51 protein-coding genes are annotated in these 57,671 nt (G+C 56.1%); 29 read left to right on the top strand and 22 right to left on the bottom strand.

Annotation, left to right across the window (positions count from 1 at the left end):
- Window positions 1-28 precede the first annotated feature (28 nt).
- The 3 genes from ACKC9G_RS13040 to ACKC9G_RS13050 form a co-directional block, all read right to left on the bottom strand.
- Window positions 29-775 (bottom strand): TetR/AcrR family transcriptional regulator, encoded by a 747-nt coding sequence (locus ACKC9G_RS13040; protein WP_411406053.1) that lies wholly within the window; start codon window positions 773-775, stop codon window positions 29-31.
- Window positions 776-966: 191 nt separating this feature from the next.
- Entirely contained in the window at window positions 967-2,337 is a 1,371-nt protein-coding gene (locus ACKC9G_RS13045; RefSeq protein WP_411406055.1) for an aspartate aminotransferase family protein, read from the bottom strand.
- A 19-nt stretch (window positions 2,338-2,356) separates the two neighbouring features.
- On the bottom strand, window positions 2,357-3,856 hold the full coding sequence (locus tag ACKC9G_RS13050) for an aldehyde dehydrogenase (protein ID WP_411406057.1): 1,500 nt from the start codon (window positions 3,854-3,856) through the stop codon (window positions 2,357-2,359).
- A gap of 399 nt (window positions 3,857-4,255) precedes the next feature.
- On the opposite strand from ACKC9G_RS13050, the gene ACKC9G_RS13055 reads away from it, so the two are divergent.
- The 6 genes from ACKC9G_RS13055 to ACKC9G_RS13080 all read left to right on the top strand — a co-directional run bounded on the left by ACKC9G_RS13055 (window position 4,256) and on the right by ACKC9G_RS13080 (window position 10,634).
- Window positions 4,256-5,119, top strand: coding sequence for a gamma-glutamyl-gamma-aminobutyrate hydrolase family protein (locus tag ACKC9G_RS13055; protein WP_411406059.1), 864 nt, complete (start codon window positions 4,256-4,258; stop codon window positions 5,117-5,119).
- Window positions 5,109-6,494: a glutamine synthetase family protein gene (locus tag ACKC9G_RS13060; RefSeq protein ID WP_411406061.1), complete on the top strand. Its 1,386-nt coding sequence runs from the start codon at window positions 5,109-5,111 to the stop codon at window positions 6,492-6,494. Before ACKC9G_RS13055 ends, ACKC9G_RS13060 begins: the two co-directional genes overlap by 11 nt.
- A 370-nt stretch (window positions 6,495-6,864) precedes the next feature.
- On the top strand, window positions 6,865-8,001 hold the full coding sequence (potA, locus tag ACKC9G_RS13065; protein WP_411406063.1) for a polyamine ABC transporter ATP-binding protein: 1,137 nt from the start codon (window positions 6,865-6,867) through the stop codon (window positions 7,999-8,001).
- Window positions 7,998-8,909 (top strand): ABC transporter permease subunit, encoded by a 912-nt coding sequence (locus ACKC9G_RS13070; protein WP_411406065.1) that lies wholly within the window; start codon window positions 7,998-8,000, stop codon window positions 8,907-8,909. Before potA ends, ACKC9G_RS13070 begins: the two co-directional genes overlap by 4 nt.
- Entirely contained in the window at window positions 8,896-9,711 is an 816-nt protein-coding gene (locus ACKC9G_RS13075) for an ABC transporter permease subunit (protein ID WP_411406067.1), read from the top strand. The genes ACKC9G_RS13070 and ACKC9G_RS13075 overlap by 14 nt, the downstream gene beginning before the upstream one ends.
- 320 nt (window positions 9,712-10,031) lie before the next feature.
- A complete protein-coding gene (locus tag ACKC9G_RS13080; RefSeq protein WP_411406069.1) occupies window positions 10,032-10,634 on the top strand; it encodes a manganese efflux pump MntP family protein in 603 nt (200 codons plus the stop codon).
- A 50-nt stretch (window positions 10,635-10,684) separates the two neighbouring features.
- Here the strand turns inward: ACKC9G_RS13080 and ACKC9G_RS13085 are convergent, their stop codons facing one another.
- The gene (locus tag ACKC9G_RS13085; protein ID WP_411406071.1) at window positions 10,685-11,380 is read right to left on the bottom strand and encodes a GntR family transcriptional regulator; all 696 of its coding nucleotides are present in this window, start codon (window positions 11,378-11,380) and stop codon (window positions 10,685-10,687) included.
- Window positions 11,381-11,645: 265 nt separating this feature from the next.
- Here ACKC9G_RS13085 and ACKC9G_RS13090 point away from each other — a divergent pair, with 265 nt between their 5' ends.
- Window positions 11,646-12,386, top strand: coding sequence for a hypothetical protein (locus ACKC9G_RS13090; RefSeq protein WP_411406073.1), 741 nt, complete (start codon window positions 11,646-11,648; stop codon window positions 12,384-12,386).
- 595 nt (window positions 12,387-12,981) lie between these two features.
- Window positions 12,982-16,932 carry a trifunctional transcriptional regulator/proline dehydrogenase/L-glutamate gamma-semialdehyde dehydrogenase gene (gene putA, locus ACKC9G_RS13095; RefSeq protein WP_411406075.1) on the top strand — a complete coding sequence of 1,317 codons (3,951 nt, stop codon included), beginning with the start codon at window positions 12,982-12,984 and terminating at the stop codon, window positions 16,930-16,932.
- A 168-nt stretch (window positions 16,933-17,100) separates the two neighbouring features.
- On the opposite strand, the gene adeC is transcribed toward putA, so the two are convergent.
- From adeC to ACKC9G_RS13125, 6 genes are all read right to left on the bottom strand, one after another.
- A complete protein-coding gene (adeC, locus tag ACKC9G_RS13100) occupies window positions 17,101-18,618 on the bottom strand; it encodes an AdeC/AdeK/OprM family multidrug efflux complex outer membrane factor (RefSeq protein ID WP_411406077.1) in 1,518 nt (505 codons plus the stop codon).
- Entirely contained in the window at window positions 18,615-21,788 is a 3,174-nt protein-coding gene (locus tag ACKC9G_RS13105; RefSeq protein ID WP_411406079.1) for an efflux RND transporter permease subunit, read from the bottom strand. The genes adeC and ACKC9G_RS13105 overlap by 4 nt, the downstream gene beginning before the upstream one ends.
- An 18-nt stretch (window positions 21,789-21,806) precedes the next feature.
- Window positions 21,807-23,006, bottom strand: coding sequence for an efflux RND transporter periplasmic adaptor subunit (locus ACKC9G_RS13110; protein WP_411406081.1), 1,200 nt, complete (start codon window positions 23,004-23,006; stop codon window positions 21,807-21,809).
- Between the two features lie 145 nt (window positions 23,007-23,151).
- Window positions 23,152-24,564, bottom strand: a complete 1,413-nt coding sequence (locus ACKC9G_RS13115; RefSeq protein WP_411406083.1) for an ATP-binding protein — start codon at window positions 24,562-24,564, stop codon at window positions 23,152-23,154.
- Window positions 24,551-25,216, bottom strand: coding sequence for a response regulator transcription factor (locus tag ACKC9G_RS13120; protein ID WP_411406084.1), 666 nt, complete (start codon window positions 25,214-25,216; stop codon window positions 24,551-24,553). Before ACKC9G_RS13120 ends, ACKC9G_RS13115 begins: the two co-directional genes overlap by 14 nt.
- A gap of 8 nt (window positions 25,217-25,224) precedes the next feature.
- Window positions 25,225-25,977, bottom strand: coding sequence for a MipA/OmpV family protein (locus tag ACKC9G_RS13125; protein WP_411406087.1), 753 nt, complete (start codon window positions 25,975-25,977; stop codon window positions 25,225-25,227).
- Window positions 25,978-26,195: 218 nt separating this feature from the next.
- On the opposite strand from ACKC9G_RS13125, the gene ACKC9G_RS13130 reads away from it, so the two are divergent.
- Window positions 26,196-26,855 carry a TetR/AcrR family transcriptional regulator gene (locus ACKC9G_RS13130; protein ID WP_411406089.1) on the top strand — a complete coding sequence of 220 codons (660 nt, stop codon included), beginning with the start codon at window positions 26,196-26,198 and terminating at the stop codon, window positions 26,853-26,855.
- 146 nt (window positions 26,856-27,001) lie between these two features.
- On the opposite strand, the gene ACKC9G_RS13135 is transcribed toward ACKC9G_RS13130, so the two are convergent.
- The 3 genes from ACKC9G_RS13135 to coaBC form a co-directional block, all read right to left on the bottom strand.
- Window positions 27,002-28,396, bottom strand: coding sequence for a phosphomannomutase/phosphoglucomutase (locus ACKC9G_RS13135; RefSeq protein WP_411406091.1), 1,395 nt, complete (start codon window positions 28,394-28,396; stop codon window positions 27,002-27,004).
- Between the two features lie 100 nt (window positions 28,397-28,496).
- Window positions 28,497-28,955: a dUTP diphosphatase gene (gene dut, locus ACKC9G_RS13140; RefSeq protein WP_411406093.1), complete on the bottom strand. Its 459-nt coding sequence runs from the start codon at window positions 28,953-28,955 to the stop codon at window positions 28,497-28,499.
- Window positions 28,956-28,985: 30 nt separating this feature from the next.
- Window positions 28,986-30,251 carry a bifunctional phosphopantothenoylcysteine decarboxylase/phosphopantothenate--cysteine ligase CoaBC gene (coaBC, locus tag ACKC9G_RS13145; RefSeq protein WP_411406095.1) on the bottom strand — a complete coding sequence of 422 codons (1,266 nt, stop codon included), beginning with the start codon at window positions 30,249-30,251 and terminating at the stop codon, window positions 28,986-28,988.
- Between the two features lie 216 nt (window positions 30,252-30,467).
- On the opposite strand from coaBC, the gene radC reads away from it, so the two are divergent.
- A complete protein-coding gene (gene radC / locus ACKC9G_RS13150; protein ID WP_411406097.1) occupies window positions 30,468-31,142 on the top strand; it encodes a RadC family protein in 675 nt (224 codons plus the stop codon).
- A 77-nt stretch (window positions 31,143-31,219) separates the two neighbouring features.
- Here the strand turns inward: radC and ACKC9G_RS13155 are convergent, their stop codons facing one another.
- The 3 genes from ACKC9G_RS13155 to ACKC9G_RS13165 all read right to left on the bottom strand — a co-directional run bounded on the left by ACKC9G_RS13155 (window position 31,220) and on the right by ACKC9G_RS13165 (window position 33,755).
- Window positions 31,220-32,197 (bottom strand): calcium/sodium antiporter, encoded by a 978-nt coding sequence (locus ACKC9G_RS13155; protein ID WP_411406099.1) that lies wholly within the window; start codon window positions 32,195-32,197, stop codon window positions 31,220-31,222.
- Window positions 32,198-32,529: 332 nt separating this feature from the next.
- Window positions 32,530-32,940, bottom strand: a complete 411-nt coding sequence (locus ACKC9G_RS13160) for a hypothetical protein (RefSeq protein WP_411406101.1) — start codon at window positions 32,938-32,940, stop codon at window positions 32,530-32,532.
- 134 nt (window positions 32,941-33,074) lie between these two features.
- Complete coding sequence (locus tag ACKC9G_RS13165; protein WP_411406103.1) at window positions 33,075-33,755, bottom strand: class I SAM-dependent methyltransferase; 681 nt, start codon at window positions 33,753-33,755, stop codon at window positions 33,075-33,077.
- Window positions 33,756-33,949: 194 nt separating this feature from the next.
- On the opposite strand from ACKC9G_RS13165, the gene ACKC9G_RS13170 reads away from it, so the two are divergent.
- Window positions 33,950-35,617 (top strand): diguanylate cyclase, encoded by a 1,668-nt coding sequence (locus tag ACKC9G_RS13170; protein WP_411406105.1) that lies wholly within the window; start codon window positions 33,950-33,952, stop codon window positions 35,615-35,617.
- 25 nt (window positions 35,618-35,642) lie between these two features.
- Here the strand turns inward: ACKC9G_RS13170 and ACKC9G_RS13175 are convergent, their stop codons facing one another.
- Complete coding sequence (locus ACKC9G_RS13175) at window positions 35,643-35,882, bottom strand: hypothetical protein (protein ID WP_411406107.1); 240 nt, start codon at window positions 35,880-35,882, stop codon at window positions 35,643-35,645.
- Window positions 35,883-36,092: 210 nt separating this feature from the next.
- On the opposite strand from ACKC9G_RS13175, the gene cysP reads away from it, so the two are divergent.
- The 5 genes from cysP to ACKC9G_RS13200 all read left to right on the top strand — a co-directional run bounded on the left by cysP (window position 36,093) and on the right by ACKC9G_RS13200 (window position 40,510).
- On the top strand, window positions 36,093-37,091 hold the full coding sequence (cysP, locus tag ACKC9G_RS13180; protein ID WP_411406109.1) for a thiosulfate ABC transporter substrate-binding protein CysP: 999 nt from the start codon (window positions 36,093-36,095) through the stop codon (window positions 37,089-37,091).
- Window positions 37,092-37,096: 5 nt separating this feature from the next.
- Entirely contained in the window at window positions 37,097-37,939 is an 843-nt protein-coding gene (gene cysT / locus ACKC9G_RS13185; protein WP_411406111.1) for a sulfate/thiosulfate ABC transporter permease CysT, read from the top strand.
- 9 nt (window positions 37,940-37,948) lie between these two features.
- A complete protein-coding gene (gene cysW / locus ACKC9G_RS13190; protein ID WP_411406113.1) occupies window positions 37,949-38,803 on the top strand; it encodes a sulfate ABC transporter permease subunit CysW in 855 nt (284 codons plus the stop codon).
- A 25-nt stretch (window positions 38,804-38,828) separates the two neighbouring features.
- Entirely contained in the window at window positions 38,829-39,911 is a 1,083-nt protein-coding gene (locus ACKC9G_RS13195; RefSeq protein ID WP_411406115.1) for a sulfate/molybdate ABC transporter ATP-binding protein, read from the top strand.
- A 152-nt stretch (window positions 39,912-40,063) separates the two neighbouring features.
- Entirely contained in the window at window positions 40,064-40,510 is a 447-nt protein-coding gene (locus tag ACKC9G_RS13200) for a hypothetical protein (protein ID WP_411406117.1), read from the top strand.
- A gap of 24 nt (window positions 40,511-40,534) precedes the next feature.
- Here the strand turns inward: ACKC9G_RS13200 and ACKC9G_RS13205 are convergent, their stop codons facing one another.
- From ACKC9G_RS13205 to ACKC9G_RS13215, 3 genes are all read right to left on the bottom strand, one after another.
- Window positions 40,535-41,626, bottom strand: coding sequence for an acyltransferase family protein (locus tag ACKC9G_RS13205; RefSeq protein WP_411406119.1), 1,092 nt, complete (start codon window positions 41,624-41,626; stop codon window positions 40,535-40,537).
- 189 nt (window positions 41,627-41,815) lie between these two features.
- Entirely contained in the window at window positions 41,816-43,702 is a 1,887-nt protein-coding gene (locus ACKC9G_RS13210) for a methyl-accepting chemotaxis protein (protein ID WP_411406121.1), read from the bottom strand.
- An 88-nt stretch (window positions 43,703-43,790) separates the two neighbouring features.
- Complete coding sequence (locus tag ACKC9G_RS13215; protein WP_411406123.1) at window positions 43,791-43,976, bottom strand: hypothetical protein; 186 nt, start codon at window positions 43,974-43,976, stop codon at window positions 43,791-43,793.
- A 309-nt stretch (window positions 43,977-44,285) separates the two neighbouring features.
- Here ACKC9G_RS13215 and ACKC9G_RS13220 point away from each other — a divergent pair, with 309 nt between their 5' ends.
- The 3 genes from ACKC9G_RS13220 to mutM all read left to right on the top strand — a co-directional run bounded on the left by ACKC9G_RS13220 (window position 44,286) and on the right by mutM (window position 48,708).
- Window positions 44,286-46,319, top strand: coding sequence for a cache domain-containing protein (locus ACKC9G_RS13220; RefSeq protein ID WP_411406125.1), 2,034 nt, complete (start codon window positions 44,286-44,288; stop codon window positions 46,317-46,319).
- 172 nt (window positions 46,320-46,491) lie between these two features.
- A complete protein-coding gene (gene argH, locus ACKC9G_RS13225; RefSeq protein ID WP_411406127.1) occupies window positions 46,492-47,889 on the top strand; it encodes an argininosuccinate lyase in 1,398 nt (465 codons plus the stop codon).
- A 3-nt stretch (window positions 47,890-47,892) separates the two neighbouring features.
- Window positions 47,893-48,708, top strand: a complete 816-nt coding sequence (gene mutM, locus ACKC9G_RS13230) for a bifunctional DNA-formamidopyrimidine glycosylase/DNA-(apurinic or apyrimidinic site) lyase (protein WP_411406129.1) — start codon at window positions 47,893-47,895, stop codon at window positions 48,706-48,708.
- A 186-nt stretch (window positions 48,709-48,894) separates the two neighbouring features.
- Here the strand turns inward: mutM and ACKC9G_RS13235 are convergent, their stop codons facing one another.
- Together ACKC9G_RS13235 and ACKC9G_RS13240 are read right to left on the bottom strand one after the other, a co-directional pair.
- The gene (locus ACKC9G_RS13235; protein WP_411406131.1) at window positions 48,895-49,719 is read right to left on the bottom strand and encodes a hypothetical protein; all 825 of its coding nucleotides are present in this window, start codon (window positions 49,717-49,719) and stop codon (window positions 48,895-48,897) included.
- Entirely contained in the window at window positions 49,712-50,392 is a 681-nt protein-coding gene (locus tag ACKC9G_RS13240; protein ID WP_411406133.1) for an FMN-binding negative transcriptional regulator, read from the bottom strand. Before ACKC9G_RS13240 ends, ACKC9G_RS13235 begins: the two co-directional genes overlap by 8 nt.
- Before the next feature lie 167 nt (window positions 50,393-50,559).
- Between ACKC9G_RS13240 and ACKC9G_RS13245 the strand changes: the two genes are divergently transcribed.
- From ACKC9G_RS13245 to ACKC9G_RS13290, 10 genes are all read left to right on the top strand, one after another.
- Window positions 50,560-51,045 (top strand): GNAT family N-acetyltransferase, encoded by a 486-nt coding sequence (locus tag ACKC9G_RS13245; RefSeq protein ID WP_411406135.1) that lies wholly within the window; start codon window positions 50,560-50,562, stop codon window positions 51,043-51,045.
- Between the two features lie 86 nt (window positions 51,046-51,131).
- A complete protein-coding gene (locus ACKC9G_RS13250) occupies window positions 51,132-51,383 on the top strand; it encodes a hypothetical protein (protein ID WP_411406137.1) in 252 nt (83 codons plus the stop codon).
- A 139-nt stretch (window positions 51,384-51,522) separates the two neighbouring features.
- Window positions 51,523-51,942: a DUF4174 domain-containing protein gene (locus tag ACKC9G_RS13255; RefSeq protein WP_411406139.1), complete on the top strand. Its 420-nt coding sequence runs from the start codon at window positions 51,523-51,525 to the stop codon at window positions 51,940-51,942.
- 365 nt (window positions 51,943-52,307) lie between these two features.
- Entirely contained in the window at window positions 52,308-53,798 is a 1,491-nt protein-coding gene (putP, locus tag ACKC9G_RS13260; protein ID WP_411406141.1) for a sodium/proline symporter PutP, read from the top strand.
- 251 nt (window positions 53,799-54,049) lie between these two features.
- Window positions 54,050-54,334 (top strand): hypothetical protein, encoded by a 285-nt coding sequence (locus ACKC9G_RS13265; protein ID WP_411406143.1) that lies wholly within the window; start codon window positions 54,050-54,052, stop codon window positions 54,332-54,334.
- Between the two features lie 52 nt (window positions 54,335-54,386).
- On the top strand, window positions 54,387-54,719 hold the full coding sequence (locus tag ACKC9G_RS13270) for a hypothetical protein (RefSeq protein WP_411406145.1): 333 nt from the start codon (window positions 54,387-54,389) through the stop codon (window positions 54,717-54,719).
- Between the two features lie 51 nt (window positions 54,720-54,770).
- Window positions 54,771-55,151, top strand: coding sequence for a hypothetical protein (locus tag ACKC9G_RS13275; RefSeq protein ID WP_411406147.1), 381 nt, complete (start codon window positions 54,771-54,773; stop codon window positions 55,149-55,151).
- A 133-nt stretch (window positions 55,152-55,284) separates the two neighbouring features.
- A complete protein-coding gene (locus ACKC9G_RS13280) occupies window positions 55,285-55,872 on the top strand; it encodes a DUF2238 domain-containing protein (RefSeq protein WP_411406149.1) in 588 nt (195 codons plus the stop codon).
- Between the two features lie 153 nt (window positions 55,873-56,025).
- Window positions 56,026-56,505, top strand: a complete 480-nt coding sequence (locus ACKC9G_RS13285; protein WP_411406151.1) for a hypothetical protein — start codon at window positions 56,026-56,028, stop codon at window positions 56,503-56,505.
- A 170-nt stretch (window positions 56,506-56,675) separates the two neighbouring features.
- Entirely contained in the window at window positions 56,676-57,353 is a 678-nt protein-coding gene (locus ACKC9G_RS13290) for a hypothetical protein (protein ID WP_411406153.1), read from the top strand.
- Window positions 57,354-57,671: the final 318 nt, after the last annotated feature.

The following is a 57,671-nucleotide window of genomic DNA, read 5'->3' on the forward strand; positions in this document are numbered from 1 at the left end:
CCAGGGGCGCTTTTTTTATGCGGCGGGTTTAGTCGCTAAGCATATTGCCGTCAGGGTATTTCTTTTTCGCCGGCTTCTTCTTTTTGCTCTTCTTGATGTTTTTGCTGTCTTTAACGGGCTTGGCTGTTTTGCCTGACTTTTCGGTTTTGGTCGTTTTCTTCGGCGATTTTGGCAGGCGTGTCGACTGCAGCTGCGCGACTTCAGCATTTTGCAGCTGGCTCATTACATCGCGAACATGCATTGCCAGAGCCTCCGGGTCAGGCTCAGCTTGTGATCCCAGAAGGGCGCTGAGCTGCCAGGGGCCGGTGAAGCGCCCAGTGAGATGGCTGGCCAGATCCTGCTGAGCGGTATCCAGTGAAAAGCGGGCAAAGGCTTCATCACTGGGGGCGACCAAGACCTGCAGCAGGCGCTCATGCAGGACCGGGCTGGTATCGCCAATAATGGCGCGAACCAGTGCGCTGGTCTGGGGTGAGAGCCAAAAGCGCAGCAGCATCAGGCAGGCTTCTTCCTGTTCTCTAGGTTTGGCGGGCTGGGTGGTCAGAATGGGCTGAAGTACAGCGTCCGCGTAGGTTTCGATCAGCTCGCTAAAGAGACCATCCCGATTACCAAACCAGGCATAGAGCGTTTCTTTGGAGGCGCCGACCGCCTTGGCGATGGCCAGCATGCTGATGGCCTGATTACCGGGAGCGAGCAACAGCTCGTGCGCTGCCGAGAGGATTTCCTGACGACGCTCCTGACGGCGTTCCAGTTGGGTGGGTACAGCAGACTCAGCCATATGGTTTCCTTGGAGATTGCAGTCCGGGAAGTAGACCCATGAGTACGCTTAAGAGTAACAGCTCCGCGAGGGCTTTTGATGACAGTGGGATGACGGTTTCATGTCAGTGTGTGCGAGAGTGGGTGTCCGTGCTGTCGGTAATAAAAAAGCGCCCCGCGGGGCGCTTTGATGATCTTTGCGTGTGAATGGGTTTAGCCTTTCACTGAGGCTTGCGTCAGGTCCAGACACTTCCAGGCTTTCTCGACCAGCTCGTCGATCTGCGCATGGGTCAGAATAAAGGGCGGGGCAATAATCATGGTATCGCCGACGGCACGCATGACGATGCCATTACTGAAGCAGTGGTCACGGCATTGGGTGCCAACCCCCTGAGCGGAGTCAAAACGCGTGTGGCTGGCTTTGTCTTTCACCAGCTCAATGGCGCCGAAGAAGCCAAGGCCGCGTACTTCACCGACCAGCGGGTGATCTTTCAGGCCAGCCAGCTTCTGTTGCAGGTAGGGGCCGACATCCTCAGCAATGCGCTCAACCAGTTTTTCCTCCTTGAGGATTTTGAGGTTGGCCATCGCCACCGAGCAGGCCACCGGATGACCTGAGTAGGTAAAGCCATGATAGAACTCACCGGCTTCGCCCATCAGCACTTCACTGACTTTATGGCTGACCATCACACCACCCAGCGGCACGTAGCCCGAGGTGATGCCTTTGGCCACGGGCATCAGGTCCGGCTTGATGCCGTAGTACTCAGCGCCAAACCATTTGCCGGTACGGCCAAAGCCGCAGATAACCTCATCCGTGACCAGCAAAATGCCGTACTCATCACAGATTTTCTGGATTTCAGGCCAGTAGGTGGAAGGCGGAATGATGACACCACCGGCACCCTGAATCGGCTCGCCAATAAAAGCGGCAACCTTATCCGGGCCGATGCGCTCAATGGCCTCGCGCAGCTCATTGGCGCGGGCAAGACCAAATTCCTCCGGCGAAATATCTTGCCCTTCACCGTACCAGTAGGGCTGGTTGATGTGGGTGATGTCCGGCACGGTCGCGCCCATTTGCTTGTGCACGGCTTCAAAGCCGCCAAGGCTTGCGCCGCCCAGGGTGCTGCCGTGATAACCGTTTTTGCGGGAGATAATCACCCGGCGATTGGGCTGATCTTTCAGCTGCCAGTAACGCCAGATCATACGGATCACGGTGTCATTGGCCTCAGAGCCTGAGCCGGTGAAGAACACCTGATCAAACCCCGGAGCAAGTTCTGTCAGCTGCCGTGACAGCTCAATCGCCGGCGGGTGTGAGGTCTGGAAAAAGTTGTTGTAGTACGGCAGCTCCATCAGCTGCTGGTAGGCGGCATCGGCCAGTTCCTTGCGGCCATAACCGACGTTAACGCACCAGAGACCGGCCATGCCATCGAGAATCTTGTTACCGTCGACATCCCAGATATAGGCACCTTCGGCGCGGGTGATAATGCGCGACCCTTTCTTCGCCAGATCTTTAAAATCGGTGAAAGGGTGCAGGTGATGCTGACTGTCCAGCTGCTGCCATTCGGCGCGGTTACGTTGTGGCACCTGTGACATGATGACCCTCCTTGCCTGATCAGCTCAGTTTGATCCACGTAGTTTTCAGTTCGGTGTACTTATCAAAGGCATGGAGGGATTTGTCCCTGCCGATGCCGGACTGACGGTAGCCGCCAAAAGGCACGGTGATATCGTCAGCGTCATAGCAATTCACATACACCATGCCGGAGCGAATGCCACGGCTGATGCGGTAGGCGGTGTTGATGTTGGCGGTCCAGACCGCCGCGCCCAGTCCATAGCAGGTATCGTTCGCGACCCTGAGGGCTTCCTCGGCGTCTTTGACTTTCACCACGACCAGCACCGGCCCGAAAATTTCTTCCTGAGCGATGCGCATATCGTTGGTGACATCGGTAAAGACGGTCGGCTCGACGTAATAGCCGCCGGACTCTTCCCGTGCCTGACCACCGCCCACGGCGAGGGTGGCGCCTTCATCAAGACCGATGCTGATGTACTCCAGAACCCGCTCCATGTGTTGTTTTTCCACCATGGCACCAAGGCCGGTGTCAGGGTCAAGCGGGTCGCCCGGTTGCAGGCTGGCGGCGACCTCGGCAATCACGGCGATGACTTCATCGTGAATGCTCTCCTGCACGATCAGGCGTGAGCCTGCGGTACACATTTCGCCCTGATTAAAGAAGATGCCCCAGGCCGCGGCTGTCGCGGCGGCTGTCACATCCTCACAGTCGGCGAGAATGATGTGCGGCGACTTACCGCCACATTCGAGACCGACTTTCTTAAGATTCGACTGACCGGCGTACTGCATAAAGAGCTTGCCGACCTCGGTAGAACCGGTGAAGGCGAGGGCATCGACATCCATATGCAGGCCAAGGTGTTTGCCTGCGGTGGGGCCAAAGCCCGGCACCACGTTAAACACGCCGGGAGGAATGCCCGCCTCAAGGGCCAGTTCTGCAAGACGGGTGGCGGTGAGGGGCGACTGTTCAGCCGGTTTCAGCACCACCGAGTTGCCCGCCGCAAGGGCCGGGCCAAGCTTCCACGCCGCCATGATCATCGGGAAATTCCAGGGCACCACAATGCCGACCACGCCCACAGGTTCGCGGGTAATGGTGGCGACGGCGTTATCCGCCGTGGGGGCTACTTCGTCATAAATCTTGTCGATGGCTTCGCCGTACCAGGCGATGCAGCGCGCCGTGGCAGGCACGTCGATGCTCAGGCTGTCGCGGATGGGTTTACCCATGTTGAGGGTTTCGGTCAGCGCCAGTTCATTACCGTGCTGGCGAATCAGTTCGGCCCAGCGCAGCATCACCGCTTTGCGCTCCGCGGGGGATTTTCCTGCCCAGCGACGGTCTTCAAAAGCGTCACGGGCAGCGCTGACGGCAATGTCGATATCCGCCTCGGCGCACTCGGTCATCTCCGCGAGCACCTTGCCGGTGGCGGGGTTCACCAGCGGGAAGGTTTTGCCGCTTTTGGCGCTATAGGGCTTGCCGTTGATGAGGCCGTGGGTCTGAAAGTGCAGGCTGGATGCCAGTGCCTGCCATTGTTGATAGTTGAGTGCCTGGGACATGGTTCGCTCCGGGAAATGGTTGAATCACCCCGTTCGGGGTACGCGACCTCGCCGGAGGATTTCGTTGAAGCTCTGCTCAGCAGCCTAGCATGGCAAAAATGTGATCACAATTACCCGAAGACGACATCCTGTGGATGTCTCCTGTACGGAGTGCTGCCGCCTGTCGAGCTGGCACTGTGGCCCATTCTCGGGTGGGTAATGCGGTTCACCTGCGGCAGTCAGAGCCTGTAGCTGTGCAGAATATTTGGAATCACAGTAACGCCTGGCTCTATTCATAGCTGCCGGGGTAGGCCGAGCACAAGGTCTCCTGGGGCTGAGTCAGGGTAGCCGTTCGGGCTATTGACAAGGCTTTGGAAAACGTGATCACTATATTCACGCCCCTGACCCACGAGGTGACTTATGGCCGAGGCAAGGCCCCTCATTGGATTACAGTCGGATGTCTTTCTCCGCGGCTCTGCACCTTTTCACGGGGTCGGTGAGAAATATATTCAGGCCCTGACGCACGGGGCTGATGCTTATCCCTGGTTACTCCCCGCATTGCTGGTGCCAGGACAGGAACTGACGCCTGTTTCTGATGACTACCTCGATGGGCTGCTGGCCCGGATGGATGGCCTTTTTCTTCCGGGCAGCCACTCCAACCTTGAGGGCTGGCGCTACGGCCTGCCGCCAGATCCCGATGACTCATCCCAACGTGACCCCCAACGAGATGCCTCCAGTCTGCTGCTGATCCGTCGTGCGCTGTCGATGGGCATGCCGATTCTGGCGGTGTGCCGCGGCATGCAGGAGGTCAATGTCGCTCTGGGCGGCACCCTGCATCCTTTCCTGCATCAGGTCGAGGGTTTGCAGGAGCATCGTGAAGACAAGGATGCGCCCCGCGAAGAACAATATCGTTACGCCCACCGCCTGACCTTGCTGCAAGGTGGTGCACTTTCCTCCATGACTCAAACCTGCCACTGGCAAGTCAACTCCCTGCATGGGCAGGGGATTGATCGGCTGGCACCTGACTTGCAGGCTGAAGCCTGGGCGGAAGACGGTTTGGTGGAAGCTTTTTCTTTCCCTGACGACTCGCGCTGGCTGATTGGTGTGCAATGGCATCCGGAATGGCGTTACGCCGAGGATGCGCTTTCGACTCAGTTATTTGCCCGCTTCGGTGAGGCCGCGCGTCGTTATCGTCAACAACGTCTTAATACGTCCTCTCCTCAGGCCCTTTGCGCTGCGAAGGGGGAGACGACGGATCCATCAGGAGACCACTATGTCCGATGAAAACAAGGGTGTGAGCCCTAATCTGGAAGATGCTCATGCCTTTTTGGCCCAGCATCCGGATATTGAAGTCTTCGAGCTGCTGATTCCCGACACCAATGGTGTTGTGCGTGGTAAATGGGTGCCCCGTAGTGCGGTCGCCAAAGTGCTTTCCAGCGGTATTCGTCTGCCCAGCTCCCTGTTTGCGCTGGATATCTGGGGTAATGATGTCTCTGACAGCGGGCTGGTGTTTGAGACCGGTGACCGCGATGCACTCTGCCTGCCGGTAGGCCGTTCGCTGAAAGAGGTGCCCTGGCTCAAGCGCCGTACGGCGCAGATTGTGATGTCCATGTACGAAAACGATGGCTCACCGTTCTTTGGCGATCCGCGCCATCGTCTGCAGCATATCTGTGATCTGTTTGGCAAACTCGGCCTGCGCCCGGTGGTGGCGATTGAACTTGAGTTTTATCTGCTGGACCGTGAGCCCGCACCGGATGGCCGTCCGCAGCCGCCAATGTCACCCACGACAGGGCGCCGACAGTTTACGAACCAGGTCTATGGTATTGAAGAACTTCATGAATTTGAGGACTTCTTCGACGGTATCTCCCGTGCCGCTTCCCTGCAGGGACTGCCGGTGGATACCACGGTCGCCGAGCAGGCGCCGAACCAGTATGAGATCAACCTGCATCACGTTTCTGATGCTGTGCAGGCAGCAGAGCACGCGATTCTGCTCAAGCGTGTCATCAAAGGGGTTGCCCAGGCTGACCTGATGAACGCGACCTTTATGGCCAAGCCTTATGGCGACATGGCAGGTAACGGCATGCACATTCACTTCAGTCTGATCGATAAAGACGGCAAGAACGTCTTTGATGACGGCTCGCCGACGGGCAGTGAGATGCTGCGCCACGCTATTGGCGGTATGACCGATACCATGGCCGATGTGATGGCCTTTCTGGCACCGAACATTAACTCCTATCGCCGTTTTCAGGCAGGTAGCCATGCGCCGGTTCATCCATGCTGGGGCTATGACAATCGCAGTACGGCACTGCGTATTCCTTCCGGTGAGCGTTCGGCCATTCGTATTGAACATCGCGTCGGCGGTGCCGATGCCAACCCCTTCCTGTCCATGGCGGCGGTGCTGGCAGGCGCCTATCACGGTATTGCCAACAAAATTGAGCCACCTGCGCCCACGGTCGGTAATGCCTATGCCCAGTATGAGGCCTCGCTGCCGGATAATCTGGCGGAAGCCCTGTTGGCATTTGAAGAGTCCGAGTTCATCAAAACCTATTTCGGTGAAGCTTACATGCGCCTTTACTCCAGCTGTAAGTGGCAGGAGTTGGCGACCTTTGGTAGCCAGGTGACGCAGCTGGAATACGACTCTTATTTGCGTACTGTGTAATACCCCGGTGCGGCGTGGGAATGGGCGCTTTGACATGTCCTGGGCCCAGTAACCACGCCGCTTTTAGCCTTGTTGTATTTTCTTTGTCAGTGGGCAAAAAAATGCGTTGTCCCCGTTGCCAAGGACGTGGGGCATTGTCATGATGTGCGACTCTTTTGCGGGCCGGTTTTTGCCCCGTAAAAGGTGCTAAAAATGCTCTGCGCCGAGTCTCTCGAGCGGGATGTCATTGCACAAGTCCATCGACAACCCAGTAAACCACAACATCACAAACGCCAATGCCGCATCAGGGCCTTACCCCTGAATCGCGAGGGAAATGCAGGAAAGTCGCAAGCAGGCTGTCCACAGGAATGCACAGGAGGAAACCCGGGAAATGAATCTTGAGTCCAGGCCCGCAACCCAGAGCGAATCGGGTGGCACTGAATCCAGTATCCTGCGCATTGAGCAGGTCACCAAAAAATTCGGCCAGATGACAGCGGTGCATCAGGTCAGCCTGGATATCCGCAAAGGCGAGATTTTTGCCCTGTTGGGCGGTTCCGGTTGTGGCAAGACCACCCTGCTGCGCATGCTGGCGGGCTTTGAAGTGCCCAGCGCAGGCCGCATATGGCTGGACGGACAGGACATCAGCTCCCTGCCGCCGTATGAACGCCCCATCAATATGATGTTCCAGTCCTATGCACTGTTTCCCCACATGACGGTGGAGCAGAACATTGCCTTCGGCCTCAAGCAGGACAAACTTTCCCGTAACCAGATTGGTGACCGTGTCGGTCATATGCTGCAACTGGTACACATGAGCCAGTACGCCAAGCGCAAGCCGCATCAGCTCTCTGGCGGTCAGCGCCAGCGTGTTGCCCTGGCACGAAGTCTGGCGAAACACCCCAAACTGCTACTGCTCGATGAGCCCATGGGCGCGCTGGATAAAAAGCTGCGTACCCGTATGCAGCTGGAAGTGGTCGACATCATCGAGAAAGTCGGCGTGACCTGTGTCATGGTGACCCACGATCAGGAAGAGGCCATGACCATGGCAGGCCGGATCGGCATCATGGATAACGGTGAAATCTGCCAGGTCGGCACGCCTTCCGAAGTCTACGAATACCCCAATAGCCGTCTGACGGCGGAGTTCATTGGTTCTGTGAATATTTTCGAAGGGGTGGCGGGCGAGCCTCACGAGGAATACCTGGAAATTGGCTGTGCGGATCTGCCTGCGCCGATTCTGATGGCGCCTAATGCTTCTGTCAGCCCCGGTATGCCGGTGGCCGTCGCTGTCCGGCCTGAGAAGATTTATCTCTCCTGGGAAAAACCTGAGCAGAGCAGCAACTGGGTGCACGGCAAGGTGGAAGATATCGCTTATTTGGGCGGTATCTCGACCTATCACGTGCGCACCGACAGTGAAAAGAAAGTGCTGTGTACCGTCGCCAATATTGAGCGTTCCACGCAGGATCGCCCAACCTGGAATGATGAGATCTACCTCAGCTGGGATCCTCAGGGTGCGGTGGTGCTGACCTCATGAAGAAATTTAACCCGATAGCGCAGCTGGCACGCGGCCGCAACTGGGTGATTTCGCTTCCCTATGTGTGGCTGCTGCTGTTTTTCTTTATCCCGTTTCTGATCGTGCTGAAACTCAGCCTGTCGGAAGCGGCGGTTGCGATTCCGCCTTTCAATGACATCCTTGAATACAGCGATGAAGTCCTGAGCGTTCATCTCAACTTCGGCAATTTTCTCTTTCTGCTGAGTGATGATCTCTACTTTCTTGCGTATCTGTTCAGTCTGAAAACGGCTTTCTTTGCGACGATCCTCTGTCTGCTGGTGGGCTATCCCATGGCCTACTTTATGACCAAGGCCAGCCCCTCGACACGCAACGTGCTGCTGATGCTGGTGATTCTGCCGTCATGGACCTCGTTCCTGATCCGTATTTATGCCTGGATCGGCATTCTGAAAGATAACGGGGTGCTGAATAACTTCCTGATGTGGCTGGGCGTGATCAACGAGCCGCTGACGATTCTGAATACCAATGTGGCGGTCTATATCGGTATCGTTTATGCCTACCTGCCATTCATGATTCTGCCGCTCTATGCCAACCTGCTGAAGCTGGATCACTCCCTGTTGGAAGCCGCATCCGATCTGGGGTGTCGGCCCTGGAAAAGCTTCTTCAAGGTGACGCTGCCGTTGTCGCGTAGCGGCATTATCGCTGGCTCCATGCTGGTGTTTATTCCGGCGGTGGGGGAATTTGTGATTCCATCGCTGCTGGGCGGCGCCAATACTTTGATGATAGGTAAAGTGCTCTGGCAGGAATTCTTCAATAACCGCGACTGGCCGCTGGCCTCGGCGGTAGCCGTCATCATGCTGGCGCTGCTGCTGATTCCGATTGCGCTCTTTAACCGCCATCAGGCGAAGGAGGCGCAAAGTGAAAAAGAATAAGCTGTCTCTCACTGTACTGACGCTGGGCTTTGCTTTTCTCTATCTGCCTATCGTGCTGCTGATCGGCTATTCCTTTAATGAGTCCCGTCTGGTGACGGTCTGGTCCGGCTTCTCCACCAAATGGTATGGCGAGCTGCTGGCGGACACCCAGATGATGGATGCGGTATGGCTGAGCCTTAAAATTGCCATCGCCGCCTCAAGTTGTGCGGTGGTGCTTGGCACCATGGCGGCCTTTGCGTTGGTGCGCTACGGCCGTTTTCGTGGCCATACCCTTTTTGGCAGCATGATTAATGCGCCGCTGGTGATGCCGGATGTCATCACTGGTTTGTCCCTGCTGCTGCTCTTTGTCTCATTGCAGCAGGTGATAGGTTGGCCGTCGGAGCGTGGTGTCACCACGATTCTGCTGGCCCATATCACGTTCTGTACTGCCTATTCGACCATTGTCATTAGCTCGCGTCTTAAGGAGATGGATATCTCTCTGGAAGAGGCAGCGATGGATTTGGGCGCGCGGCCTTTCAAGGTGTTCTGTCAGGTCACGCTGCCGATCATCGCGCCGTCACTGGCAGCGGGCTGGTTGTTGGCTTTCACCCTGTCCATGGATGATCTGGTGATTTCCAGCTTCGTTTCCGGGCCAGGTTCAACCACCTTGCCTATGGTCGTGTTCTCCAGTGTGCGCCTGGGGCTAAGCCCAAAAATCAACGCCCTGGCAACGCTGATTGTGCTGGTGGTGACCGTGGCCGTGTTGGTTGCCTGGTGGTTCTCTCGCCGGGCAGAGAGGATTCGCGCCGAGACTGCTGAATAACGCCTTTCTGCGTTGAACGTCTGTAAAAAGGCCTGCATGTCGCGCACTGCAGGCCTTTTTGTTATTCGGTGTGGCTGTCTTTTTAGTTGATTTATTTGAGGGCTGCTGATAGGGTTTGCCCCGTCTTTGGGGAGTAGCTCTACTACCTTGGGTAGCAGGGTCTGTATCAACATAGTCGGCACCTCATTGTGCCGTGGTGCAGATCACCGTCCTGACACGTTCAGTGTCACGACAGGTCAGCGAGACCATCGACAATCATCGCGATAAGGGCCGGGCGCGAGATTGTCGTGGTTATTTGCCTGGCCTGGATAAATCAAACCGTGAGCTTTTTAGCGCTTTTCATTATTGCCTTGGCGATGTCGACAGATGCTTTTGCTGTTGCTATCGGACGCGGTATCTCCACGCCTGTTCATTCCATTTTTTCCGCACTTAAAATTGGTCTGTTGTTTGGCCTGATCGAAGGGATTACCCCCCTGATTGGCTGGGCGATTGGCGTCGGTGCCAGTCGCTTTATTACAGAGTGGGATCACTGGGTCGCTTTTGCTGTGCTACTGCTGTTGGGTCTTCGCATGATTCGTGAAGGCTTCAGCAAGGAAGAAGAGCACGAGGAGGCGCAGCCCTCTCAGGCCGAGTCCGGTATGAAGGGTGTGATGATGACCTGCATGAGTGCCGTGGCGACCAGTCTGGATGCATTGGCGGTAGGGGTCAGTCTGGCCTTTGCTGATGTCAGTATCGTGCAGGCAGCCATCATGATCGGTATCGCAACAACGGTAATGGTGACCCTGGGTGTGCTGCTGGGAAATCGCCTGGGTGAGCTGGTGGGCAAGCGCGCCGAAGCCTTAGGTGGCCTGATGCTGATTCTGGTCGGTATTGCTATCGTTTACGAACACACGCACCCAGCGACATTGGCCGGACTGGGCTAAAGCGTTATTTCTCATTAAATGTTCCCGACAGCGCTGGCGCCAATGCTGCGCTAGCTGTCTGTCCGGGCCGCCATTAGCAGCTCTTCCTGAGTCAGGCTGCCCATCCCATCCCGAATATCGCCTTCGATGGCTAACCGCAATGCCAGCGCATCCCTGTTCTCAATGGCATGCAGCGCTTCGGCATGACGGTCGAGGACGTAAGAAGCTCCAATCTTGCCAAGTACCATTCGCATAAAGGGGCCGAACTGTAACCAGAGGCTCTCGATGAGCGGAATCAGTACCTGAGAATCACCGGCGCGATAGAGCGTCAGATGGAACATCTGGTTCTTTTGCAGATAGGTGGAAACATCACCACTGGCGAGCGCCTCATCGACTTCCTGATCCAGTGCCCGCAGGGTTTCCAATAGCGCGGCGTCCACGCGGGGCAAGGCTCGCACTGCGGCCAGTGTTTCCAGCGCGATGCGTGCCCCAGCAAGTTCTTCCAGCTTGTCGGGAGTCATGCGCGGCACCGTTACGCGCCGGTTTGCCTGAAGCTCCAGCGCTCTCTCGGCGACCAGACGGCGCAAGGCTTCGCGTACAGGCATCAGGCTGACATCCAGTAAAGCGGCAGCGCCGCGAATCGTGATGCTGTGGCCGGGCTTGAACTGCCCGGTCATGATGGCCTGTCGCAGGGCGCGATAGACCCACTCCTGTAGCGTTTCTCCGACTTTGCGGTCGGGCGCGATAAAGGCAGGGGCTCGGCTCAAATGCGCTCTCCATGGTCATGAGGATGACTGAAAGTGAGTGTAGCAAAATCACTCTGTGAGCACATTTTTCCTTGGCCCTCATGCCTGAGGCTGCTCACAGCGGGGATGGTGTCGGTGGGCGCCGATCTTTCTCACTAAAATGAGATCACAAATGATGTATCAGACCGAAACCCGTCTGAGGTTGAACTGTGATGGCCGCTCCGCATAATGCCAAGGTATGGCTGATCTGCATTAGCCACTCCACAGGTTAGAAGAGACGTACGACATGACCGCGATGAAACGCTTGCTGCTTTCTCTCACCGCCCTGAGCTGTCTGGTCGGCGCCCATGCCAGTCAGGCGGCCACGCCTCCCTTGCCCAAGGCGGCCTATCAGGCACAGGCCGATGTTTATGACGTGCGTCACAACCGTCATTATCAGGCGATGGTGAATGCAAATGCGCTGGTAATGCGGATGAAGGTCGCCAAACCGGTGGATCTTAGCAAGTTACCCGGTGATGCCATTGTGGTCGTGGCAGATCAGGGCACTGAATCCGCCTTTATGTATCCCACGGGACGCCTGGCGCCAAATGAAAAGATGGTCATGCGTGCGACCCTCCAGCAGGCCAGCCGCTTTCTGGGTGGCATCACTACCGATATTCGTCAGTTTGAAGGTACGCCTGGTCAGCAGCGCACCATTGCTGGTGAACACTGCCGGGAGTGGAAACTGCATGATAAGGCGGGTTCTTTGCCTGACACCAACGCCTGCTTGACCGATGATGGTGTGCTGTTGTCGGTGGTGCAACCCGGTATCAGTACGCCACTCTATCTGGTCTCCAATATTGAGCGAGGCCCACAGGCAGCTTCTCTCTTTATGCCGCCCGCGGGCTATCAGGTCATGAATGTCGGCGGCATGCTGGGGCTACCCGGGCTTTTCGGCCAGGGCAGTAGCTCCACCGAGGGTGGTGACCTTGGCTCGATGCTGCAGAATATTGATCCGAGCGTGCTTCAGGGGCTGTTGGGCCAATAGTTGAAGCGTAACCGTTTTTTGGAATGGTTTTTGATCACTTCCTGACCGCTTATTCAGAAGTTTCTCTCGCTGTGACCGGGCAACCCGGTCGCAGTTTTCCTCGTTAGCCCCCTGTTTTTTCTGCTTTTTAAGCCCTTCCTTCTCTACTCTTCGTGGTCTTTCAGGCCGACTCATTAGTTTTAGTCGATGCTTTATTCATTATATTGCATGCAATTTTTACCCTTTCATCCCGAGAAATCGTAGCTAATAACAGAAAAGTGATACGACGTTTATGCGTATCAAAAGGTAGCACCATGCAAAGCAGTCTGCCCCTTTTGGTAGCACGTTTCGGGGCTGAGTCTGGTTGCACCTGCCTTTGCGGTTGGCCTGCGAGTTGCACTATTTAAAAGCACAGTAAAGCGCGTAGTACCTCTGCAAAGCACGGCATGTCAGCTTTTAGGTGGAAAAAGTTGCACCTTTTATTTGTGGTGCAACCTATTAGAAAAAATAGGGTTGCACCTTGTGCTGTAAAGGGTTGCACCTTTTTTCGTCGCTGACATAATTCTGAAGGATTCAACCTGGGATGCAGGCCCATGGGCTGCAAGTGAGGAAACACATGGCTACCACAACGCTTGGCGTCAAACTCGACGAACCTACCCGCGAGCGGCTTAAAGATGCTGCCCGTCGTATTGACCGCACACCACACTGGCTGATCAAGCAGGCGATATTCACCTATCTTGAACAGTTGGAGAAGGGTGAAGTCACCAAGGAAAGTATGGGTGATGCGGCCGATCAGGGTGAGTTGGTTGAGCACACTGAAACGGCGCGACAGCCTTTCCTCGAATTTGCCGAGAGCATTCAGCCCCAGTCCGTCCTGCGTGCAGCCATTACCTCAGCGTATCGCCGTCCCGAGCAGGAAATGGTGTCCATGCTGCTCGAACAGGCGCGCCTGCCCGAGAAAACCGCCAAAGCTGCTTACGATTTAGCCTTTGACCTGGCGCAGAAGCTGCGTAATCAGAAGAGTGTTGGCGGCCGTTCCGGCATTGTTCAGGGTTTGCTTCAGGAGTTTTCGCTGTCATCCCAGGAAGGCGTGGCGCTTATGTGTCTTGCCGAAGCGCTGCTGCGTATCCCTGACAAAGCCACCCGTGATGCGCTGATCCGCGACAAGATCAGCAACGGCAACTGGAGCCAGCATCTGGGCCACAGCTCTTCCATGTTTGTTAATGCCGCCTCCTGGGGTCTGCTGATCACCGGTAGGCTGGTATCGACCCACAACGAAGCCGGTTTGTCCTCCTCCCTTAACCGCATTATCGGACGCAGTGGTGAGCCGCTGATCCGCAAAGGCGTGGACATGGCGATGCGCCTCATGGGTGAGCAGTTCGTGACCGGTGAAACCATCGGCGAAGCCCTGGCCAATGCCCGTAAGCTGGAATCCCGTGGCTTCCGTTATTCCTATGACATGCTGGGTGAAGCTGCGCTGACCGAAGAGGATGCCAAGCGCTATTTCGCCTCTTACGAGCAGGCAATTCACTCCATCGGTAAAGCTTCCCACGGCCGTGGTATTTACGAAGGCCCTGGCATTTCCATCAAGCTTTCGGCGCTGCACCCACGCTATAGCCGCGCGCAGTACGATCGCGTTATCACCGAGCTGTATCCGCGTCTGTATGCGCTGACCCTGATGGCGAAGCAGTACGATATTGGCATCAACATTGACGCTGAAGAAGCCGATCGTCTGGAAATTTCCCTCGATCTGCTGGAAAAACTTTGCTTTGAGCCCGAACTGGCTGGCTGGAACGGTATTGGCTTTGTTATTCAGGCTTACCAGAAGCGTTGTCCCTTCGCGATTGATTTTGTGATCGATCTGGCCCGCCGCAGCCGTCACCGCCTGATGATTCGCCTGGTGAAAGGCGCGTACTGGGACAGCGAAGTGAAGCTGGCGCAGATGGATGGTCTGGAAGGCTATCCGGTCTATACCCGCAAGGTGTACACCGATGTTTCTTATCTGGCCTGTGCGCGCAAATTACTGGCAGTGCCTGAGGCGATCTATCCCCAGTTTGCGACCCACAATGCCCACTCCCTGGCTGCGATTTATCGTATTGCCGGCCAGAACTACTATCCCGGTCAGTATGAGTTCCAGTGTCTGCACGGTATGGGCGAACCCCTGTACGAGCAGGTTGTAGGTAAAATTGCCGAAGGCAAACTGAACCGTCCTTGCCGTATCTACGCACCGGTGGGCAGCCATGAAACGCTGCTGGCGTACCTCGTGCGTCGTCTGCTGGAGAACGGTGCCAATACCTCTTTCGTTAACCGTATCGCGGATACCGACTTCCCGATCGAGGATCTGGTGGCTGATCCGGTGCATGAGGTGGATCAGATGGCTGCTCGCGAAGGTGAAGTCGGCCTGCCTCATCCGAAGATTCCTCACCCGAGCGCCCTGTATGGCGAGGTGCGCAAGAACTCTATCGGCCTTGATCTGGCCAACGAACACCGTCTGGCTTCCCTGTCCAGCGCGCTACTGAATACCGGTAATGAACCAATTCACGCAGGCCCGATCATGGGTGCGGAAGTTAAAGGCGCGGCTCGTCTTCCGGTGCTTAACCCTTCTGATCACCGCGATGTGGTGGGTGAGGTTCAGGAAGCCGACGTGGTGGATGTGGATAACGCCCTTAACGTCAGCCTGGATGTTGCGCCCATCTGGCAGGCAACCCCGGCGACCGAGCGTGCGGTATTGCTTGAGCGTGCTGCGGACCTGATGGAAGCACAGATGCAACAGCTGATGGGCACCCTGGTACGTGAAGCCGGCAAAACCTACAGCAACGGTATTGCTGAGGTGCGTGAGGCTGTGGACTTCCTGCGGTACTACGCCCTGCAGGTGAAGGAAAACTTTGATAACGGTACCTATCGTCCGCTGGGCCCTGTCGTGTGCATTAGCCCCTGGAACTTCCCGCTGGCTATCTTCACCGGTCAGATTGCGGCAGCACTGGCTGCCGGTAATACCGTACTGGCGAAGCCCGCCGAACAGACGCCGCTGATCGCGTATCAGGCCGTGCGTATTCTGCTGGATGCCGGTATTCCTGAAGGTGTTGTGCAAATGCTGCCCGGTCAGGGTGAAAGCGTGGGTGCCCGTCTGGTGGGTGATGAGCGCGTTAAAGGTGTGATGTTCACCGGTTCTACCGAAGTGGCCGGTATTCTGTCGCGCACCCTTGCCGGTCGTCTGGATGCCCACGGTCGTCCGGTACCGCTGATTGCTGAAACCGGTGGTCAGAATGCCCTGATCGTCGACTCCTCTGCACTGGCAGAACAGGTCGTGGTCGATGTGGTCAAGTCGGCCTTTGACAGCGCCGGTCAACGCTGCTCAGCACTGCGCGTTCTCTGTGTACAGGAAGATGTTGCCGACCGTGTGATCACCATGCTGAAAGGCGCGATGAGCGAATGCCATCTGGGCAATCCTGAGCTGCTTAACTGCGATGTTGGTCCTGTGATTGATGCCGAAGCCAAGCAGGGCATCGAAGCTCACGTTCAGGGCATGCGCGATAAAGGCCGCAAGGTTTATCAGCTTTGCCAGCAGGATCAGGATGTGGTGCGTCAGGGAACCTTTGTTCCGCCAACGCTGATTGAGCTGGATAGTCTGGATGAGCTGGAGCGCGAAGTCTTCGGCCCGGTACTGCACGTGATTCGCTACAAGCGTAAGCATCTGGATCAGCTGGTCGACCAGATCAACGACACCGGTTATGGCCTGACGCTGGGGGTTCATACCCGTATCGATGAGACCATCGCTCAGGTCACCAGTCGTGCCCATGCCGGTAACCAGTACGTGAACCGGAATATCGTCGGTGCGGTGGTTGGCGTGCAGCCCTTCGGTGGTGAAGGTCTTTCCGGTACCGGTCCTAAAGCCGGTGGTCCGCTGTATCTGTACCGTCTGCTGTCTATGCGTCCGCAGGATGCGATCAGCACCGGCCTTAAACTGGCCGACAGCCGCAACGGTGTTGAGAGCAAAGGCCGTGAAGTCATGCTCAAAGCTATCGGTAATCCGCAGGATGAACTGGCGAGCTGGTTCAGCAAGGAAAGCCCAGCGCATGCTGACGTCATGGCGGGCTTCCTGGCCGAAGTACAGACCGGCACCATGCGTCTGCTGGATGGTCCGACCGGTGAGCGCAATACCTACAACATTCTGCCGCGTGACCGTGCGCTGGTGCTGGCCGATCAGGAAACGGATCAGCTGACCGCGATTGCTGCCTGTATGGCGGCAGGTACGGAAGTGCTGATGCCGACTTCTGCCAATGCGCTGCTCAAGCGTCTGCCCGATGCGGTCGCCAAGCGCATCACCCTGACCGATAACTGGCAGCAGGGCAGCGATGCTTTCGATGCCGTCATTCACTTTGGTGACTCTGACCAGCTGGTGGTGGTCTGTCAGGAAGTGGCTGCACGTCCCGGTCCTATCGTCGGTGTGCATGGTCTTGAGCGGGGTGATACGCACCTGGCGCTGGAGCGTCTCTATATCGAGCGTGCCTTGAGTGTGAACACCGCTGCTGCCGGTGGTAACGCCAGCCTGATGACGATTGGTTAAGCCTGTGGGCTAAGCCTTCTTCAGGGTTGTGACGAAAAAGCCCCGCTATTGCGGGGCTTTTTTATGCCGGAGTTTTGGCTATGACGGATTCCGGCGCTGAACCACAGGCAATAAAAAAAGCCCGTCCAATGGACGGGCTTAAAACGCATTTTAACCTTGCAGGTCAGATCAGCGTGGCTGCTCAGCCGGTACTTCCGTCACCGTTTTGGCCTCGGAAGTGTTGGCTGTCATGGCCTGTTGATCCTTCGCGGGGGCGCTCTGGGTGTTTTCCAGCCAGCCGCCGCCCAGCACCTTGTACAGCGTGATCAGGTTGTTCTGGCGGGCCAGACGAACCGTGATCGCATTTTGCTGCGCGGTGTAGAGCGAGCGCTGTGAGTCCAGTACGGTCAGGTAGCTGTCGACGCCGCTACGGAAACGGGCATCGGACAGGTCATAACTGCGCTGACTGGCATCCACCAGTGATTGCTGTGCATCCAGCTGTTCATCCAACGTGCCCTGATCGGCCAGTGCATCCGCGACTTCACGGAAGGCGGTCTGAATGGCTTTCTCATACTGGGCGATGTAGATGTTCTTCTGAATCTTGGCGACATCCAGATTGGCCTGATTCCGACCGGCATTGAAGATCGGCAGGGTAATGGATGGCGCAAAGCTCCAGGCCTGACTGCCACTGTTAAACAGACCGGAGAGTGAGCTACTCGCCGTGCCGTAAGAAGCGGTCAGACTGATGGTCGGAAAGAACGCCGCACGGGCAGCGCCAATGTTGGCATTGGCCGCTTCCAGCTGGTGTTCCGCCTGCAGGATATCCGGACGACGCAGCAGTGCTTCGGAAGGCAGCTGCGGCGGGATTTCCGGCAGCAAGGTCACCATGGCTTTGGTATCAACACTGGCTTTTGGCATCAGATCCTGAGGGATCTCGCTGCCGACCAGCAGGCGCAGGGCATTTAAGTCCTGCGCGACCGCCGAGGTATAACGCGCCGCATCATAACGGGCTGTTTCCACGCTGGTGCGTGCCTGTTGCAGATCAAGCTCGGTGGATACGCCGAGTTCGAAACTGCGTTTGGTCAGATGGAAAGAGTCCTGCTGACTTTTCAGGGTGCCTTTCGCCAGACGCTGACGTTCCTGATCCGCAGCCAGGGTGTAATACGCCGAGGCCACTTCCGAGATCAGGCTGATCTGGGTGCTGCGCTGGGCTTCTTCGGTCGCCAGATACTGCTGCAGCGCCTGAGTCTTCAGGCTCTGGATACGACCAAACAGATCCAGCTCATAGCTGCTGATACCGACGCCCACGTTGTATTGGCTGCCGATGGTGGCTTCACCGCCGTAGCTTAAGTCCGCAGGTGTACGGCTTCGGCTTTCCGTGGCGGAGGCATCCAGCGATGGGAGCTGATCCGCACGCTGGATACGGTAGTTGGCCTGAGCTTCCTGAACATTCAGCGCCGCGACCCGAAGGTCACGGTTGTTGGTCAGGGACAGCGCAATCAGCTGCTCCAGTTGCTGGTCTGCGAAAAAGTCGCGCCAGCCCATGGTGCTCAGATTCAGACCTTGCCCACGCTGTGGCTGATAGGCTTCGCCGATGGGCCAGCTATCGCCGACAGGGGAAGCAGGGCGCTCGTAAGTCGGCGCCATGCTGCAACCTGCCAGGATCACGGCCACCGCGGCCATTGATAAAAGCCTGGGGGTCATCATGGGGTGTTCTCCTCCTGTGACTGAGGCTGGGTCTGTGTCTGGCTGTTCGCGCCTTTACCATTGTGGTGTTTGCTGAACAAACGACGCACGACCACGAAGAAGATAGGTACAAAGATCACGCCCAGCAGGGTGGAGGCAATCATGCCGCCCAGTACGCCGGTACCGATGGCGTTCTGGCTGCCGGAGCCGGCACCGTTGGAGATCACCAGCGGTACAACCCCCAGGCCAAAGGCCAGTGAGGTCATGATGATCGGACGCAGACGCATGCGAATGGCTTCGACAGCGGCTTCCACCAGACCACGACCTTCTTCTTGCAGATCCTTGGCGAATTCGACAATCAGGATGGCGTTTTTCGCCGCCAGACCGATGGTCGTCAACAGGCCGACCTGGAAGTAAACGTCATTGGAAAGACCACGCAAGTCAGTGAACAGCAGGGCGCCTAGGACACCCAGCGGCACGACCAGAATGACCGAGAACGGAATCGACCAGCTTTCATACAGGGCCGCCAGACAGAGGAAGACCACCAGAATCGAGATGGCATAGAGTGCCGGAGCCTGCGAGCCGGAAATCTGCTCTTGCAGGGACAGGCCAGTCCATTCATAGCCCACGCCTCGTGGCATCTGTTTCATGATGCCCTCGACAGCCGCCATGGCATCACCTGAGCTCATGCCAGGCGCAGGGCTACCCTGAATCTGGAAGGCAGGCAGACCGTTGTAACGCACCAGCTGGGGTGAACCGTAGCTCCACTCGCCATGAGAGAAGGCCGAGAAGGGCACCATTTCACCGGAGCTGTTACGCACGTACCACTGGTTAATATCTTCCGGCAGCATGCGAGCGTCAGGCTGACCCTGCATGTACACCTTCTTGATACGTCCCTTGTCGATAAAGTCATTGATGTAGCTACTACCCCAGGCAGTGCTCAGCAGCGAGTTGATATCGGCAATGGACACACCCAACGCACCGGCTTTTTCCTGATCGATATTCAGGTTGTACTGGGGCGAGTCTTCAAGACCATTCGGGCGCACCGCCATCAGCTTCGGATTCTGCGCGGCCATCCCCAGGAACTGGTTACGGGCCTGCAGCAGGGCATCGTGGCCAAGGTTGGCATTGTCCTGAATGTAGAAGTCAAAACCGGTAGCGTTACCCAGCTCGATGACCGCAGGTGGTACGAAGGCAAAGACCATCGCATCCTTGATTTTCGAGAAGGCACCCATGGCACGCCCTGCAATCGCCTGAACTTTCTGGCTGGCGTCAGTACGCTCAGACCAGTCTTTCAGAGAGACGAAGGCAATACCCATGTTCTGACCACGACCAGCAAAGCTGAAGCCGGAGACGGTGAACATGGACTTCATATTGTCCTTCTCGTTGGTCATGAAATAGTCTTCCATCTTCTTCATGACCTGCATGGTACGTTCCTGGGTCGCACCGGCGGGCAGTGTCGCCTGCGCCAGCAGAATGCCCTGATCCTCATCCGGCAGGAAGGAGGTGGGAATACTGCGGAACAGGAAGCCAACGCCGACCAGAATGAGCACATAGATGAGCATCATGCGGCCGCCACGTTTGGCCAGTTTGCCGACCAGTGACTGAGTGCCCGAATTGGTCTTATCAAAACCCTTGTTGAACCAGCCAAACATGCCGCTGTATTCGTGGCCCGGACCGTGACCTTTTTCCACCGGTTTCAGAATGGTGGCGCAAAGGGCGGGCGTCAGGATGATCGCGACCATGACTGACAGAGCCATCGCCGAGACAATGGTGATGGAGAACTGGCGGTATATAACACCGGTGGAGCCGGACATGAAGGCCATGGGTACGAATACCGCTGACAGCACCAGTGCGATACCGACCAGTGCGCCGGTGATCTGTCCCATGGACTTCTTGGTCGCCTCCTTCGGCGGCAGGCCTTCCTCGGACATGATACGTTCGACGTTTTCCACCACGACGATGGCGTCATCCACCAGCAGACCGATGGCCAGTACCATGGCGAACATGGTCAGGGTGTTGATCGAATAGCCGCAGGCGGCGAGTACACCAAAGGTACCCAGCAGAACGACAGGGACCGCAATGGTCGGGATCAGCGTCGCACGGAAACTCTGCATGAAGAGATACATGACCAGGAACACCAGCACGATGGCTTCGCCCAGGGTCTTGATGACCTCTTCAATAGAGATTTTGACGAACGGCGTGGTGTCGTACGGGAATACCGCTTTCATGCCTTCAGGGAAGAAAGGCTCCAGCTCCTTGACCTTGGCCTTGACCATGTCGGCGGTATCCAGCGCGTTCGCGTTGGCGGCAAGCTTGATACCCAGACCAGCAGCAGGCAGACCGTTATAACGGGCAACCACGTCATAGCTCTGGCTACCCAGACCGACGGTGGCAACATCACCCAGACGCACGACAGAACCGTCGCTGTTGACGCGCAGCTGAATCTTGCGGAACTGCTCAGGCGTTTGCAGATAGGACTGCGCGGTAATGGTCGCGTTCAGCTGCTGGCCGGGGACTGCTGGCGTACCACCGAGAGAGCCGGCAGAGACCTGCGCATTCTGCGCGGTAATGGCCGTGCGCACATCCGCTGGCGTCATTTTGTAATTGTTCAGTTTGGCCGGGTCAAGCCAGATGCGCATGGCATAGGGCGAACCGAACAGCTGCAAGTCACCTACGCCCTGCACACGGGACATGGGGTCCTTGATGTTGGAGGAAACATAATCCGCGATGTCATTCTGGTTCATGCTGCCATCTTCGGAATAGAAACCCACCACCATCAGGAAGCTGGCAGAGGATTTGGTCACCGAGATGCCGTTTTGCTGAACCTGACTGGGCAGCAGTGGTGTGGCCAGCTGCAGCTTGTTCTGCACCTGAACCTGAGCAATATCCGGATCAGTGCCGTTATAGAACGTCAGGGTGATCTGGGCATTACCGAAGGAGTCACTGGTCGAGGACATGTATTGCAGGTTGTCGATCCCGGTCATCTGCTGTTCGATGATCTGGGTGACCGAGTCCTGCACGGTTTTCGCCGAGGCGCCCGGATAGCTGGCGCTGATGCTCACCGCCGGAGGCGCAATACTGGGGTACTGCGCGATAGGCAGGGAACGAATTGCCAGGATACCGGCCATCATGACGATGATGGCGAGTACCCAGGCAAAAATCGGCCTGTCGATAAAAAAGCGTGCCATGAAATTATTCCTCTTGGCTTACTGTGCCGCGTTGGCCTCGGACTCGGTGTTCTGCTGAGGGCTCGCCTCAACACCTTTGACCGCAGCGCCAGGCTTCACTTTCTGAATACCTTCAATGATCAGCTGGTCACCGTCTTTCAGACCGCTGTCGATCAGCCACTGGTTACCGATAGCGCGGTTGGTTTTCACCTTACGCACCGCAACCTTGCCATCGGCGATCACGTAAGCGACGGCCTGGCCGGTGGTGTCACGGGTAATACCCTGCTGAGGAACGAGAATACCGTCAGGACGAACCCCTTCCTCGATGGCTGCACGTACGTACATGCCAGGCAGCAGCAGCTGCTGAGGGTTGGGGAATACCGCACGCAGTGTGACCGCGCCGGTGCTTTCATCCACCGACACATCCGAGAAGGTCAGGGTGCCTTCAACGCCATAATCCGAGCCGTCTTCCAGCTTCAGGCGAACCTTGGCTTCATCATCGGCAGAGGCACGATTCAACTTGCCGCTGGCGAGTTCACGCTTGAGGCGAAGCAGGTCGACGCTGGACTGGGTAACGTCCACGTACATGGGATCCAGCTGTTGCACCGTGACCAGCGAGTTGGTCTGGTTGGCGGTGACGAGGGCGCCCGGTGTCACGGTGGACTTGCCGATACGGCCAGCGATAGGCGAGGTCACCTTGGTGTAGTTCAGGTTGATCTGCGCGGTTTTGACCGCTGCCTGATAGGCCGCGACATCGGCTGCCGTTTGCTTCAGCGTGGCGTCAGCGTCGTCATAATCCTGTTTGGAGACTGCGTTGATCTTCACCAGCTCCTTGTAGCGCTGGGCTTTCAGACGCGCAGATTCGACGTTGGCCTGAGCACGGGCCAGATTGGCTTTGGCACTTTCCAGTTCAGCTTCGTAAGTTGCCGGGTCAATCTGGTACAGCACCTGACCGGCTTTGACTTCAGAGCCTTCATCGAAGAGGCGTTTCTCAATGATGCCGCCTACTTGTGGGCGAACTTCGGAGACCAGATAGGCAGAAGTGCGTCCAGGAAGTTCAGTGGTCAGAGTCACAGGTGCGGTTTTCACCTGATACACGCCAACCTCAACAGGGCCTTGAGCCTGCTGCTGGGCCTGGCCGGAACCTTCACCTTCCTGTCCACAACCGGTCAGTGCTGCAGCACCGAACACGGAACAGAGCAACGCGACGGCGAGTCGTGTGCGTCGAAGTGGAGCCATTGGGTTACCTCTCGATTTAAAATGCGCGTCTTTTTAAGATTCGATAACGTTTCAAGCTTCGATAACGTTGTTTCAAGAGCTTCTGCCAAAGCCTCTTTTTATTCTGACAATCCCTGTTGACGGTGCTTCGCAGCATCATGCCTGCCTAGTCCGTCGTCTCCGATGTTGCTGGTGTTTCAACAAAGCTCAAACAAAAGCCGGTGCCGGGCCAATCTTGCTCAATAATGAGTTGCCAGCCGTGAGCCAGAGCCACTTCGCGACAAATCGCTAGTCCAAGGCCTGCGCCCTGAGACTGCTGGTCCGCCCGCCAGAAGCGTTCAAACACCTTGTCCTTCATGTCCCCGCTGATGCCGGGGCCATAGTCCCTGACCCTGAGCGTCTGCTCGGTCAGAATGATCTCAACTGGCTGATCTGCCGGGCCATGCACCAACGCATTTTCCAGCAGATTCTTGACCAGAATATAAAAAGCGCCAGCATCCGCCCGGATGTCGGCGTTCTTTACGGCACTGAAGTCAAAATTGATCACTCGCTGTCGCCACGCCGGGTGGCGCTGCAGACGCTGAATGACTTCGCCGGTCTGTTCAATGGTATCGACCGCAGCAAACTGATAGTTCTGCTGCTCCCGAACCTCGGCAAAGTGCAGAATCTGGTGCACCTGCCTGACGATGTGATCGACATCGTCCAGTAACTGTTGCCGTGCAGCGCTGTCCGGCAGCTGCATTTCCACTTCGCCTCGCAGCAGTGCCAGTGGTGTTTTCAGCTCATGGGCAGTGGTTGCCAGCAATTCCTGCTGCACCTGAAAACCCGCTTCCAGCCTTGCCAACGTGCCGTTAAAAGCACTGACCAGTGGCTCCACTTCTCGCGGCAGTCGCGCTGTGGGTAAGCGCTGCTGCAGATTGCCAGGATGAATGTCACGTGCCTGCCGAGACAGGCGCTTCAAAGGCGCCAGCATCACGCGGATGGTATACAGCACCACCACGCTCACCAGAATCAGCGACAGAATACTGACCAGCAGTACCACGCATAACAATGGCTCAATATCGGTCAGCCAAAAGATGTCCACCAGCCGACTGCTTATCGCTACATGGGCACGAAACCCGGAAAATCCGGAGGGCATGCTCTGGCTGAACACGTAGCTGAACACCCCGGAAGCACTATCCATTGTCGCCAGCTGATTCAGTGGCAGCCGGGTCATATCCTCTGGAAAAAGACCCCGTCCGCGCGGGTCCATTTCTGCGACCACATGCCCCCGGCTATCGGTAATCGCCATGCCCAGATCATCACGCAGCGCCTGTAAAATCCACGCGGCGTTATCATTATCCGGGATGATTTCCGGCAGACCCGCACGGGTTCTCTGTGTGCTGTCGAGCAGATAGTCCATCTGCTCATCCAGGACCGCATGAATCAGAATGTTCGGCGCCCGCCAGACAAAGTACAGGTGGATCATGATCACCAGCAGTACAAAGCCAGCCATGAAAGTCAGCAGCAGGCGCATGGTCAGCCCGCGCTGCGCTTCCTTTATCCAGCACATCAGTGCGGCCGGGTCAGACCAGCGCATAACCCTGTCCGCGAATATTGTTGATTTCCCGGGTTGATCCCAGCTCTTTGAGCTTTCTTCGCAGCCGGTGCAGGGCCACGTCCAGCGCATTGGGTGTTACCGCATCCAGTCCCCAGGCAGCATGTTCCAGTCGCGAACGACGCTGAACCTCACCCGGCGTCTGCATCAGGCAGAACAGGATCTGCACCTCAGCATGAGAGAGGGGAGTGCGCAGCTCTCCGCGACTCAATTCGGCGTTCTCCGGGGATAACTGCAAGTCATCGACCCGGGGTGCCAGTGGCTGAATCATGGAGGGGCGACGCAGCAATGCCCTCACTCTGGCGATCAGCTCTTCCATCTCGAAAGGCTTGATCAGGTAATCATCGGCGCCACCTTCCAGACCTGCGATACGGTCATGGATCGCATCGCGGGCTGTCATCATCAGCGCCGGAGTCATGTCTCCCTCGCTTCGCAGCTGCCGGATTTGCTGCAGGCCATCACCATCAGGTAAACCACGATCCATCACGATGGCGCCGTAACGCTGCTGGCGACAGGCATGACGTGCCCGAGCGAGGGTATCGACCCAGTCTGTTTCAATGCCGATATCACGCAGACGCCGGGCAATCATGTCTGCCAGGCGTGGATGGTCTTCAACCAGAAGCAGGCGGTACACGGCCTGCCTCAGAACAGATACAGGTACGAGAAACCGGCGTGCATCACTGTGTCGTCATCAACAATCGGGCTGTCCTTGATTTCATCTGCTGCGGCATCAACACCCATGGAGAAGTTCAGGCGCTGATGACGGGTCAGATAAAAGCCGACATCCACGCCTGCACCGTAGGTCCAGCTGGCGCCAGGGTTATAGGCCTGACGGTCAGCGCGGGCTTCTGAGGTCTTAACGCCGTAGTAATAGTTCACGTAGTCACTATTAAGATAGGACAGCTTCGCTGACGGCGTGATGCTGAGTCGCTCACTAAGCTGAATGTTGTATTCATAACCCAGCGTTGACTGCCAGCCTTCGCTGTTGCCGGAAGCATCGCCAAGCACATCCAGACTCAGGGTATTCTGGCCAAATTCATAGGCCATGTGTGGACCGACCCAAAGGCCGCCGTCGCGATCATCCATGCCTCGCAGCTTGGAAGAGTCGCCGGAATCGTAACCATCGCCAAGTGCGGCTTTCGCGCGCAGGGTCAGGGTCAGGTTGTCTTCATCCTTGATCTTGATATCCAGTGTCGTGCCGCTGAAACGCACCCAGCTATTATCGAAGTACACCAGTGGCAGGGCGGATGTATCGTTGTCCTTGCCGTCGTAAAAGGAGCTGCTGTAGCCCGCACCGACGCCAAGACCCCACTGGCTGCCATCCTCGGCAAAAGCCGATGAGGAAAGTACCGGCAGGGCCGTCAGGGTAAGAATTCCAAATGTCCGAAGCTTCATGGCGCAGATTCCTTCGTTGATAAGACAGAAGCCTCTATCTTCCGTGCAATTGTCTTACTCAATACTTACAAGCATTACGGGTAAGAAATTTCCTGTCTGAAGCCGTAACGGTGGGGAGGCGACAGAAGCAGAATAATATTTTAGAATGAACGTTCATTCATTTTATGGAGCCGGGTGGGCCGGGACAACCCCCCGCGCAGAAATGTTGAGAGGCATTAATGAGCGATCCGACCTTAGATGACGATACTCGACCTAAGTCGAACTCCAATAACCATGAGGGTTTGAGCGAAAAAGAAAAGCGTGCTTTGCTGCGCCGCACCCAGATTCTCGATGCTGCAACGGATTGTTTCGTCGAGTACGGATTCCACCGCGCCAGCATGGCCGTCGTGGCGAAGGCGGCAGCCATGAGCCCGGGTCATATCTATCATTACTTTGAAAGCAAAGAAGACATCATCGCGGCGATTATTGAGCGCAGCCTTGAGGAGTTCTACGAGAATACCGACAGCATCCAGAGTGCCGATGAGCTGATCGCCGGCATTCTTGAGCAGCTGGAAAACAAGATTGCCTGTAACAAGAGCTGTCATCCGATTCTGATGCTGGAAGCCACCGCAGAGGCTTCGCGCCATCCGGAGCTGGCAAGTGTGGTGCAGTCCGTTGACCGGAAAATTCGCGAGCGGCTGATGGCGTTGCTGGCCGGTAATCGTGAGCTGGATATTGAAGCTCGCCGTGCACTGGAAGCCCGTGTTGAGCTGGTCTGCGTCCTTTTTGCCGGTTTGGGCGTGCGCGGCATTCGTAACCCGGATGTCGACCGTGAAGCACTGGCCGAGCAGCTAAAAGTCGTGATCACACGGCTCTTTGCCGAGTCCTGCGGTCACTGATGCATCCTGCCTGAGTTTTGCCTCTCATCTTCAAACCTTAATAGCGCAAGGCCAGATCGTCCCTCTGGCAACCGAATAAAAAAGCAGCCCTAAGGCTGCTTTTTTGCTTTCTGCATCAGTGTTTTTGCACTGACTGATAACCTCACTTATTCGTGAGGAATCACCAAGCTGTCATCCACTTCGCTCAGACGCGACTGGAACAGATCACGAATACGGTTCAGCGCCGTATCGTTTTCGGCTTCAAAGCGCAGTACCAGCATCGGCGTGGTGTTAGAGCAACGCACTAAGCCCCAGCCATCAGGGAAGTCAACGCGCACACCGTCGATGGTGGATTTCTCGCCACCGGGGAAATCCAGCTTCTGCAGGGCTTCAACGATGGGGAACTTGCTGGCATCGGTGACTTCGATGTTGATTTCGGGAGTGCTGACATCTTCCGGGAAACCGGCGAACAGGGTTTCGCTGTCCTTGGTTTGCTTGGCCAGAATTTCCAGCAGACGCGCGGCAGCATAGAGGCCGTCATCAAAGCCGTACCAGCGTTCCTTGAAGAAGATGTGGCCGCTCATCTCGCCGGCCAGTAGCGCGCCGGTTTCTTTCATCTTGGCTTTCACCAGTGAGTGGCCGGTTTTCCACATCAGCGCACGGCCACCGGCCTCTTCGATAGCAGGCGCCAGCAGTCGTGAGCATTTCACGTCAAAAATGATGGTGGCATCGGCATTGCGTGAGCAGACGTCCTGAGCAAACAGCATCATCAGGCGGTCAGGATAAATCACGTGGCCGGTGTTGGTGATCACGCCGACACGGTCGCCGTCGCCATCAAAGGCCAGACCCAGATCCGCATTGTTGGCTTTAACAGCAGCAATACAGTCTTTCAGGTTTTTCAGTTTGCCGGGATCGGGATGGTGATTCGGGAAGTTGCCGTCGATCTCGGTGAACAGCGGAATAATCTCGGCACCGATTTCCTTGATCAGGCGGGGGCCCAGATCACCGGTCACACCGTTACCGCAGTCCACGACCACCTTCAGCGGGCGGTCCAGTTTGATGTCGCCGGTGATGCGGGCGACGTAGTCATCAATGATGGCCACTTCACGGGAGTTGCCCTGACCTTCACTGAAGTCTTTTTCATCGATACGGCGGTACAGATCGCTGATCTGATCGCCTGACAGGGTTTCGCCAGCCAGGACAATCTTGAAACCGTTGTAGTCCGCCGGATTGTGGCTGCCGGTGACCATAACGCCGGACGGAATGCCAAGGGTGTAAGTGGCGAAATACAGCACAGGCGTGGGCACCATGCCGATATCGACCACGTCCTGACCCGCCGCACGCAGACCTTCCATCAGCGCGGTGGACAGGCTGGGGCCGGAGAGTCGACCGTCACGACCGACCACAATGGCTTTCTCGCCACGGGCGGTATTTTCTGAGCCGATGGCCAGGCCGATCTGATAAACGATGCTTTCATTCAGGGTGTTACCGACCACGCCACGGATGTCGTAGGCGCGGAAGATGGATGCATCAACAGCCGAAAAGGGAGTGTATTGGCTCATAGCGGTTCCTTGTCTTTAAATCCTGCAATCATGCCCGAAGGCTGTGAATGACGTGTTACCAGCAACGTGTTGTGGGGCGCCCGGCGCCCGCTAACCTCTGTTATTGGCGTCCGGAATGGCCAAAACCACCGTCGGCACGCTCAGAGGTGTGAAATTCATTAACGATTTCCCATTCGGCCTGTACGACAGGCACCAGTACCATCTGGGCAATGCGCTCACCGGGTTCGATGGTGAAGCTGCTCTGACCGCGGTTCCAGCAGGACACCATCAGCTGACCCTGATAATCCGAATCAATCAGGCCGACCAGATTGCCCAGTACGATGCCGTGTTTATGACCCAGACCGGAGCGGGGCAGGATCATGGCGGCCAGGTTGGGGTCCTGAATATAGATGGCCAGGCCGGTGGGAATCAGCCGGGTTTCACCCGGCGCCAGGGTCAGGGCTTCATCCAGTACCGCACGCAGGTCAAGGCCTGCGCTGCCTTCGGTGGCATAGGAAGGAAGCGGGAATTCATTGCCGATGCGCGGGTCGAGTACTTTTACTTGAAGGTTCTTTTTCATACGTGATTCAGGCGTCTTTAAGTCGGTCGCTCAGGCAGGGGAAACAGGCTCAGACGTCGTCGCCTGAGCACCCGGATGATAGTAGGCCTCGGCCAGATGACGAATCAATTGGCGGGCCAGTAAGGTCTTGGAGGTCTGTGGCAGTGTCAGCACGTGGTGCTCACGGACCAGGGTCACAGCGTTTTCGTCGCTGTTAAAGCCGATACCGGGCGCGGACACATCATTGGCGATGACCATATCCAGCTTTTTGCGCTGGAGTTTGTCCTGCGCATAGCCGACCACATCCTGGGTCTCGGCGGCAAAGCCCACGGTAAAGGGGCGAAGATCCGGCGCCAGTGCGGCCACGGTGGCGACGATATCCGGGTTCTTCACCAGTTTGAGGCTGAGCCCGTCCGTGTCTGCCTGCTTTTTCATTTTCTGGTCGGCAACCGCGTCGGCGCGGTAATCGGCGACGGCTGCTGAGGCGATAAAAATATCGCAGCCGGCAATGCCGTCCAGCGCGGCCTGCAGCATTTGCTCGGCGGTTTGTACATCAACGCGCTCAACGCCCGCAGGCGTCGGCAGGCTGACCGGGCCGGCAATCAGGCGCACCTGCGCACCGGCGGCGGCGGCGGCTTCGGCCAGGGCAAAGCCCATCTTGCCGGAGGAATGATTGCTGATATAGCGCACCGGGTCGAGGGCCTCGCGGGTGGGGCCGGCGGTAATCCAGACGGATTTGCCAGTCAGTACGCCTTTGTTTTGTCCCAGCTCCTGCGCCAGTGCGGTGACGATCAGCTCAGGCTCCAGCAAGCGTCCGGGGCCAATATCACCGCAGGCCTGGCTGCCGGAATCCGGCCCGAGCAGATGCCAGCCAAGGCTGACCAGGGTGGCGACATTGCGCTGGGTCCGGGCATCGCGCCACATGGCCTGATTCATCGCCGGGGCAATAAAGACCGGCGCTTCACAGGCGAGGCTCAGGGTGGTGAGCAGGTCATCGGCCATCCCGGCAGCAAAGCGGGCGATGATATTCGCCGTGGCCGGGGCGATCAGCAACACATCGGCCCAGCGTGCCAGTTCGATATGGCCCATGCCCTGTTCGGCATCTTCATCCAGCAGGTGCTGATGCACCGGGTTACCGGAGAGTGCCTGAAAGGTCAGCGGGGTCACAAATTCCGCGCCGCCCTGGGTCAATACCACGCGGACTTCAGTGCCCGCCTTGATCAGCAGACGAGTCAGCTCGGCGCTTTTGTAGGCTGCGATGCCGCCGGCCACGCCGAGCAGAATGCGCTTGCCCTGAAGAGGAGAGGAGAGTGTCACTCTTGGCCTCGTACACAATGTGGGAAAAGTAGCAGACTACCACAAGTTGCTGACGGGTTGAGCCAGCATCCTGCGCCAAGGCTTTACATGGCGTTTCAGTCCGGGCATAAATCTCCCGAAGAGAGGCCACTGCCACGGAGAAAGGCGAGTGTGGTGACTCTTCCTGCCCAGGCTGCCTGTGCAGCTTACTTACCCTGCGTGAAAGAAGGACAAGGAATGTCGATTCGAGACTGGCCTGCGGATGAGCGTCCGCGGGAAAAATTACTGGTGTCTGGCGCTCAGACCCTGACCGATGCCGAGTTACTGGCGATTTTTCTGCGTACCGGCGTGACCGGCAAAAGCGCGGTGGATCTGGCGCGGGATTTATTGCAGCGCTTTGGCAGCTTGCGCGCCCTGTTGGTGGCCGAGCAAAAAGACTTTTGCGCCGCTCATGGGTTGGGTAGTGCCAAGTTTGCCCAGTTACAGGCGGTGCTGGAGATGGGCCGTCGCCATCTCAGCGAAACCCTCAAGCGCGAGCAAGGCTTCACCTCACCGCAGAGTGTGCGCCATTTCCTCTTGTCGCAACTGCGTGATCAGCAACGGGAAGTTTTCCTCGGGCTCTTTCTCGATAGTCAGCACCGGCTGATCAGCCATGAAATTCTGTTCCAGGGCACCATCGACTCGGCCACCGTTCATCCGCGTGAAGTGGTCAAGGCAGCGCTGCGGCACAACGCTGCGGCGGTGATTGTCGCCCATAACCATCCTTCCGGCGTGGCCGAACCCAGTCAGGCGGATGAACGCATCACCCTTAGATTAAAAGAGGCGTTAACGCTGGTGGATGTCCGCTTGCTGGATCATTTCGTGGTGGGAGATGGCGAGGTTGTGTCGCTGGCGGAGCGTGGCTGCTGCTAGTGGTGAGTGATGAACCCAATAAAAAACGGCCTGTTGAACAGGCCGTTTTGCGTTAGCGCCAGGGAATACTGGCGGGATCAGCTGGCGACGATGGTCGTGGTGATCAGATAGCCAGTGTAGGCGGCATAAGCCAGCGCCAGCAGTAGCCCTTCAAAGCGGTTAATGCGACCGGGCTTGCCCCGGAAACCGTAACCCAGAACAAAAAGGGACAGTGTCAGCACCAGCATTACCGACCAGTCGCGATGCAGCACCAGCTGATCGACCTCCAGCGGATGAATGGCCGCCGCAATGCCGACCACGGCCAGAGTATTAAAGAGGTTGGAGCCGATCACATTACCGAGCGCCAGATCATGCTCGTTCTTGCGAATCGCAATCAGGGAGGAAGCCAGCTCTGGCAGTGAGGTGCCGATCGCGACGATGGTCAGGCCAATCACCAGATCACTCACGCCCAGCGATTGAGCAATGCTCACCGCACCCCAAACCAACAGGCGGGAGCTGGCAATCAGTACCACCAGACCAATCACCAGCCACATCAGGGCTTTTTTGATCGGCATGTCGGCGCTGCTTAGCTCTTCATCGACGCTTTCACCGAGAGGGTCTTTCTTCTCCTTCATGCCGTGCCAGATGCTCCAGCCCATCAGGAAGAAGAACACCAGCAACAGCACTGCCGCATCCGCACGACTGAGATCACCATCCATCAGCTGAACACCGGACAACAGGGTGATTACCAGCAGCACAGGCAGCTCTTTTTTCAGAATCTGGGAGTGCACGGCAATGGGGCTGATCAGCGCCACAATACCGAGGATCAAGGCAATATTGGTGATGTTGGAGCCGTAGGCATTACCCAATGCCAGGCCTGGACTGCCATCCATCGCGGCCAGCGCTGAGACCACCATTTCCGGGGCCGAGGTGCCAAAGCCGATGATCACCATACCGATAAGCAGGGGAGGCATGCCGAAATGGCGTGCGGTGGAGGCTGCGCCATCCACGAATTTGTCGGCACTCCAGACCAGAAGGGCAAGGCCGACGAGGATAGCAAGACTGGGAAGTAGCATAGTCATTTCTCAGCGATACAGGGCGACAACTGACACGGAATACCTCCACCTGGCCGCCCGTGGCAGGTGTTGGCATCCCGGGTCTCATCGACCTGTGCTGAGTATTACCGAAGCGTCAGAGCAACGTGTCGGAGAACTCAGGAACAAGCGCGGCGACCACAGGCAACTTTGTCGTTACCCGGAGACTGTTGACCACCGCCCTGACAACGGTCAGGTGATTACTCCCCCAAGAAGTCGCACGAATCTAGCAGATGTACCGATTGAGGCCAAGGTTTGAGAGCCCTTGGCCTGTCGAAAAAGGATGGGATTTCGTTGGCAAAGACGCAGGCGAGTTAGCCCGAACTGCTTTTGCTCAGGCTGCTTTGACGACTGCGGTCGCGTTTGGTGCGGGCCACCATGATGTCGCGTTCCTGCTGCTCTTGTTGACGTAGCAGCTCCTGCTGGCGCTGGCGACGTTCCACGGCGGCGCGACGGGCAGAGTCGCGCATGGCCGCTTTGCGCGTGGCCATGATGCTGGTGGACTGGGTTTCACCCTGCGCCTGTGCGCGCTCCGGCTCGGTAAATTCCTGGCCCGAGGTATCGCGTTCATTGTGCAGCGTGGCCCAGGCTTTGGCTCGCGCCTCGTCGACAGGCATGCCCTGACGCTCAAAATGTCCCGCCAGATGGGAGACCTTGCGTTTCTGGGTTTCGGTATAGAGAGACTGCGCGGCTGGTGAAGCCAAAACTTTCAAAGCAGGTGCCATTACTACCTCCTCTCTTGCCTGATAGCGGTAAGCTCCTCTTAGTAGGGATGCTACGCCGCGATCACAAGCCAGACCAAAGCATCTTTGGTCGAATGTTCTACACTAACCCCTGAGGTCTATCTCACTGCCCGGTATTACAGCGGGCGTTGCCAGAGGCTGGCCAGCCAGGGCTGTTGTTCGAAGGGGAGTCCGGTAGGGCGAAAATAGTGATCAAGGTAGCTAAAACCGGCGGTTTCGAGGTAGCGACGCCACTGTTCAAGATCATGCCAGACGCCGTAGCGTTCCCCCTGAAAGCCTTCCTGATTCTGGCCGCGGGGGTTGGAGCTAAACAACACGCCACCGGGACGCAGACTCTGGAACAACTGCTGCAATGCTGCTGGCAGATGGGAGCTGGGAATGTGAAACAGTACAGCGTTGGCAAAGATGCCATCAAAACGCCCGGCGGGCAGATCAAGCGACAGCAGGTTCTGATGCCAGACCTCGCAGCCGGAGTGCTCGCGGGCCATCTCGACAAAGCGGGGAGTGCCATCAAGACCGACAGGTGCGTGCCCCTGGGCCTTGAACGCCATCAGGTCACGACCCGGGCCGCAGCCAATGTCGAGAATTCGCTGGCCGGGGGTAGTGGGAAGGGCGCTCAGCAGAGCATCAATGTTCTGGCGGACATCATGGTCACGTGTTGCCGCCCAGAATTGTTCGGAAGTGCTCTGATAGTGCGACAGGGTGCGCGAACTGGCCGCATCCATCGTGGCGGAGTGCGGTGCATCAGCACCGGAGCCTGAAAGGTTGTGTTGATCAGAAGAAGTGTCCGCCGCCATGGTGCCTCGCCAACAGTGTCTACAATAATTGCCACGCCCAGCCGACCCGCTGAGCGCGTAACAGGGTGATACAGCCTCACAGTGTTTTATGGCTGTGGTTGTCTGGCATTAGGGTGCCACGACTTTTATTCTGATCAAGGCCTCTGTGAGTTGTGGATAGCAGAGAAACGGAACCATCGACAAGGAACGACCGCGTGAGTGACGAACTCCGTGAGCAGCTACGTAATCTGCACAAAAGCTATGTTGCCAGCCTCGGCCCGGAGCTGATGTCTCTGCGGCACAAGGCTGAATGTCTCGGACAGGATGCCGGTGAAGATGCCCAGTTACTGGGCGAGCTTTATTTAAGCATGCACCGGCTGACTGGCTCGGCCGGCTCCTTCGGTTTGCCTGCCCTGAGTGACCGCGCCCGTGCGCTGGAGCATTTTCTGGCAGACATGGGCTGTGAGTCTGTCACTGCGTCCGAGTTGGCTAAACCACTGGCGCAGGATCAGTGTCAGCTGATTGTCGATGCCCTGAAGGGCATGAGCCGGGAAGTGAAACCGGTGGATGATCCGCTGGCAGTATTTGAAGCCTCGGAGGCTGCCAGTCAGGAAAATTATCAACTGCTGATTATTGATGAGAATGTCAAAGTCGGTAAGTCCATGGCCTCGGCACTGGAATCCTTCGGCTACGATGTCGCCCTGAGCCCGACCATTGCCGATGGCGCAGTACAGCTACAGAACCTTGCGCCCGATGTCATGATTCTCGGCCATTCCCTGACCCTCGCGCAGCAATCCATCGACGAGACCTTGCGTCAGCTCAACAGTGGCGAACTGCCCGAGGTGCCGGTGATGCTGGTGGGCGAGAGCAAGGATTTCCATACGCTGCTGGAAGTGGTGCGCGCCCCGGTGATTGGTTACTTTCAGCGCCCGGTCGATATGCCGCGTTTGCAGAACCGGCTGGAGCGCTTCCTGAACGTGCGCCGGGGCGTACCCTACCGCATTCTGATTATCGATGATGACCGCATGCTGGCGCGGCGCTATGAGCTGGTGCTGAAACTCGCCGGCATGGATGTCAGCGTGGTTTCCGAGGTGGAGCGCTCCCTTGAGGTGATTGCCTCTTTCCACCCGGATGTGATTCTGGTTGACCTCAATATGCCGGGCTGCAGCGGCCCTGAACTGGCGCGGATTATTCGCCTGCATGATGAGTGGCTGCGTATCCCCATCCTGTATGTGTCCTCGGAAACGGACCTTGATGTGCAGAACGATGCCCTCAGTCAGGCCGGGGATGATTTCGTCACCAAACCCATCAGTGATGACAGCCTGACGGCAACCCTGCGAGCCCGCGCTGCGCGCTCCCGTGAGCTGTCAGAAGCGATCACCCGTGACAGCCTCACCGGGCTGATCAAGCACGCGGCAATCAAGGAACAGCTGGAAATCGAAATTGCCCGGGCTCAGCGGCAGAGCTATGCGCTGGCGGTGGTGATGATCGATATCGACCACTTCAAGAAGGTCAATGACACCTACGGCCATGCATCGGGGGATCTGGTGATTCGGGCGCTGGCCAACCTGTTGCGCCAACGCCTGCGCCGCACGGACTTTGTCGGGCGATACGGCGGTGAGGAATTTGTGGTGATTTTGCCCCAGTGCGATCACCTCGAAGCCTTCAAGCGTATTGATGCCATTCGTTGTGACTTCGCGGAGCTGAGCTTTCAGGACAGCGGCCGCTCCCACCGTGAAACCTTCAGTGCCGGTGTGGCCTGTCTGGCCGCGAACAATCGCCGGGAGGCTGATGTGGAAACGCTACTGGAACAGGCGGACGCCGCTCTTTATGACGCCAAGAGCGCAGGCCGTAATCAGGTACAGCCAGAAAAGGCTAACTGAGGCTTTACGGCTGTACCGTCTTGCTTTAGCGATGGGCCATCAGCCTCATCGCACCGCTAATCATCGACAATACAGCCACAATGACGATGCGGGTTTTCGAGCGGAAGGCATAGGTTTTGCCTTCGCGTTTTGCATAAAAATCGCCTGTTGCTGCCAAAAACCAGATGGCCGGGCAGAAAAACAACACGAAAATCACTAACGCCCAGCGCTTGCGATACCAGGGGATATCAGCGTAATCGATATCGACGAAGTCCAGATTATCCATTGCAGACAGGGTTCACCTTCCATCGATACGGTGATGAAGGGCAGATTATGCAAACCGACACTTTATTTATGCATTAATGATCTTAATATGCAGTTTTATATCCAGATTAGTTCTATTAGCATGGTGACTATTAACTCCCCAACACATTGCTAATTCTGTCTGAGCGAAAGCGCCTGTGGCGTGTTTTGCCAGCGACCACTGGAGTCACCGATGAAACTGTCCCTGAAATGGCTGGGTGCTGCGACCCTGGCGCTGGCGGCAAGCGTAAGTCACGCCGAAGACCGTACCCTGCTGAACAGTTCTTACGATATTGCCCGTGAACTCTTCGCGGCCTATAACCCGCTGTTTGCCAAGCACTGGCAGGAAGAGCACAACGAAACCGTGGAAATCAAACAGTCCCACGGCGGTTCCTCCAAGCAGGCGCAGGCCATTCTGCAAGGGCTGCGTGCCGATGTGGTCACCTACAATCAGGTGACGGATGTCGACATGCTGCACAACAAGGGCAACCTGATTCCTGCTGACTGGCAGAAAGCCTTCCCCAACAACAGCTCGCCTTACTATTCCACCACCGCGTTTCTGGTGCGCAAGGGTAACCCTAAAGGCATCAAGAACTGGGATGACCTGGTTAAGTCCGACGTAAAAATGGTGTTCCCCAACCCGAAAACCTCCGGCAATGGCCGTTACACCTATTTGGCCGCCTGGGGCTTTGCGGATAAAACCTACGGTCACGACGATGCCAAAACCCGCGAATTCGTGAAGAGCTTCCTCAGCCACGTAGCCGTATTTGATACCGGTGGCCGTGGTGCGACCACCACCTTTATTGAGCGCGGTATTGGCGATGTGCTGATCAGCTTTGAATCCGAAGTGAACAACATCCGTAAGCAGTACGGCGAAAGCGACTACGAAGTGATCGTACCGCCGCAGTCCATTCTGGCGGAGTTCCCCGTGGCCGTTGTGGATAAATACGCCGAGAAGAACGGCAATGCCGAGCTTGCCAAAGAGTACCTGAACTACCTTTACAGCGAGCCTGCCCAGCGCCTGCTGACCACTTTCAACTACCGGGTGCATAACCCCAAAGTGGTTGAAGAGACCGCCGCCCAGTTCCCTAAAGTTGAGCTGTTTGATGTGGCGGAATACGGCGGCTGGGACAAACTGAACAAGGAACACTTCGCCTCTGGCGGCATCCTTGATCAGCTGCAGGCCCGCTAATCACGATGGCCCTGCTGACCGCAAGCGGTTCCAAGCGGGTGTTGCCCGGGCTCAGTCTGAGCCTGGGCGTCAGTCTGCTGTTTGTGGCCCTGATTCTGCTACTGCCCCTGTCGGGGCTTTTTGTGCAGATGCAGGACATGAGTCTGGCGCAGTATTGGGCCGTCATTACCGATGCCCGCGTCGTCGCCTCCTATAAGGTGACGCTGCTGGCGGCGCTGATTGCCTCCGTCGCCAACGCCTTTGTCGGCCTGCTGCTGGCGTGGGTGCTGGTGCGTTATGAATTCCCCGGTCGCCGCCTGATGGATGCGCTGGTGGATTTGCCGTTTGCCCTGCCGACGGCGGTGGCCGGTATTACCCTGGCGACCCTCTGGTCAGGCAATGGCTGGTACGGTCAGTGGCTGGAAAGCGTCGGCATTAAAGTCGCCTATACGCCCTTGGGCATCATCGTGGCGATGGCGTTCACCAGCTTGCCCTTTGTGGTGCGAACGGTGCAGCCGGTGCTGGAAGATCTCGCTCCTGAATATGAAGAGGCGGCCATTAGCCTTGGCGCCAGTGACTGGCGCGTGTTCTGCAAAGTGGTCTTTCCGGCGCTCTGGCCTGCGCTGATGACCGGCGTGGCCCTGAGCTTTGTGCGCAGCCTTGGCGAGTACGGTGCGGTGGTCTTTATCGCCGGTAACATGCCTTATGTGTCGGAAATCATCTCCCTCATGATCTTCGTGCGTCTGCAGGAGTTCGATTACGGCGCGGCCAGCGCCATTGCCTCGGTGGTGCTGCTGGTATCGCTGGTGCTGCTGTTCCTGATCAACGCCTGGCAAAGCCGTTGGTTTAAACGCCTGCAAGGTCGCTAGGAGAGGGTTATGTCACATTCTACGAAAACCCTGCGCGTGGGCACTCAGCCACTGGTGAAGTGGGGGCTGATTACGCTGGCCATCGTGCTGACGCTGATCATGCTGGTCGTGCCCTTGGTGAGCATTTTTGTGCAGGCCTTCGGCAATGGCGTACAGGGTTGGGTCACCAATGTGGTGGATGAATACAGCCTCGCGGCGATTAGCCTGACCCTGCTGGTGGCGCTGATTACCGTGCCGGTGAACCTGATTTTTGGTATCGCGCTGGCCTGGGCCGTCACCCATTTCCGCTTTCCCGGCCGCAAGCTGCTGATGACCCTGATCGACATTCCCTTTGCGGTCTCGCCCGTCGTCGCCGGTTTGCTCTATTTGCTGCTCTATGGCAGCCAAAGCCCGGTGGGCAGCTGGCTGGCGGATCAGGATATTCAGCTTATGTTCGCCTGGCCGGGCATTGTGCTGGTCACCATTTTCGTCACCTGTCCCTTTGTCGCCCGTGAGCTGATTCCGCTGATGCAGGCGCAGGGCAGTGAAGAGGAAGAGGCGGCCGTTACCCTGGGCGCGCGCGGCTGGACGGTGTTCTTTCGCGTGTCGCTGCCGCGGATTCGCTGGGCACTGCTGTACGGTGTGATTCTCACCAATGCCCGCGCCATGGGCGAGTTCGGTGCGGTATCGGTGGTGTCCGGTGCCATTCGCGGTGAAACCACCACCCTGCCTCTGCAAGTCGAACAGCTCTATCAGGATTACAACTCCGTGGGCGCCTTTACCTGCGCTTCACTGCTGGCGCTGCTGGCCCTCTTAACACTGATCGCCAAGGCGCTGCTTGAATGGCGTCAGGGCCGTCGTCAGCGACGCCGCGGCGCGCACTGATTCGGATTACGGCGAAGGAATCACCATGAGTATTACGATTGATAAGGTGAACAAGCACTTCGGTGGCTACCACGCCTTGCAGGACATCCAGCTGGATATCAGCGAAGGCGAAATGGTCGGGCTGCTCGGCCCGTCGGGCTCCGGCAAAACCACGCTGCTGCGGATTATCGCCGGGCTGGAACAGCAGGACAGCGGCCGTGTGCTCTTTGCTGATCAGGATGTCTCCTCCGTGCATGTGCGTGACCGCCGCGTCGGCTTCGTCTTCCAGCATTACGCCCTGTTTCGCCACATGACGGTGTTTGAAAACGTCGCCTTTGGTCTGCGGGCCTTGCCACGGCGTGAACGCCCCAATGAAGAGGCAATTCGCAGCAAGGTCATGAACCTGCTGGAAATGGTACAGCTGGCTGCGATGGCAGAACGCCTGCCCGCTCAGCTCTCAGGCGGACAACGTCAGCGTGTCGCCCTGGCCCGTGCGCTGGCCATGTCACCGCGCGTGCTGCTGCTGGATGAACCTTTCGGCGCGCTGGATGCCAAGGTGCGCAAAGAACTGCGCCGCTGGCTGCGCGAGATTCACGACGAACTGCACTTCACCAGCGTATTCGTCACCCATGATCAGGAAGAAGCGCTGGAAGTCTCGGACCGCGTGGTCGTCATGAGTCAGGGCCATATCGAACAGGTCGGCGCGCCCCATGCGGTCTATGCCGAGCCGAAAAGCCGCTTCGTGTTCGACTTCCTCGGCCACAGCAATGCCCTCAAAGGCAATATCGTCGATGGTCGCCTGCAAAGCGGTGATGCCTGGGTCAAGCTGCCAAGTCCGGTGCAGGGCGAGGCGCAGCTATATTTGCGCTCCCACGAGCTGGAAGTCTGCAGCCTCGGTAACGACAACGCACAGCTGCCGTTTCGCGTGGTCAGCGTCAGCCCCGTCGGCGCCGAAGTACGCCTTGAACTGCAACCCCAGGGCTTTGAAGGCGATTGCTGGGAAGTCGGCATCAGCCACGCCGAATGGGAAAGCCGCCATCTGCAACGCGGCGACACCGTGCTGGTGCGCCCCCGCATCGGCCATCTTTTCCTTGAAGGGGAAAGCGAACCACGGACATTGCGGTGGTAACGAGCCAGAAGTTATAAAAAGGCTCCTTTGTCTCATGCAGAGGAGCTTTTTTATTGGCGCTTTACCTGCCTCAAGGATGAGCAAATGACGATCCGATTTTTACTCTGGCTGATGGTTGTTGCTCTCAATGTGGCTGCGCCAGTCACGCATCGGTGACTAACCTGCGCCAGCCTCTTACGTTTACCAAACTGCACAGCGACTTCGCCGTGACGAGCCGATATGGCTACGAATGCCCCGTGATCAGCCAACAGGTGCTGGAGCATATTCTTGCGAAGGGAAGGCAAGTCACCCAGCAAGAGTTGCACGATTACTTCTCCTATTCAGGGTGCGCCATTGAGGGAAGTGCTGATGTGAATGGCCAGCCTTTGACCTTCAGTTTTGATGCGGCGGTTTTATGCAGTTTCCGGTACATAAAAAAACAGCAGGCTTTTACGCCTGCTGTTTTGCTTTCTGGCTATGCCAAGTCCTTAGTGCAGGCGGAACTTGCCCATTTCCCGTTGCAGGCTTTCGGCGAATATTGCTATTGCAAGCATATTGATGTTAGACATTGTAATAGTGGCTCTGCTGAGTATCTTTTACGATCAAAAAATAATTTTTAATATTAATTTGAAAACAATATAAAGCTATTTGAGTGGAGCTAAAAAGCTTTGAGTGTTCTTTATTTTGTGTCTTCGCTTTTCTACAAACTTTCCAATGTAGTTATTAATAATTAAGCTAAATATTGTAGTGGTGATTATTATTATCAGCGAGTAAGTTAATGTTCTCTCTGGTAAACCAATTGTTTTATAAAGTTTATTGAAGATCATTACTACTAACATGTGGCTGATGTAAATAGGGTAGCTTAATTCTCCTATATTTTTATCCCATGCTTTCTGACTGTTAAAATGAAAGAGGAAAGGTAAGGTTATAATAAAAATAGCGAGAAGTAATAATGTTGCAATATTCTTGTGAGGTGCAAGGAATAAACCTGCGCAGCATATAAAGATAATGGTTGTGAAAGTGTTAGAATTTCGTGCGGTGATAAAATTTTTCTTATTATACCAAGGTGCTAAGTACTGATGTGAAAGTGCGCCAAGTATAAAGAAAGATAATTCAGTTGGAAAGAAACGGTATGACCAAGGGTCTTGAAAGATGATTCCTATTTTAAAAAAATATAAGCGTAAGGATAGAGATAAAAAAAGTAAAATAAATAAGATTTTTCTTCTGGGCAAAATAAATGGTGCGATAATATAAAAAGTTAGCTCCACACCTAATGTCCAAGCTTGAGGTGCTAATAATCCTGTATAGACCTCTATATCACTAAGCCTAAAATTTCCTACAAATTCAAAAGTTCCATCTCTGACACCCGTGAACATAATCCAATCTTGCCCAAGGAGTGTTATATTTGTTACCGCTAAAGCTATTTTGCCGACTGGGTCTAATAGGCTAAAAGTTTCTAATGGTCCGGCAGGTTTTTTCAAAAAGAACGATGCTAAGGCATATAGTGAAAAAGTTATGAATGCTACTGTCCAGTATGTTGGAAAAAGTCTCAGAAAGCGATTTTTATAAAAAGCTAATATTTCCGGATAACTTTTTGCTTCTATAAGAATGTATGATATTAGATATCCTGAAATTATATAAAATAACTGTACAGCAGTCTGTCCACCCACAAAAATATATCCATAAGTGTGAGCGAATACGACGGAGATTGCTAATAAAGTTCTAATGCTTCCCATGCCAATCCTGTATGCGTTATTAATAGAATTAACTTCAAGGTTTTTATGTGTTTTGAATAGTGTTTTTTACTGTATTAATATTAGAATTTAAAGAAATTTATCATATGCTAATAAATTTTTCATTTGTATAGCTAAGTTTTTCACAGCAGGCTTTTACGCCTGCTGTTTTGCTTTCTGGCTATGCCAACCTTAATGCAGGCGGAACTTGCCCATTTCCTGTTGCAGGCTTTCGGCGACCTGCGTCAGGCGCTCGGAGCTTTGGCGGGTCTGGGTTGCGCCGGCGGTGAGCTGGTCGGCCACTTCTTTTATCGCCAGCATATTGCGGCTGATATCGTCGGTGACGGCGCGTTGCTCTTCGGCGGCGCTGGCGATCTGAATGGAGCGTTGGCTGATCTGCTCGATGCCCTGGGTCACCTCGTTCATGTTCTGCTTCGCTGCATCCGCATCGGTGACGCTGGTGTTGGCCAGTTCAAAACTCACTTCCATGCGGTTAGCGGCAGCTTTGGTCATGCTTTGCAGCTGGCTGATAACGGTCTGGATTTCCTCGGTGCTTTTATGGGCACGCTGCGACAGCTCGCGCACTTCATCGGCGACCACGGCAAAACCACGGCCTTGTTCGCCAGCACGGGCGGCCTCAATGGCGGCGTTCAGGGCCAGCAGGTTGGTCTGTTCCGACACGCCCTGAATGGTGGTCAGAATGCTGCTGATGCTCTGGGCATGTTTGTTAAGGTCCGTGATCAGCCCGGTTGAGGCTTCAATTTCGCTGGCCAGGGTTTGAATGGAATCCCGGTTACGTGAAACCTGTTGCATGCCCTGCAGGCAGAGCGAGGAGGACTGCTTGGCGGCCGTGGCGGTTTCTTCCGCATGACGGGCGACTTCCAGCGCGGTGCTGGCCATTTCCTGCATGGCGGTGGCGACCTGATCAATCTCCTGCTGTTGCTGGGAGATTTCATGGGCCATGTCAGTGGCATTGCCATTGGCACGGCCCGCCTCGATGCGCACACCTTCACCGGCGGTGCCGACGCGTTGCAAAATCGGCTGTAAGTAATTGATAAAGTTATTGAATCCGGTGGCAATGGCGCCGATTTCATCATTGCGCAGCACTTCTAGACGACGGGTCAGATCGCCTTTGCCATCGGCCATGTCATCCAGTGCCAGTGAGACATCATCCAGCGGACGCAGCAGACGGGTCACGCCGAGATAGACCAGCAGCAGACACACCAGCAGCGTGACCAGTGCAATGGCAGCGGCACGCAGCACCAGCGTATCCAGTGGTGCAAAGACTTCTTTTGGGTCCACCGCGGAGAGCAGATACCAGTCGCTACCGGCAATATGAGTCACGCGGGCAAGCTTGTTCTCGCCTTCAAGTTCAATGGCCGTCAGCTCAGTGTCGCTGTCCAGCCGGGTCAGATCCTGAGTGCTGATGCCCTTGATCACCTGGCTGAAAGGCTTCATCACCTGTTCTTTATTGCGATAGGCAATCACATCGCCTTCACTGTCGAGCAGCATGGCCGCGCCGGCTTTGCCCAGAGGCAGGGCCAACACGGTTTTGACGATGTCATCGATATAGACATCACCGCCGTACACACCATAACGCTTGCCCGCGCCATCCTTACCGGGCTGTACCACGGTAATCACCAGACCGCCGGTGGTGGCGTCGATATAGGGTTTAGTGATGGAGAGCGCTTCTGTCTGCTGCGCCAGCTGATACCAGGGACGCTTGCGGGGGTCGTAGCCTTCGCGCGGGGTACGGCCGTCATCGTAGACCATCTGGCCATCGTCAAAACCGGCATAGGCCAGTGAGAAACGCCCGCCCTTATGAGCGATCGTCAGCGCCTGAGTCAGGCTGTCGGCTGCAGGCTGGGCAGTGGCAACGGCGGCGATGGCAGACTTTTTACCGTCCAGCCATTCGGCGATTTTGCCCGCCGTCTGGGTGTTGATGAGGTTAACGGTCTGGGAGACATGCTCGTGCAGGTTTTTCTTCATCTCCCAGTAGGAGGAGCCGGTCAGTAGTGCGGTGACTCCGAGTATCACAATACTCGTGAGCAGCAAAAGCTTGCCTTTCAAGGTTCTCATTTAATGCTTACCTCATGCCTCGGCGGGTGGTTGCTGACGCTTTGCGCGTTCTTGTTGGTCATTTTTTATTGGGATCTGAACGGTGTCTTCAGCAGCGGCAGGCGAGAAGCCCGACAGTCAGGTCACGGCTGACGTTGGTGCTTTGCTGATGCCGATTGCCCGCTGTTGCCAGAGGGCTGACAGGTGCGCTCAGGCACTGCTTTAGTGCCCTATGAATAGCACAGGCCATGGCGCTAATCACGCGATCCGAACTAACGGCGACGAACTTTCTCACAACCCTGTCATGCCAAAACTGTCGTGTCGCCAAAGAGGAGTTTTGCAGGGGTTTTCGGGGGGTTATCGCCCGTTTCCGGGCATAATCCGCTCCCGGACGGATCACTCTTCATGATTGATTCACGGTTTTGCGCCACGGCAGCGCACGGTTTTGTGCAGGTTTTGATGGGGTTTTGTAAGGTAGCGTTACCCTGATAATCCTGGCTGACAGGTAAGGGATTCCCTGTAAGTAAATCCCTACGAAAAGTGCCCATGGCAAAGCCTTTGCTAAGAGAGAATGAATAGCATTTAGCAAGATGAGCAAGGCCTTATGGAACAGTTCCTGGAAGTCCATCAGCGCAAACTGAAAACCCTGATCCGTCAGGTGGATACCTACGAGCGCAGTCTGCGTTCCCTCAGTGACTGGTGGGGAAAAATCGCCCTGATCGGCAAGATCAACAGCCTCGATGTGGCGGCCACCATTCTTGAGGATATGGACACCGCCAAGCAGCGCTTCAACGAGCTGCAGGGGCGGCTGATTGCCTCGCTGGTGCGCGAGCATGTTCGCAAGGCCATTCTGCATGATCAGACCCGCTGCCAGATGGCCATTGATGTGCTGATCCGCAACCTTTTTGAGCGTACGGCGGATATTGGCTTTCTCGCGCTGGATGATGATGTCGGGGCTTTTCTCGCCAGTGAGGAAGTCACTCAGGATGATGCGCTGGCCATTCGCCATCGCCTGCATGCCTACGTGGCGAAATATTCCGTGTACGACGATGTGGTGCTGCTGACGCCGGACGGTCAGGTGAAGGCCCGGCTGGATACCGCCCAGCAGGCGCAGGTGACGGCATCGCCGATGCTGCGTCGTGCGCTCAAAGGCGATGAGGACTTTGTCGAAGCCTTCGGGCCGATGGATCTTTTCAATGACAGTAACGACCACCTGATTTACGCCCACCGGGTGGAATATCAGGGCCGTGTCGTCGGGGTGATTTGCCTGTGCTTCCGCTTCCAGAACGAAATGCAGGGCATTTTCTCCAAGCTGGTCAGCGCGCAGGATTCCCGTTTGCTGGTGCTTCTGAATGATGCGCATCAGGTTATTGCCTCCAGCGACAGCCGCCGTATTCCGCTGGCGACACGTTTAACCTCCAGCCGCCGTCCGGTGTTCTTTAACTGGCAGGGCAAGGAATATCTGATGACCTCGGCAACCGGTCAGCCGTATCAGGGCTATGCCGGTCCGCAAGGCTGGCGTGCGGTGATGCTGATGCCGTTGGATCTGTTTAATGGCGAACTGGTACGTCAGGTCGGCGCGGGCAAGTCGGATCAGTCGGTGATCAACAAGAGTGACATGGACAGCCATCCGCTGTTTGCCGGTGAGCTGGGCGATATCCGCCGCACCTCGACGCTGATCAACAACGAGCTGGAGCTGATTGTGCTGAATGGCATTATCACTGCGGCCCGTAAGGAATCCGCTGAATTTATGCCGGTGCTGGAGGCCATCAAGCGCATTGGCCGTGACATTGATACGGTGTTTTCAGAATCCATCGACTCGCTCTATTCCACCGCGATGGAAGGACAGCTGGATGAAGTCCGCCTGCAGGCTGCGCTGGCGGTGGATATTCTCGACCGTAACCTTTACGAGCGCGCCAATGATTGTCGCTGGTGGGCGCTGAACCCGGTGCTGCGTGAACACATGGCGCTGCTGCAAAAACACTCGGCAGAAGGTAATCCGGCGCTGATGAGCCGGGTGCTGAACCAGATCAATGCGCTCTATACGGTGTATACGACCCTGTATCTTTATGATGATAACCACCGGCTGGTGGCGTTCTCCGGAGATACTCACGGCCATCTGCTGGGAACGCGCGCAGAGGATCACAGCGGCGCGGATCAGGCGCTGCAACTGAAAGACCATCAGGATTACAGCGTCTCGGCCTTTCAGCCCTTTGCCTGCTACGAAAACCGCGCGACCTATGTTTACAACGCCGCAGTGCGCCACCCCGAGAATGATGCGCGTATCGTCGGTGGGATCGGCATTGTCTTTGACAGCGAACCCCAGTTCCGCGCCATTTTGCAGGATGTGCTGCCGCGCAGTGAGGAAGGGGAGATCGTGCAGGGCTGCTTTAGCGTCTTCACGACTCGCGAAGGCGTGGTGTTGTCCTGCTCGGATGAACGCTACGCGCCGGGGCATCATCTTGCGGTGCCTGCTCATCTGGCGAAACTGCCTTGTGGCGAGGTCGCCTCCCAATGGCTGGAGCTGGATAACGAAGGCTATCTGCTGGGCATGGCGGCTTCGGGCGGTTATCGCGAGTACAAGACCAGCGATGGTTATGAGAACGACATTCTCGCCTGGGTGCTGGTGCCTGCCTGATTCAGTTGTCGTTTTTTGGAAGAGCAGGGCAGCGGTTCTTTTCGTCGTGCGGCCCGCATTCCCGACCATGCGGCAAAGACTTTTGAGCTTTGCGGCGCTCTGCCCGTATAATTCTGCCCATCATTTTTGCAGAGGCACGTGCCTCTGACACCAACCGATGGGAATGCCTGCAATGTCTGATCAGACCAACCAGCAATGGGGTGGCCGCTTCAGTGAAGCCACCGATGCCTTTGTCGCCCGTTTCACCGCTTCCGTGGACTTCGACAAACGCCTCTACCGACAAGACATTCAGGGTTCCATCGCCCACGCCAAGATGCTGTGCAAAGTCGGTGTGCTCACCGACAACGAGCGCGATGACATCCTGCGCGGTCTTGAGGAAATCCTGATCGAAATCGAGCGTGGCCAGTTTGAATGGTCTGTCGCCCTTGAAGATGTGCACATGAACATTGAAGCGGCCCTGACCAGGAAAATCGGCATCGCCGGTAAAAAGCTGCACACCGGTCGCTCACGTAACGACCAGGTCGCCACTGATGTGCGCCTCTACGTGCGTGATGAAATCGACCAGATTCTGTCTGAACTGACCCGTCTGCAGCACGGTCTGGCGACGCTGGCGCAGCAGGAAGCCGACACCATCATGCCGGGCTTCACCCACCTGCAAACCGCGCAGCCTGTGACCTTCGGCCACCATCTGATGGCATGGTACGAAGCGCTGCAGCGTGATTTCGAGCGTTTTGTGGACACCCGCAAGCGCGTCAACATCATGCCGTTGGGGTCTGCCGCACTGGCCGGTACGACCTACCCGATTGACCGCCATATGACCGCCGAGCTGCTGGGTTTTGAGCGTCCTTCCTATAACTCGCTGGATGCGGTGTCTGACCGTGACTTCGCTATCGAGTTCTGCGCCGCGGCCAGTTTGCTGCTGACGCACCTGTCCCGCGCCTCTGAGGAGCTGGTGCTGTGGACATCTGCCCAGTTCAACTTTGTCGACGTGCCTGACCGCTTCTGCACTGGTTCTTCCATCATGCCGCAGAAGAAAAACCCTGACGTGCCCGAGCTGGTGCGCGGTAAATCAGGCCGTACCAACGGCAACCTGATCAACCTGCTGACCCTGATGAAAGGTCAGCCACTGGCCTACAACAAGGACAATCAGGAAGACAAAGAGCCGCTGTTCGACAGCATCGACACCGTTAAAGGCTGCCTGCGCGCTTTCGCCGACATGGTGCCAGCCCTGAAGCCCCGTAAAGACGTGATGCGTGAAGCGGCCCTGCGTGGTTTTGCCACCGCGACTGACCTGGCCGACTATCTGGTGCGCAAAGGCGTGGCCTTCCGTGATGCCCATGAAATCGTCGGTAAGTCCGTTGCTTACGGCATCCAGACCAGCAAGGACCTGTCACAGATGAGCCTTGAAGAACTGCGTCAGTTCTCTGACCACATCAATGACGATGTCTTTGATGTACTGAGCCTTGAAGGTTCTGTTGCGGCCCGTGACCACATCGGTGGCACTGCGCCGAATCAGGTACGTGCGGCCACCGCCCGTGCGCTGGCAGAACTGGCTGAGCGCGGCGAATAAGCGATGCCAGAGCTTCCCGAGGTCGAAACGACAAGGCGCGGCATTAGCCCGCATTTGCTGGAAAAACAGGTACTGGCGGCGCGGGTGCATCACCCGACGCTGCGCTGGCCGATTCCTGTCGACCTGGTGGAACGCCTGACGGGCGCGACGTTCCTGAAAATAGAGCGTCGCGCCAAATACCTGCTGATGACCACCACCGCCGGCACCTTGCTGGTTCACCTTGGTATGTCCGGCAGTTTGCGCTTGTCACCCAAAGACGAAGAACGCTTAAAGCACGACCATGTGGAGCTGGAAATGGCCGATGGTCAGGTGCTGCGTTATTCCGACCCGCGCCGCTTTGGCGCCTGGCTCTGGGCGGGGGATGACCCTTTCAGCCATGAACTGCTGATCAAGCTTGGGCCAGAACCGCTGTCTGACGCCTTTGATGGCGAACACCTCTTTATCCGCTCGCGGGGCAAAACCCAGAGCGTCAAAACCTTTGTGATGGACAATCACAACGTCGTCGGTGTCGGGAATATCTACGCCAGCGAATCCCTCTTTATGGCTGGCATTCTGCCGACCAAGGCCGCAGGCTCCATCAGCCGTGAGCGTTACAACCGGCTGGCGGACTGCATCAAGGAAGTGCTCGACCGCTCCATTACCCAGGGTGGGACGACCTTGCGCGACTTTGTCGGTGGCGATGGCAAACCCGGCTACTTCCAGCAACAGCTCTATGTCTATGGCCGTGAAGGCGAACCCTGCCGTATCTGTGGTCATGAGATTAAAAAGAAAGTCATCGGCCAGCGCGCCAGCTTTTATTGCACGACCTGCCAGCGCTAGAAGGCGTTTGGTGTGGCTTTCCCCATGGTTGGTGCTATCCGGCGGCAGTTGTGATCGCCGGACGCGTTTAGCTTGTGGACATTCATGAGCAGGTCTTGCACAGCGAAGTAGTTGCTATGGTACAAGGGGTCGATACGGTGAAATGGGAGCTGAATAAGGTAAGGGTTAAATGGGTTGAGGTTATTTCTACTGACCTATTGGATAACTGACGATACATTGAGCATCTTCAGCGAGATAAAATTGATTTCCTTTCAGCTCTGCAAATGGAAAGCTTGAGTAACTTATGTTTCTTTGGCTCAAGTCAATTGCTAAATCCGTACTAGAAATTTTGAGTTCCTTTGCCTGCGCAGGAAATATTCCTTTACCTTTTTCTACTAATAAAAAAGCAATAGGAAAGAATGAAAGTAAACTCATTCTGCATATATTTCCATTATTGAAAAATACTACTAGCTTAGCGCTAACATGTTTTTTAAGTGGATAAAACCAATAGTAAATATCATGCGTATTACTTATGGCTTCGTCATCTCCTAATACAAAATTTTGAAGTGGGGTGAAATAGTCGGTAGCTATAGGTCGGCTTTTACATTCATTAACACTAGTTGCTGATAGAATATGACCAATCATACCTCTTATATATTTAACAGCATCAAACTTAATATATTTGGTACTGAAAAGATCAGTCCCTGATTGAAAGTAATTTTTAATCATTGGTGTAAGCTCTCGGCATACCCGAGCAATTTCAGAGTCCCCTAAGCTTAGAGAGCTATTGCAATCTTTACATATAGTTTTAAATTTACTGCCATTCTTGGATACTATGCCTTTTATTTTTTCTGAACTTGTGCCAAGAACTTCGCAAATTAACCTTTGTTCCGTCTTCGTGATTATTACAGATCCTCGAGGTGGAACATGATCTTCTGTTAGTTTTTTAAAAAAACCACAAATCAGACAGTGGCCTTCTTGTATTTTTACTTGTCCTATTCTTTTTGATATGCCTTCTGAGTAACTACCCATTTTCTGTATTCCTAATGTTTAGCTGATAGTTAACTATAGCTGCAATTTCTCTCTCCTTTGCATCATCACTTTGCGCTAAATGCTCCGCCATCCCGCGACGATTCTGCTCGGTTTTATTCTGCCCAAGTTTCCACTTGCCGGTCAGTGACGTCACCTTTATCTCAATACCGACGATAGCCTTCAGCATCGCCTGAATGTACTCCTCTGGCGCATCGTGAATGCTCCAGGGTTCAGGCTGGCTGGCTTCATGGGTGGTGCTGAGCTGGTCCAGCAACGCCAATAACCACTCAGGTTCCTGCCGGAAGTGAAGCGTGCCGTGGACATGGACAACGGCGTAATTCCACGTGGGTACTTCTTTGCCGGTGTCTTTTTTACTTGGGTAATAGTTGGGCGAAATATAGCAATCCGGTCCGTGGAAGATAACGAGGGTTGGCGAGCCCTCCTGCAGGTGTTTCCACAGAGGATTAGCTTTGGCGATATGCCCTTGCAACACGAGTGCACCATCGACGTTCTTCACCTGCAAAGGCAGATGATTCGCCTCCAGCGCTAATGATGCTGCACCTTGTTCACCAGCCCCCTGAGTGTGAGTGACCAGTGTCGCAAAGGGGTACGCCTGCATCAGGCGAAGTAACTCATCTTCATCGTCTTGCTTAAATGGCGTAGGCAGGTACAAGGCAAATCCCTCTTTTGGGTGGCAGCAGCCTATGACTATCGGCGAGGCTGCACCCTGCGTCCAGTGGTGTGCCGTTACAGGAATTTCAGCCAAAGTGGCCCTTTTGGCGGTGTATTTTCTGCGTTAGGCTGGGGAGTATTTGCCCGTACTGTCAGGATGCTTTTGCCATGCCCATCGAAATTCTCGAAGCCGACTACCATAACCCGCAGCACCAGCGCGATATTCCTGAGCTACTGAATGCCTATGCGCTGGACCCGATGGGCGGCAGTGAGCCGTTGTCGGCTGAGGTGCGGGAGGTGCTGGTCAGTAAACTGGCGCAGTTGCCTCACGCGTTTTCGGTACTGGCCTATGTCGATGGCAAGCCTGCGGGGCTGACCAATTGCTTTGAAGGCTTTTCGACCTTTGCCGCCAAACCCATCGTCAATATCCACGATATCGCCGTACACCCTGAGTTTCGGGGCTTGGGCTTAAGCCAGAAAATGCTGGATAAGGTTGAGGAAATCGCCCGTCGTAAAGGCTGCTGCAAACTGACGCTGGAAGTGCTGAGCAATAATGACATCGCGCAGAATGCCTATCGCAAGTTCGGTTTTGCCGGTTATGAGCTGGGGGAAATCAGCGGCCATGCGCTGTTCTGGCAGAAGAAGCTGAAATAATTAGGGTGGCAGTGAAGTCACGCACGCCTGCAGGTGATTGGGCGTTGCCACAATCGCAGAGTCAGACTCAGGGAAAGCGAACCGCGATGACCATCTTTTTACGCACGCTGCTGCGTTTTATCTCTTTTGGGCTGGGCCTTGCGCTGCTGATGACCTTTCTTTATCAGGTGCTGGCCGTGCTGGTATTCGGCGAGCAGCCGATGCCTGAGGCCAGGGACGCGCGGCTCTATTTTATCGTGATGCCGGTGTTTGGCAGCCTGACGCTGTATTACGCCATTCGTGGTCCAGAGGACGCGATGAAAAGCCGGATGTTCAAAGCCGCCCGCCGTCGCCACTAACCACACTCACTCGATATCTGATCCCTTAGGGCGGAGACCTTCGGCCCGGTTGGCGCCTTCCCTCGGTTGCCTGCGCAAAGCTCAGACCCTATCAGCACAGGGTTGCCGCTTTTTTAACCACTGCGCAGAGAGCCATGCCATGAAAACCCTGCCTTTAACCCTTGCCCTGCTTGCAGGCACAGCGTCGACTTCCGGCGTTGCCGCCACCCTGACGGATCTCACCAGCCTGCAATGGAAAAACCGCATCATCGTGGTGGATGAAACCGCCAATCCTGACAGCGCGGCCAGCGTCTTTGAGCGTCAGCAGGCCGAGGTTCAGGATCGTGATGTGGTCTGGTTTGTCTTTCAGCCAGAGCAAACCCTGACCAACTATTCCGGTGATCTGGACCCGGCCTTGCTCAGCAATACTCGTGAACGCTATGGCCTGAGCCCCGGCAAGGTGCTGTTGATCGGCAAGGATGGCGGGGTGAAGAACCGGCTGGATGCACTGAATCTGGAGCTGTTGTTTAACGATATTGATCGCATGCCGATGCGCAAGTATGAAAAGCGTGACTCATAAGCCGCAGTCGTCCAATTCTCCCGAAAAATGCCGTTTCGATGGCTTTCATTCATTAATCAGGCTGATGTCTTGATCAACAATTCTGGTCCGTTCGGCTTGAAATAACTGAAATGGATGATTACAGAAACGGTAAAATGCTCACTTTTGGTGCGTTGAAAACCTGAGGTTGTGGCGCTCTTACCCGGTTGCCACCACCTCAACAAACACCATCAAAACGTACTCCTGAAAGTACTTGTTTTGGGAGTGCGGGCAGCGTACTGGCGGTGCGCTGCAGGGCGATCAGGGTGTCGTGATGAGCGTATTCGTGCGGTCATGACGGCATCGGTCATAGACATAACAACGAGAAACACCACTGGGGGAAGACCATGGCGATAGGCGTATGGATTAGCCTGCTTTTATATTTTGGACTCATGATTGCGATCGGCTTTTATGCCTGGCGCAAATCCACATCCTCTTCTGAAGAATACATGCTGGGTGGCCGTAACCTGAGCCCCTCGGTAGCGGCACTTTCTGCTGGCGCCTCGGACATGAGCGGCTGGCTGCTGCTGGGTTTACCGGGCGCCCTGTTTGCCACCGGACTGGTGGAAGCCTGGATCGGCATCGGCTTGTTTGTGGGTGCCTTTGTTAACTGGATTATCGTCGCGCCCCGGCTTCGTGAGCAGACCGAACGTTACGATAACAGCCTGACCATTCCCCAGTTTCTTGCTAACCGTTTCCCGACCCGGGCGCAGGCGCTGCGTACCGTCTCGGCGATCATCATCGTCATCTTCTTTGCGGTGTATACCGCCTCAGGTCTGGTCGCGGGCGGTAAGCTCTTTACCAGTGCCTTTGGTGATCTGATCAATATTGGTTCGATGAGTGACTACAGCGTTGGTATCTGGCTGACGCTGGCGATTGTGCTGACCTATACCGTTATCGGAGGTTTCCTGGCTGTGAGCCTGACGGACTTTGTGCAGGGCTGCATCATGATGCTGGCACTGATCATCATGCCGCTGGTCGTGCTGTTTGGCAGTGGCGGCGGTGGCTTTGATCAGGCGTCTGAAACCCTGGCGAGCGTGGACCCTAACTACCTGTCGTGGACCCATGGCCTGACCTTCTTTGGCTTCCTGTCTGCCGTGACCTGGGGTCTGGGCTACTTCGGCCAGCCGCATATCATCGTGCGCTTTATGGCGGTTCGCTCCGTTAAGGAAGTACCGGCGGCGCGTAATATCGGCATGAGCTGGATGGCGATTTCCCTGATCGGTGCGATCTGCCTGGGCGTGTTTGGCCGTGCCTACGCAGTGCGCAATGGCCTGAGCGTGGAAGATCCGGAAACCATCTTTATCGTGCTTTCCAACCTGCTGTTTAACCCCTACGTGACCGGCTTCCTGTATGCGGCACTGCTGGCGGCGATCATGAGTACCATTTCCAGCCAGCTGCTGGTGTCGTCTTCATCCCTGACTGAAGATTTCTACCGTCTGTTCCTGCGCAAGGATGCGACCGAGAAGGAAAGCGTGATGATCGGCCGTTTGAGCGTGCTGGTGGTCGGTGTGATTGCGGCGATTATTGCCGGTGACCCGAACTCCGAAGTACTGGGTCTGGTCAGCCATGCCTGGGCTGGGTTCGGTGCTGCCTTTGGCCCGCTGATTATTCTGTCTCTGACCTGGTCCCGCATGTCCGGTAGTGGTGCTGTGGCTGGTCTGGTGACCGGTGCACTGACCGTGATTATCTGGATTGCCTTGGGTTGGGATAAGAGCGTGCTGGGTGGCCCCGGCGTGTATGAAATTATTCCGGGCTTTGTGGTGTCCTGGATCGCGATCTGGCTGGTCAGTAAATCGACCTACAGCGAGGGCGAGTTCCGCGCACTGTCTCACTAAACCTGAACTCACTCAGTGACCTGGATTACTGAGTGAGAACGAAGCACGCAGGATAGGCTTTAGCCCGTATCTGTTGCGATCTTCAGAAAAACGTCAGCTTAGGCTGGCGTTTTTTTATGCTTCGATTTTATCCACAGATGCAGTAGGCTACGCCCCTTCAAAAAATCCGGTGCCGGGATGGCATCGCCTTTCTTACCGCAGGGATGTGATATGCCACGATACGTTTGGATGGTCAGCTTCACGGAGGAAGTATGTTATTTCGATTAATTAGCCTGCTGTTAGCAGGTGGTGGAATGTATCTCTTTGTGGAAGACAGCCCGGTCGCGGGCCTGGTCCTGATGGTCGGCGGCGCCATGCTCTTTCTTATATCGCTGACCTCCGTGACTGGCCCTGGTTCAGGCTCTGGCGCTGGCAGCGTTTATATTAACGATAGCCCTGGCGGTATCTCGTCAGATTCCTACAGCGGCCATTCGGGTGGCTCGTTTGATTCGGGCGGCTCCTGTGACTCGGGTGGTGGCGGTGGTGGCTGCGATTAATCTCTACTGACGCGGGCAAGAGAGTTTCGCGGATAAGTTTCAGGGAGGAAGTATGTCTCTTCGCATCGTTACCCCGGTGATGGTGGTATTTAACGGCTGTCTGTTTGCCATTGTTCCTCAGTTGGCTGCGGTGTTAGCAATCGTCACGCTCTTTCTGGTGATTTTATGCTTTCCCGGTAAAAGCTTTGTCTCTGGGTTTGGCGTGACGCACAGTTACAACCCTAATGCCTTCAGCGGGCCTGAGGCCTTCTCAATCACTGATGTGGCGAGCTCTTTCAGCGATGCCGGCAGCGGATTCAGTGATGGCGGCAGTTCCATCTGCGATGGAGGAAGCTCTTTTGATTCGGGCGGCTCTTGTGACGTTGGCGGCGGTAGCTTCGACTGAGCTTGCTGAGAAAGTGATTAATGAGGGATTAACTTCACAGGGAAACAAGTGATGTTACGACTGTTTGGTTACGTTCTGATGGCCATCGGCGCTGGCGGTATGTACCTCGGCGAAATGGCTGGTGGCGGTGTGATGCTGTTTGTTGGCTTCTTCTGCCTGCTGTTTGGTTTGTCGGAACCGGGGCTGCCCCGGTCTCGCCCACGTAAGTCGGGGGTTAAGGCGCGCTACTCTTTCGGTGAGGGTGACATTCGGCTTGAAGTTGGGGGGATCAAAAGCCCGGGCTATGACCCTGATGATGACCGGTATTGGCATAAGGTGGGTGGCGAGGATGATCCTGACGCGGGCGAGCCTCAGGGCGAATGGTATGAGTATCAGAACAAACATGACCAGCCGGATGTGCCGCGCAGCATGGAAGAGCATCGCTTTCGCTAAGGGTGATGCTGTTATCCACAACTTGAGTACGCCAGCGGCGGTCAGCATAAAGTGAAAAAGGGCGAATGAGTCGTCCCCTGTGCTTAACTGACTCGCTGGCGAATTGGCGCCAGCGCAAGGATGCCGTGTGATCATGCTATGGAGTGCCGTTTTTGCTTTTGTCCTCATCTGGTCGGCGTTAAACCCGGTTGATCGTCCGACCTGGTGGCTTGAAGTCATTCCTGCCTTTATCGGGGCTGCTGTTCTGGCGGCAACCCGCAAACCCTTTCCTCTGACTACGCTTTTGTATGTGCTGATCCTGATGCATTGCATCATCCTGATGGTCGGCGGCCATTACACCTATGCCAAGGTGCCGGGTTTTGATGGCTGGTTCGGTAGCGATCGCAATAACTACGACAAGCTTGGGCACTTCTTTCAGGGCTTTATGCCCGCGATTCTGGCGCGGGAGATTCTTATCCGCCGTGCCGTCGTTAAAAGCCAGGCCTGGTGTCATGTGTTTGTGGTGAGTATCTGTCTGGCCTTCAGCGCCTTCTATGAGTTGATCGAGTGGTGGGTTGCCTTGCTTTCGGGTCGTGATGCCGAGGCCTTCCTCGGGACGCAGGGTTATGTCTGGGATACCCAGTCCGACATGCTGATGGCGCTGATCGGCGCGATCTCGGCACTGGTACTGTTGTCGGCCTGGCATAACCGCCAGCTAAAAGCCTTTCCTGTGACTCCGTAGGTGCCCAATACCTTGATTTACCGCTGCTTTTTACGCGGACACTGATGAACCCGGTTCGGGAAACCGCTATCATGTCGCCCCCATAGCGGCAGCTGCTCCGGCTGCCGCAGGGTGTCGGGCCGCAGGATCGCGGAGTTCCAGGAAGGTGCATCAATGAGCTTTGCCGTTGTCAGAACGCTGGTGTTAGCAATCGCTGCTGCGCAGCTCGGTGGCCTCTGGCTGAACAGCCTGGTGGACAATGCCCTGCATTCCTCCCTGATCCGCTATGATGCCGCGCGCCGGGCGGCGGTGTTTGCCTATGGCGCTTTTGGTAATCAATGCCTGCAGGACGATGCGCTGAAGAACAGCCAGTGTCAGGGCTGGGGGTCGATGGCGCAGTCTGAGGCAAACCGTCAGGAAAGCCGTAGTGCCGACTGGTTAAACCATCATGCGCAGACACTGGCCCAACTCGCTGCCAATGCGGTGGAGTTAACCAAGACCACACTGGGAATCCCCGTCTCTGGCGGCGTCACCGAAGTACAGGTGCTTGCCAGCCATCAGCAACAGCCGGTGGGTTTTCTGGTCAGCCAGCAGCAACCCCAGGGCAGCTATCATGATTACGGTATCTGGCTGAGCCGCAAGCCTTCGCCCTGAGCCACTCCTTCTCACTCTGCGCGTACTCCCCCCTAATTCTGTATTCTCTGTCACGCTTCGCTGATCGCGGGGCGACTTCCTTGCTTCTGCCTTTCTTATCAAAGCGCGCTGTTGCTACACTGCCCCAAGGCCGAAATCCGCTGGCTGGTTTGATGGCACAAGGAGCAACCATGGCATTTCCCCGCTTTCCCCTGTCTCTGATTCTCGCTTCGCTGATGCTGACCTCAGCGGGTGCGAGCCATGCCCAGACGCTGTCCATCCCGCCCAAACCGGATTCCAACCCGACCTATGCCACGGCATCGCGCACGGTGACTCCGCTTTCCGATGAGGAGGTGCGCTTCCAGCGGCAGGCTCTGGAAGCACTGATGGCCAAGTCCCCGGCGATGGTCGATAAAATTCAGACCACGCCACAAAAGTATGCGCCTCCCATCCTCTTTGGCCTGGGTTTTCAGCAATTTGAGGCCGCAGGTGATGACAAGGATAAGGCCGAGCAGGCCATGTTCTGGATGACGGCGGGTTATCTTCGTGCCCTGAGCGATGCCGAAAAACTGGCAGACAGCCCGATTCGCGGACGAATGGAATCCTGGGTATCGCGTTACCTTGGTCAGCCTTATGCCCAGGCGGTTGGACGCTATCGCGGCGACATGCAGGCGCTGGTCAAACAGGTGACCGCTTGGGATACGACCACTCCGCGGGATTATCACCCGGGTTGGCTAGGCTGGATGCAGCCGGATGCGCCTGCTCAGGCATTTGCGCTTGAGCCCGAAGCCAAGTGGCCGGCCATCGATGCCAAGGCTCGGGTGGCACTGGAAAAAGCCGTACTGGCGGATCTTAAGCAGCGTCAGTAAGTGTCGCCACGGGGGATTGCGAAGCGGCTGAGAGTAGTCGTGTTGAGAGTAGAGGGATTCGGCAAGGAGAGGGTGAGATTGCATGGCGACCCGGCGAGGAAGGTGTGGTCGGGTCGCCATGCAGGCTCGGTCAAGCTACCAGAGAGTTATCAGGGCACCTGAAAGACGTACGCGATGCACCTGTCTGTTTAGTGTGACCGCCGGGGGCTAAGTTCCACCACGGATCACGCCAATTTCAAAATGCGCGATGGTTGCGCAATCCATTGAAAGTTCTGCACTTTTGCCTGTCATCAAAGGGGCTGTCAGAGGCCTTGGTCA

This window comes from Pokkaliibacter sp. CJK22405 (assembly GCF_046614695.1).
Taxonomy (GTDB): Bacteria; Pseudomonadota; Gammaproteobacteria; order Pseudomonadales; family Balneatricaceae; genus Pokkaliibacter.

Bases quoted from the DNA above. Each gene is read 5' to 3' on its own strand.
- ACKC9G_RS13070 (WP_411406065.1), top strand. From the start codon at position 7,998: ATGAAGAAATTTAACCCGATAGCGCAGCTGGCACGCGGCCGCAACTGG.
- ACKC9G_RS13045 (WP_411406055.1), bottom strand. From the start codon at position 2,337: ATGTCACAGGTGCCACAACGTAACCGCGCCGAATGGCAGCAGCTGGAC.
- cysT (WP_411406111.1), top strand. From the start codon at position 37,097: ATGGCCCTGCTGACCGCAAGCGGTTCCAAGCGGGTGTTGCCCGGGCTC.
- ACKC9G_RS13155 (WP_411406099.1), bottom strand. From the start codon at position 32,197: ATGCTACTTCCCAGTCTTGCTATCCTCGTCGGCCTTGCCCTTCTGGTC.
- ACKC9G_RS13285 (WP_411406151.1), top strand. From the start codon at position 56,026: ATGAGCTTTGCCGTTGTCAGAACGCTGGTGTTAGCAATCGCTGCTGCG.
- ACKC9G_RS13275 (WP_411406147.1), top strand. From the start codon at position 54,771: ATGTTACGACTGTTTGGTTACGTTCTGATGGCCATCGGCGCTGGCGGT.
- cysP (WP_411406109.1), top strand. From the start codon at position 36,093: ATGAAACTGTCCCTGAAATGGCTGGGTGCTGCGACCCTGGCGCTGGCG.
- putP (WP_411406141.1), top strand. From the start codon at position 52,308: ATGGCGATAGGCGTATGGATTAGCCTGCTTTTATATTTTGGACTCATG.
- putA (WP_411406075.1), top strand. From the start codon at position 12,982: ATGGCTACCACAACGCTTGGCGTCAAACTCGACGAACCTACCCGCGAG.
- ACKC9G_RS13235 (WP_411406131.1), bottom strand. From the start codon at position 49,719: ATGGGTAGTTACTCAGAAGGCATATCAAAAAGAATAGGACAAGTAAAA.
- ACKC9G_RS13110 (WP_411406081.1), bottom strand. From the start codon at position 23,006: ATGGCTCCACTTCGACGCACACGACTCGCCGTCGCGTTGCTCTGTTCC.
- ACKC9G_RS13210 (WP_411406121.1), bottom strand. From the start codon at position 43,702: ATGAGAACCTTGAAAGGCAAGCTTTTGCTGCTCACGAGTATTGTGATA.
- ACKC9G_RS13195 (WP_411406115.1), top strand. From the start codon at position 38,829: ATGAGTATTACGATTGATAAGGTGAACAAGCACTTCGGTGGCTACCAC.
- ACKC9G_RS13060 (WP_411406061.1), top strand. From the start codon at position 5,109: ATGTCCGATGAAAACAAGGGTGTGAGCCCTAATCTGGAAGATGCTCAT.
- ACKC9G_RS13125 (WP_411406087.1), bottom strand. From the start codon at position 25,977: ATGAAGCTTCGGACATTTGGAATTCTTACCCTGACGGCCCTGCCGGTA.
- ACKC9G_RS13160 (WP_411406101.1), bottom strand. From the start codon at position 32,940: ATGGCACCTGCTTTGAAAGTTTTGGCTTCACCAGCCGCGCAGTCTCTC.
- ACKC9G_RS13090 (WP_411406073.1), top strand. From the start codon at position 11,646: ATGACCGCGATGAAACGCTTGCTGCTTTCTCTCACCGCCCTGAGCTGT.
- radC (WP_411406097.1), top strand. From the start codon at position 30,468: ATGTCGATTCGAGACTGGCCTGCGGATGAGCGTCCGCGGGAAAAATTA.
- ACKC9G_RS13115 (WP_411406083.1), bottom strand. From the start codon at position 24,564: ATGCGCTGGTCTGACCCGGCCGCACTGATGTGCTGGATAAAGGAAGCG.
- ACKC9G_RS13130 (WP_411406089.1), top strand. From the start codon at position 26,196: ATGAGCGATCCGACCTTAGATGACGATACTCGACCTAAGTCGAACTCC.
- ACKC9G_RS13055 (WP_411406059.1), top strand. From the start codon at position 4,256: ATGGCCGAGGCAAGGCCCCTCATTGGATTACAGTCGGATGTCTTTCTC.
- ACKC9G_RS13040 (WP_411406053.1), bottom strand. From the start codon at position 775: ATGGCTGAGTCTGCTGTACCCACCCAACTGGAACGCCGTCAGGAGCGT.
- ACKC9G_RS13220 (WP_411406125.1), top strand. From the start codon at position 44,286: ATGGAACAGTTCCTGGAAGTCCATCAGCGCAAACTGAAAACCCTGATC.
- ACKC9G_RS13250 (WP_411406137.1), top strand. From the start codon at position 51,132: ATGACCATCTTTTTACGCACGCTGCTGCGTTTTATCTCTTTTGGGCTG.
- ACKC9G_RS13245 (WP_411406135.1), top strand. From the start codon at position 50,560: ATGCCCATCGAAATTCTCGAAGCCGACTACCATAACCCGCAGCACCAG.
- ACKC9G_RS13270 (WP_411406145.1), top strand. From the start codon at position 54,387: ATGTCTCTTCGCATCGTTACCCCGGTGATGGTGGTATTTAACGGCTGT.
- ACKC9G_RS13205 (WP_411406119.1), bottom strand. From the start codon at position 41,626: ATGGGAAGCATTAGAACTTTATTAGCAATCTCCGTCGTATTCGCTCAC.
- ACKC9G_RS13280 (WP_411406149.1), top strand. From the start codon at position 55,285: ATGCTATGGAGTGCCGTTTTTGCTTTTGTCCTCATCTGGTCGGCGTTA.
- ACKC9G_RS13290 (WP_411406153.1), top strand. From the start codon at position 56,676: ATGGCATTTCCCCGCTTTCCCCTGTCTCTGATTCTCGCTTCGCTGATG.
- ACKC9G_RS13105 (WP_411406079.1), bottom strand. From the start codon at position 21,788: ATGGCACGCTTTTTTATCGACAGGCCGATTTTTGCCTGGGTACTCGCC.
- dut (WP_411406093.1), bottom strand. From the start codon at position 28,955: ATGAAAAAGAACCTTCAAGTAAAAGTACTCGACCCGCGCATCGGCAAT.
- mutM (WP_411406129.1), top strand. From the start codon at position 47,893: ATGCCAGAGCTTCCCGAGGTCGAAACGACAAGGCGCGGCATTAGCCCG.
- argH (WP_411406127.1), top strand. From the start codon at position 46,492: ATGTCTGATCAGACCAACCAGCAATGGGGTGGCCGCTTCAGTGAAGCC.
- ACKC9G_RS13050 (WP_411406057.1), bottom strand. From the start codon at position 3,856: ATGTCCCAGGCACTCAACTATCAACAATGGCAGGCACTGGCATCCAGC.
- adeC (WP_411406077.1), bottom strand. From the start codon at position 18,618: ATGATGACCCCCAGGCTTTTATCAATGGCCGCGGTGGCCGTGATCCTG.
- ACKC9G_RS13265 (WP_411406143.1), top strand. From the start codon at position 54,050: ATGTTATTTCGATTAATTAGCCTGCTGTTAGCAGGTGGTGGAATGTAT.
- ACKC9G_RS13255 (WP_411406139.1), top strand. From the start codon at position 51,523: ATGAAAACCCTGCCTTTAACCCTTGCCCTGCTTGCAGGCACAGCGTCG.
- ACKC9G_RS13175 (WP_411406107.1), bottom strand. From the start codon at position 35,882: ATGGATAATCTGGACTTCGTCGATATCGATTACGCTGATATCCCCTGG.
- ACKC9G_RS13165 (WP_411406103.1), bottom strand. From the start codon at position 33,755: ATGGCGGCGGACACTTCTTCTGATCAACACAACCTTTCAGGCTCCGGT.
- potA (WP_411406063.1), top strand. From the start codon at position 6,865: ATGAATCTTGAGTCCAGGCCCGCAACCCAGAGCGAATCGGGTGGCACT.
- cysW (WP_411406113.1), top strand. From the start codon at position 37,949: ATGTCACATTCTACGAAAACCCTGCGCGTGGGCACTCAGCCACTGGTG.
- ACKC9G_RS13135 (WP_411406091.1), bottom strand. From the start codon at position 28,396: ATGAGCCAATACACTCCCTTTTCGGCTGTTGATGCATCCATCTTCCGC.